This is a genomic window from Xanthomonas nasturtii, assembly GCF_023337365.3.
Classification (GTDB): Bacteria; Pseudomonadota; Gammaproteobacteria; order Xanthomonadales; family Xanthomonadaceae; genus Xanthomonas; species Xanthomonas nasturtii.
On sequence record NZ_CP142084.2, the window covers coordinates 3215886 to 3270608 of the forward strand.

A 54723-nucleotide genomic window follows, 5' to 3' on the forward strand; every position below is an offset into this window, starting at 1 on the left:
TGGCTGAAACTGTTGCCTTATGCCCTGGCGCCTGCCCGGGGGCAGCGGTTTGCGCTGGCATAGCCCGTCGTGCGCAGGGTCCCGATCAGCCTTGAGGAGCTGGTCGCCGGCCGTGCCTCCAGACACGACGCCGTCATCGCCGCAGCGCTGGCGTCGACGCAGGCAGCCGGCACGCCGCCAACTGGAAGGAAGCGTCGGCGGGCGGCACTATAGCGCTCCCGCCCTCCTCCGGAATGCCACGTGCCGGCTTCGTCGTTGCAGCAGATTCTCGATGCCATCCACTCCGCCGCTGGCGCGCACGCGCGTACCGACGTGCGCCTGCTGGCGGTGTCCAAGACCAGGCCAGCCGATGCCGTTGCCGCGCTGGCCGTACAGGGCCAGCGTGCATTCGGCGAAAACTACGTGCAGGAAGCCGACGCCAAGATCGCCGAATTGCGTGCGCTGGGGCTGGAATGGCATCTGATCGGCCACCTGCAATCCAACAAAGCCGAATTGGCCAGCCAGTGCTTCGATTGGGTGCAAACGGTGGACCGCGCCAAATTGATCCCGCTGCTGGCACGCCACCGTCCGGACGACCGCGCGCCGTTGAATGTGCTGATCCAGGTCAACATCGACGACGAGCACAGCAAGCACGGGTGCGCGCCGGAGGCGATCGACAGCCTGGCCGACGCCATCGCGCTGCAGCCGCGCTTACAGCTGCGCGGGCTGATGGCGATTCCCGCGCCTTTCCCGGACCAGGCACGGCGCACCGCCGCGTTTACGCGCATGCAGGCACTGTTCGAGCAGCTCAACACCCGTCATCGGCAGGTGGACACCTTGTCGATGGGCATGAGCTCGGATTTTGCCGAAGCGATCGCGGCCGGTGCGACGATGGTGCGCGTGGGCACGGCCTTGTTCGGCGCGCGCGATGCAGCGCCGGCAGCCTCGGCCTGAGCGCCGCGCGGCTCCACCGTCGCCCGCTCTTGATAGTCGACCCCTCTTACTAAAGGTGCAGCAATGACCACACCTGCTTTGTCCACGTCCTCGTCTTCCGGCACCGCGCTGATCGCCTTCGTCGGCGGCGGCAACATGGCGCGCAGCCTGATTGCCGGGCTGATCCGGCAAGGGACGCCGGCTGCCAGCATCCGCGTGGCCGAGCCGGTGGCCGAGCTGCGCGACGCGCTGGCGCGCGACTTCGGGGTACAGGCGGTGGACGATGCGCGCGCTGCGGTCGACGCTGCCGCAACCTGGGTGCTGGCGGTCAAACCGCAGGTCTTGCCAACGGTGTGCGCGCAACTGGCCGACCTTGCGCAGGCACAGCAACCACTGCTGGTTTCCATCGCTGCCGGCATCACCGCCACGCAACTGCAGCGCTGGTCGGGCGGCGATATTGCCGTGGTCCGCGCCATGCCCAACACGCCCGCCCTGCTCGGTGCCGGCGTCACCGGGCTGTATGCCAATGCGCGCGTTTCCGATGCGCAACGCCTGCAGGCGACCCGACTGCTGGACAGCGCCGGCGTCACCGTGTGGATCGACGACGAAGCGCAGATGGATGCGGTGACCGCAGTTTCCGGCAGCGGCCCGGCGTATGTCTTTTTATTGGCCGAAGCCATGGAAGCGGCCGCGCAAACGCAGGGCCTGCCCGCCGAGACCGCGCGCACGCTGGTGCTGCAAACGCTGCTCGGCGCCGCACGCATGCTCACCGAAGCCGGCGAAGCGCCGGAGCTGCTCCGTCGCCGCGTGACCTCACCCAACGGCACCACCGACGCCGCCATCGAGACATTCCAGGCCGGCGGCCTCGAAGCGCTTGTCGCCAAGGCAATCGCCGTCGCTACCGAACGCGGCCGCAGCTTGTCGGCTGCCAATGATTAGTTGAACGCTGCGAAACCTGCAACGTCCGGCCCTGCACGGCGCGCGCGGCAAGACGATGACCGAACGTACTGGCCGCCTAAAGACGCGTCGGTGCCTGTCATCCACGCAGGGTCGGCATAGAGCTAAGAGAGGCGACCTCCCTGCCAAGCGCCGAAGCCGGCCCATTTCCGCTTACAAAAAGTGCGCACGCGTTGCAATCGATGTCAGTCGTGTCGACGGTATGTCGTCCTGGTTTGTGCATTACTGCGAAAACCTCGCTGCATCTTCTGCCGGCAACAGCACGAGATCTGCGCCGTGCGGAATTTCATCGCGCAAACGATCTGCTGCTATGCGTCAGACACATCGCGATCACCGGCATTGCGCACGCAAGGCGAAGCGTTTTGTCGGTCTTCCAGGCCGCTAGTGAACGAATCCACCTCGAAAGACGCTTTTTTCGGGTTGTTTCATCGTTTGCCTATTGGCGCCGCGCAGCAGTTGCCCTACATTTCGCGTTGCCGACTGGGTCGGCAGACCCAACACCACCAACGAATACGGAACACATAACTCATGGCAAAAACCGCCGCTAAGAAGGCTGCCCCCAAAAAGGCAGTGAAAAAGGTCGCCGCGACCAAGACCGCAAAGCCGGCCAAGGCCGCTGCTGCCAAGTCCGCTGCCCCGAAGCCGATCAAGGAAGCACTGAGCAAGACCGGCCTGGTCGCGCACATTGCCGAAACCACCCAACTGGCTCCGAAGGACGTGCGCGCTGTGCTGGCGTCGCTGGAAGCCACTGCACATGCATCGCTGAGCAAGAAGGGCGCCGGCAGCTTCACCCTGCCAGGCATGCTCAAGCTGACCACCGTCCACGTGCCGGCCAAGCCGAAGCGCAAGGGCATCAACCCCTTCACCAAGGAAGAGCAGACCTTTGCTGCCAAGCCTGCCACCACCAAGCTCAAGGCTCGCCCGCTCAAGAAGTTGAAGGACGCCGCGCTCTAATCGAGCCAGCATCCGGTGTCACGAAGGCGGCCTGCGGGCCGTCTTTTTTTTGCCGCTGCGTTGCCGTGTGCAGCACATACCGCTCATCGTCACTGCCCTATCCTGCAGGCTGGTTCGCATTCTGCAGGTGCCTGTGATCGATCCGTCAAACACCCCGCCATTGTCGCCACGCGCGGCCGCCACACGCAGCCCCGCACGCCGGGTGCGCAGCGTCGTGGTGTCGGGTGCGCTGCTGTGCGCTCTGGCGGTGGCCGCGCGCTGGGCCTGGCAACTGCCGATCGCCGATCAGCTGCGCACCAGCTGGGAGCTGTCGCAGATGCCGCCGCCTGCGCAGTTGCATCTTCCCGTGGCAGGCGTGCGTGCGCGGCAGATTGCCGACACCTTTGGCGCACCGCGCGGCCGCGACCGCACGCATGCAGGCGTGGACATCTTCGCGCCACGTGGCACACCGGTGCTGGCAGCAACACGCGGTGTGGTCAGCGCCATCCGCGACCAGGGATTGGGCGGCAAACAGGTCTGGCTGCTGGGTCCGGCGATGGAGCGGCATTACTACGCGCACTTGGACGATTGGGCCGCCGGCCTAGAAGTAGGCGATGTGGTCGAGCCCGGCACCGCGCTCGGCATGGTCGGCACCACCGGCAATGCACGCGGCACGCCGCCGCACCTGCACTACGGTGTCTATGGGCGCAACGGTGCGTACGATCCGCTGCCGCTATTACGCAAACCCGCGCCACCGCCAGCAAACTGAGCACGCTGGAACACTGCGTCATGGCCCGCCCTATCGAGGCGCTTGCGTCCTGCGCCTATGGTGGACCCAGCCCAGAACGACGCGACCCACATGTCCCGCAACCGCTATCGCATCACGGTCACGCCCATCGAAAACGACGGCCGCCCCTGTGACGACCGCTGCACCATCGAATTCGAACAACGCTCGCGCGCCGACTGGATGCGGCTGCTCGAAGAGTTGCACCTGCGCCGCGACCTGAGCAGCGACGAATGTGCGGCACTGACCGTGGGTTCGCAGTTGCTGGAAGACCTGGCGGCCCGCCCGCGTACGCAGCCCAGCGAGGCCCTCGACGCGCTGCGTCCCAAACTGCAGTTGCTGCTGGAACGCCTGCAGCGCGTGCAGCCGGCCACCGGCGCCTGAAGAGCGCCTGGCTGCACACAACCGCTACACTGCGCGCCTCGGGGATGGGGATGCATCATGCGCTGGATTGGAATGGTCGTTGTGGCAGCTGCCTTCACAGGCTGTAGTTGTCAGCGCACTGCAGACCCGCAGAACACCCAAGCAAAAGCGTCGCAGACTGCCCCGACAGTGCAACCGGCGGCCACGACTGCGGCCGACAACCCGCCCGCATCCTTGGCAACGACGGCTGACCCAAACGATGCCATCGCGCGGGCCAACTTCGCCGAAGCAAACGCCACCGTCCAGCGTTACCTCGGCGCACTCCCTGGGGCAGCGCGCGCGGACGCCGATGCACTGTGGACCGGCGGGCGCCCCTCCCCGGTGCCGGACGACGCGGCGTTGCGCGCCATCGGCAATATCCAGTCGATGCGCATCACTAACGACCCGCCCATTGCGCTCGATCAGGCACATCCGCCGCAGCGGATCGAGGTGCCGGTGCAACTGATCGTGCGCACCACCACCGGCACGCAGCGCCTGGTTGGTGCGTATCGGCTGCAGCCGCGCGCCGGCGGCACTGGCTGGGAAATCTATTCGGCCACGCTGCAACCGGTATTGCGCTAACCCGTGGTTCACCGGCACCGACTAAGGTGATGACACCTGTTGCCGGAGTCACCCGATGAAACTGCGTTCGCTTGCCGGATCCATGCTCGCCATCGCCTTGGCAATGCCTGTCACCAGCGCCTGGGCTGCGCCGCAGATCCAGGGGAAACAGATCAGCGTGCAGGCCAGCGATCTGCAGCAGTATCTGGGCGGCCGCTTCCCGCAGACACACGACACGCTGGGAGGATTGATCGCAATGACCGTCAGCAACCCGGCGCTGTCGTTGCCGCCAGGCGATCGGCTCAAGATGGCGTTCGATCTTGCTGTCGCAACCGCAGGCGGCGCTCCCGCACCGGTCGGCAACGTGACCTTGACCAGCGCACTTCGTTACGACGTGGCAAAGCAAGGCTTTTACCTCGACCAGCCCAGCATCGATGATTTCCGCCCGGCCAACGCCGGTGCAAAGCTCGACCACAGCACGCGCGAGCTGCTCAATACCTGGCTGGCCGATTACGCGCGCGAGGAGCCGATCTATCGGATCGACCCGGCAATCGCTGCGGTCATGGGCGCAGTGCAGGTGGAATCGGTCGGCATCCAGAACGGGCGGGTTGCGGTCAACTTCAATCAGAACATCGAGCAGATGGTGCCGGCCGCAGTGCTATCGGGGAAGTAACTCGCGCCGGTTGTGCAGCATTGCCGGGAACGTCCTACGTACCGGCACTGCCCCGCAAAAAAGGCCCGACGCATGGCGCCGGGCCTTTTCTGTTGAACGATTCCAGCGGCGATCAAACACCTAGCCAGCAGTCGTCAGGTAGCGCCGACACCACTCCCGAACCGCTGTGCATGAGTGTTCTCTGTGGACTCCAAGAACTGACCGCGCCTGCACTGCGATGCGTGCGCAGCGGTTTGTCTGCTGCGTTTCCTGGCGACATCTACGGTTATGCAGACAAGGCTTTGGCCACTGCAGCGGCGAATGCAGGAATGTCGTCCGGCTTGCGGCTGGTGATCAACTGACCATCGACAACCACCTCGGCGTCCTGCCAACGCGCGCCAGCGTTGATCAGGTCGGTCTTGACCGACGGCCATGAAGTGACGTTGCGGCCGCGAACCAACCCGCTTTCAAGCAAGAGCCACGGCCCGTGGCAGATCGCCGCGACCGGCTTTTGTGCCTGTGCAAATGCACCAATGAACGCGATTGCCTGCGCGTCGATACGCAGCGTGTCGGGGTTGAGCACCCCGCCCGGTAGCACCAGCGCGTCGTAGCCATCCCCGGTTGCCTGACCCAGCTGCCGATCGACCGCCACCGAATCGCCCCAATCGGTGTGATTCCAGGCACGGATCGTCGCGCAATCGCCCGGCGCGACCACCTCGACCTTGGCGCCCCAGGACTCCAGCAGGCGCTTTGGCTCGGTCAATTCGGACTGCTCGAAGCCATCGGTGGCGAGCACGGCGACGGTCTTGCCGGAGAGTGAATAAGACATGGCGGGCTCCTGGTAAAAAGAAGCCCACACCGTAGAAAGCGCACCGTTGCGCACCTGTGAACCGATGTATGCAGCGTGTCAGCGCGCACGCCAGCCTGCATGCTCAGCGCTTGGGCTGCAGCATCGTGCCAGTGCAATTCTTCGAGCCGCAACGGCACTCCCAGATCTTCTTCAGGCGCGGTGTATGGCGCTCGCCCAGGGTGATGCCGTAGTTATAGGTGAGTTCTTCACCGGCCTTGATGGCGCGCTTGGCTTCGATAAAGATCTTGTCCTTGCTGCGATCGTCGCCTTCGGCTTCTTCGATCACCGCTTCGCAATTCGGGTTGCAGCTGTGGTTGATCCAGCGCGCGACATTGCCTTCGTAGTTGGCATCCAGCACGTAGTCGTCGCTGAGCGTGAACAGGAAGGTGTGTCCGCTTTCCACGTCACCGGTGTCGTCGGCATCCACTTCGGCATGCGTGCGCAGGCGTCCCTTGTATTGAATGATGCGCTCGCCCTTGCGGAGCGGGGCGAGGGCGAACATGCCATTGCCGTGGATACGTGACTTGCGGGCGGCAACTTTGCGCGACATGTAAGGGTCCAGTGATGGGGCCGCTCATTGTGACCGCAGCGCGCCGATGCGCCAAGCACAAGCGCAGCGCATGCCGCAATGGGCCACGCTTGCCGGCGGCTGAACCGGGCGGTTGGCCCTGCCCCGCGGTAAAGAGTACAATTTCGGTCCGCTTTCGGATTTCGCCTTTGCATGTTGCGCGTCACCAAACTCACCGATTACGCCACTGTCGTGCTGACCGTCCTGGCGGCACGCTGCGGCCAGGTGCTCAGCGCAAGCGAGCTGGCCGAGCAGGCCGGCCTGGAAGCACCGACCGTCAGCAAGATTCTCAAGCCGTTGTCACAGGCAGGCCTAGTCGAAGGCTTGCGCGGCGTGCACGGCGGCTACCGGCTTGCCCGCGCCGCCAGCGACATCACCCTGGTGGAGATCGTCGAAGCGATGGAAGGCCCGTTGGCGATCACCGAATGCAGCCAGGACCATAGCCAGTGCGGCATCGCGCAACGCTGCGGCGTGCGCTCGAACTGGCGCCTGATCAACGACGTAGTCGGCGACGCCCTGCGTCGCGTCACGCTCGCGCAGATGTTGCAGCCCCTCTCTCTCCCTGGCGATAGCCGTCGGCGTTCCATCGCCGCACGCGTCGCGACCACCTGACCTGTAGGCAGCCCGATGGCCACCGAACTTGCTCCTCCGCAAAATGCCGAGATTCTCGAACGGCTGGGTCGACGTTACGACGCCGGCTTCATCACCGACATCGAATCCGACTCGCTCCCGCCCGGTCTGGACGAAGACGTCATCCGTGCGTTGTCGGCCAAGAAAGACGAACCGCAATGGATGACCGACTGGCGTCTGGAGGCCTATCGCCATTGGCTGAAGATGCCGATGCCGGAATGGGCGAAATTGAAGGTCTCGCCGATCGACTTCCAGGCATTGAGCTATTACTCCGCGCCCAAGGGCCCGAAGTACGCCTCGCTGGATGACGTGCCCAAGGAACTGCTGGACACCTACGACAAGCTGGGGGTGCCGTTGCATGAGCGCGCCCGGCTGGCCGGCGTGGCCGTGGATGCGGTGTTCGATTCGGTCTCGGTCGGCACCACGTTCCGCAAGGAACTGGCCGAAAAGGGCGTGATCTTCTGCTCGATGTCCGAGGCCATCAAGGAGCACCCGGAGATCGTCAAGCAATATCTGGGCAGCGTGGTGCCGGTGGGCGACAACTATTTCGCCGCGCTCAATTCGGCGGTGTTCTCCGACGGCAGCTTCGTGTTCATCCCCAAGGGCGTGCGTTGCCCGATGGAATTGAGCACCTATTTCCGCATCAACGCCGGCCACACCGGCCAGTTCGAGCGCACCTTGATCGTGTGCGAAGACAAGGCGTACGTGTCGTATCTGGAAGGCTGCACCGCGCCGATGCGCGATGAAAACCAGCTGCATGCGGCCGTGGTGGAACTGGTGACGCTGGAAGATGCCGAAATCAAGTATTCGACCGTACAGAACTGGTACCCGGGCGACGAGAATGGTGTTGGCGGCATCTACAACTTCGTCACCAAGCGTGCCGAATGCCGTGGCGCGCGCAGCAAGGTGACCTGGACCCAGGTCGAAACCGGCTCGGCGATCACCTGGAAGTACCCGTCGTGCGTGTTGATTGGCGACGATTCGGTGGGCGAGTTCCACTCGGTGGCACTCACCCATCATCGTCAGCAGGCCGATACCGGCACCAAGATGATCCACATCGGCAAGCGCACCAAGAGCAAGATCGTCAGCAAGGGCATCAGCGCCGGGCATGGGCAAAATACCTATCGCGGTCTGGTCAAGGTGGACCGCAATGCCGATGGCGCACGCAACTACACCCAGTGCGATTCGCTGTTGATCGGCAAGCAGTGCGGCGCACACACCTTCCCCTATATCGAGGTGAAGAACCCCGGCGCCACCGTCGAGCACGAGGCCACCACGTCCAAGATCAGCGACGATCAGCTGTTCTATTGCCGGGCGCGCGGCATCAGCCAGGAAGACGCGGTGTCGTTGATCGTCGACGGCTTCTGCAAGCAGGTGTTCCGCGAGCTGCCGATGGAGTTCGCGGTGGAAGCCAAGAAGCTGCTGGAAGTTTCCTTAGAAGGCAGCGTCGGCTGACACCTTTCCCCTTCTCCCCTCGGGAGAAGGTGGCGCGCAGCGCCGGATGAGGGGCGCCAAGAAGATCCTCGAAAGATTGACCATGACAAACGCGTCGCCACGCGCCAGCCAGGGTGAATTGTCGAAGAGCTTCGGATGCTCACTTCAATGGCGCGTGGCGACGCGTTCATCAGTCGCTGAGGCTTTCAAGTTGCTTGCGGCGCCCCTCACCCCAACCCCTCTCCCGGCGGGAGAGGGGCTCAATCACTGGATACGAATATGCTCAAGATCAACAATCTCCACGCCAGCATCGCCGGCAAAGAAATCCTCAAAGGCCTGTCGCTGGACATCCAGCCGGGCCAGGTGCACGCCATCATGGGGCCCAACGGTGCGGGTAAATCCACGCTGGGCAATGTGCTGGCCGGGCGCGACGGCTACGAAGTCAGCGCAGGCGCCGTGCAGTTCGAAGGCAAGGATCTGCTCGACCTGCCGCCGGAAGAGCGCGCCGCCGCCGGCCTGTTTCTGGCCTTCCAGTACCCGGTGGAAATCCCCGGCGTCAACAACACCTACTTCCTGCGCGCCGCACTCAATGCGCAGCGCAAGGCGCGTGGCGAAGACGAGCTGGACTCGATGCAGTTCCTCAAGCTGGTGCGCCAGAAGCTCGCCGTGCTGCACCTGAAGGACGAGCTGCTGCATCGCGGCGTCAACGAAGGCTTCTCCGGCGGCGAAAAGAAACGCAACGAGATCTTTCAGCTGGCCGTACTCGAGCCCAAGCTCGCCATCCTGGACGAAACCGATTCCGGCCTGGATATCGATGCGCTCAAGAGCGTGGCCGACGGCGTCAACGCACTGCGCTCGCCAGAGCGTTCGTTCCTGGTCATCACCCACTATCAGCGCCTGCTCGACTACATCAAGCCGGACGTGGTGCATGTGCTGGCCGACGGCCGCATCGTGCAGAGCGGTGGCCCGGAACTGGCGCTGGAACTGGAGCAGCACGGTTACCACTTCCTGAAGGACCGTGTGGTGCCTGAGGTTGCCGCCTGATGAGCGCCCTGCTCGACTCCCTGGCACGCGGCTTCCGTGGCGACGACGCGCGCCGCGCCGAGCTCGATGCTGCCTTGCAGACCGGCCTGCCCGGTCCGCGTGCCGAAGCCTGGAAATACACCTCGTTGCGGCAGCTGGAGCGGCGCAGTTTCCAGCCCGCACCGCTGGTGCCGACGCTGGTGGATGCTGCCGCACTGGACGACATCCCGTCGCCGCGTCTGGTCTTTGTCAACGGCCGCCCGTCTGAAGCGCTGAGCGATCTGTCGACGCTGCCGGATGGCGTGCAACTGGACACCTTGTCTGCGTCGTTGGCCGCAGGCGACGACATGCAGCAGTTGCTCGGCCGCCGCTTCGACGGCAGCGACGCCATCTTTGCGCGCCTGAATGCAGCGCTGGCCGACGAAGGCGCGCTGGTGCGCGTGCGCGAGGGTGCGCAGATCGCGCTGCCGCTGCATCTGGTGTTCGTCAGCGTGGCCGGCGAGCACGATCTGGCCTGGCATCACCGCCACCTGATCGAATTGCGTGCCGGCGCTGCGCTGAACGTGGTCGAGCATCATCTGCATGTGGGCGACGCCGCGCATCTGGCCAACAGCGTGATGCATGTGCACCTGGCCCAGGACGCAGCGCTCTCGCACGCACGCGTGCAGGCCAACAGCCCACACGCCACCTCGCTGCTGCGCACCGACGCGGTACTGGCGCGCAACGCGCGCTACCAGCGTGTGGATCTGGAGCTGGGCGCGGGCCTGTCGCGGCACGAGCTCAACGTGCGTCTGGAAGGCAACAACGCGCACCTCACTGCCAATGGCGTACTGCTTGGCAATGGCCGTCGTCATGTCGACACGCGTTTGGGCATCGAGCACATCGCCCGCGACACCGCTTGCGAGCTGGTATGGCGCGGCGTGGGTGCAGACCGTAGCCGCGTGGTGTTCCATGGCGGCATCCACATCCGCGCCGGCGCCGACGGCAGCGATGCGCGGCTGTCAAACAAGAATCTGCTGCTGTCGTCCAACGCCGAAATCGATACCCAGCCGGTGCTGGTGATCGATGCCGACGAAGTGCAGGCCGCACACGGCGCAACAGTGGGTCAGCTCGACGACAATGCGCTGTTCTACCTGCGCTCGCGCGGGTTGCCGCAGGCCGACGCGCAGCGCCTGCTCAGCGCTGCGTTCTGCCATGAACCCTTGCGCGTGCTGCCGGCCGCCATGAGCGCAGTGCTGGCATTGCAGCTGGACCGCGCGTTGAACTCGGCAGGCGTGGCATGAATATGCCGGCCGTTCCGCCCAGCGCAGCCCCCGACTGGGACCGCGTGCGCCTGGATTTCCCGCTGCTGATGCGGCAGGTGCACGGCAAGCCGCTGATCTACTTCGACAACGCCAACACCGGCCAGAAGCCGCTGCAGGTGATTGCGGCCACCGACGAGTTCTACCGCCGCCAGAATGCCAATGTCAGCCGCGCCGTGCATGCGCTCGGCAGCGAAGCCACCGATGCGTTCGAGGGCGCGCGCAGCAAGCTGGCGCGCTTTCTCAACGTGCGTGCCGACGAGCTGGTGCTGTGCAGCGGCACCACCTTCGCGATCAATCTGGTGGCCTATTCGTGGGCGTTGCCGCGGCTGGGTGCTGGCGATGTGATCCTGATTTCGCGCATGGAGCACCACGCCAACATCGTGCCGTGGCAACTGGTGGCGCAACGGACCGGCGCGACCATCCGCGTGGCCGAGATCACCCCCGATGGTGCGCTGGATCTGGACGCACTGCGCAAGGCGATGACGCCGGACGTCAAACTGCTGGCGATCACCCACGTGTCCAACGTGCTGGGCACGGTCAACCCGGTGCGCGAGATCTGCCGCGACGCGCGCAAGCGCGGCATCGTCACGGTGGTGGACGGCTCGCAGGCCGCGCCGCATCGGCGTATCGATGTGGCCAGCATCGGCTGCGATTTCTATGCCATCACCGGCCACAAGATGTGCGGCCCCACCGGTACCGGCGCGCTGTGGGCACGCCGCGAACATCTGCAGGCAATGCCGCCATTTCTGGGCGGCGGCGAGATGATCAAGGAAGTCAGCTTCGAGAACACCGTTTTCAACGATGCGCCGCACAAGTTCGAAGCCGGCACGCCGAACATCGCCGGCTTCATCGGCCTGGGCGCGGCAGTGGATTACCTGGAGTCGGTCGGGCTGGCGCACGTGGAAGCGCGCGAGGCGGAACTGCTCGCCCACTTCACCGAAGAGCTGCAGCGCATCGATGGCCTGCGCATCTTCGGCACCACACCGGACAAGGCGGCCGTGGTGTCGTTCCTGATCGAAGGCGCGCACTCGCACGACCTGGCGACCCTGCTCGACCTGGAAGGCGTCGCGGTCCGTTCCGGCCAGCACTGCGCGCATCCGCTGCTGCAGTACTACGGTGTCGCGGCCACCTGCCGCGCCTCGCTTGCGTTCTACAACACGCACAACGAGATCGAGCGCTTTGTTGCAGCGTTGAAGAAGGTGCGGACGTTGCTTGGGTGAGTAAGAGACCCGTCACTTCTGTGTGCCGTTGCGGTTCCTTCTCCCGCCGGGAGAAGGTGCCCCGAAGGGGCGGATGAGGGTACGTGCGAAGCCTGGCGTTGTTCGACTGCACGAGCGCTTCGCTCCGTACCCTCACCCCAACCCCTCTCCCGGGGGAAGAGGGGCTTTATCCCGCATTGATGATTTTTGCGTTGACTTACGGTGTACGGCGCGGTGGATTTCGCACGCAGGAGAAGTATGTTGTGCATCTCTACGCACAACCGACCAAGCTCCAGCAACCCCAAAACTCGATTCCCGACTCCCCGATTCTCGCTAAACTGCCCTCCATGCAGACCACCACGTTCCGCACCGCCACCGTCGATGACATCGACGCCCTTGTCCAGTTGGTGACCTCGGCCTATCGCGGCGACAGCAGCCGTGTCGGCTGGACCACCGAGGCGGATATTCTCGATGGCGCGCGCATCGATCCGGTCGTGCTGCGGCAGGACATCCTGCGCGAACGCAGCCTGGTGTTGCTGGTCGAGCAGGATGGCCGGCTGGTGGCGTGTGCACATATCGCCGACGACGCAGGTGCCGGGTACTTCGGCATGTTTGCGGTCGATCCATCGCTGCAGGGCGGCGGGCTCGGCAAGACGCTGCTGGCCGAAGGCGAGCGCATCGTGGCGGCCGAATGGAAGCTGCCGGTGATGCGCATGACCGTCATCGATGTGCGCAACGAACTCATCGCCTTCTACGAACGCCGCGGCTATCGCCGCACCGGCATCCTCAAGCCGTTCCCGTACGGCGACGAGCGCTTCGGCGTGCCGCTGCGCCAGGATCTGCGCTTCGAAGTGCTGGAAAGGTCGCTGGACGACACCGCGGCATGAGCGAGACCTGGACCTTTGTCTGCGCAAGCGACGCGTTGCTACCCGGCGAACTGCAGACCGTGTGGGATGAAGTGACCGACGCGCCCATCGTGGTGTTCAACCTCGACGGCGAGCTGTACGCGCTCGAAGACCGCTGCAGCCACGAGGACTACGAGCTGTCACCGGGCAGCTTCGACCCGGTGGCCGGCACCATCGAGTGCCAGCTGCACAGCGCGCGCTTCGATATCCGCGACGGTCGCCCCCTGTGCGCGCCTGCGTACACCGTGGTGCCCAAGTTCCCGGTCAAGCGCGAGCACGACGGCATCTGGACGCGTGACGACCGCTGAGGCGGCTGCCGTCCAACCCGCAATCCCGACGCTAGAGCCCGCTCATGGGCGGGCGGCTTGCGCCATCGGTCGGCGAAGATTGCAAAAAAGAATGATTTGCATTTAAGATCGCAGCCCTTCAGGTCTTCTTAACATCTGACCTGCCCTGCGATCCCATGCGCCCTGCACTGTCCGATACCTTCGCTCTGCGTCTTGTTCGCCTGCGCTTCTCAGCGCGGCGCGGCTGCGCGTGCGGTGAACGACCGCCGGGCGCGACGGGCTAGCGACGCACGTACACCCTTCCGCATCCGCCGAGCCATCGCCAGGCCGGAGCCTTGCTTTCCTTTTCGAGACGTCTCATGACTCCCAGGATTTCCCCGCTCACCTCGGCCGTGCTGTTGACCCTGTCCGCTCCCGTATTCGCCCAGCCCGGCGAGGCGCCGGCGCCCCCGGGTGCGGTGGATCTGGATGCCATCCGGGTGCAGCAGGAACGCGCGCAAAAGCCGTCCTCGCCCAAGTACACCGAAGCGCTGCGCGACACTCCGCAGACCATCACCGTGGTCACCAAGCAGACCATGGACCAGCAGAATCTGCTGTCGCTGCGCGATGTGCTCAGCACCCTGCCCGGCATCACCTTCGGCGCGGGCGAAGGCGGCGGCGGCTATGGCGATAGCATCAACCTGCGCGGCTTCACCGCCAGCAGCGACATCACCACCGACGGCGTGCGCGACAGCGCGCAGTACAGCCGCAGCGACACTTTCAACCTGGAAGCGGTGGAGTTGATCAACGGCGCCAACTCGGCGATGTCCGGCGCCGGCTCGGTCGGCGGCAACATCAACCTGGTGACCAAGACCGCCGGGCAAGGCGACTTCACCAACGTGCTGATCGGCGGCGGCAGCGACCGCTACGGCCGCCTCACTGCCGACAGCAACTACGACTTCGAAAACGGCACCGCCGTGCGCCTGAACGCCATGGGTCACACCCAGGACGTGCCGGGCCGCGATGAAGAATTCCGTCACCGTTGGGGCTTTGCGCCGTCGGTGGCGTTCGGCCTGGGCTCGGACACCCGCTTCACCCTGAGCTACCTGCACCAGCACGACAACAACCTGCCGCAGTATGGCGTGCCGTTTGCGCTCAGCCCGTTCAACGACGGCCCGTTGCCGGGCGTGGACCGCGAAACCTATTACGGCTATCGCAATCTGTCGCGTCAGGAGATCGACGTGGACATGCTCACCGGCGTGCTGGAAATGGACTTCGACGACAACGTCAAACTGCGCAGCCTGGCGCGCCTGCAGCGCGTGGACCAGACCACCACCGCCACCGCACCGGAAGGCACCTGGTGCCTGCCCAACAACACCAACGCCTACACCGGCCGCGCCTGCGTGGGCCAGCCGCCGTCCACCTGGAGTCCCAACAGCGGCCCGCGCGGGCTGGTGCGCGACACCGAAAACTTCATCGCACATAGCCAGACCGACCTGACCGCCACCCTGCACACCGGCGCGATCGAACATCGCATCGTGGCCGGCGTGGCTTTCAGCAAGGAAGACTTCGAGCTGGATAGCGGCAGCATCTTCCGCAATGCCGACGGTTCCACCACCGGCATCACCTACCCGCTGCAGACCTTCGACAACCCGTACAACATCTGGACCGGCCCGCAGAACTATTTCCGCACCGGACGCAGCAAGGGCAACCTGACCAATCAGGCGGTGTACCTGTTCGACACGCTGCAGTTCAACGAGCAGTGGATGCTCAACCTGGGCGCCCGCTACGAGCACAACGAAGGCGACAGCACCACCTACACCGTCAATGCCGCCGGCAATGTCACTGGTGTGACCCCGGGCTTCCCGGCCGGCAGCGAAGAGGACCTGTTCTCCTACCGCGCCGGCCTGGTGTTCAAGCCGGTCGAAAATGCCAGCCTGTATCTGTCCTATGCCAACAGCAAGACGCCGTCCAAGGTCTCGGTCAATGGCTCGTGCACGCCCATCGCCACTGCCACCGCCGGCGCCAACTGCAATGTCGAACCGGAAAGCGCGGTCAATATCGAACTCGGCGGCAAGTGGGATGTGTTGAACGAGCGCCTGGCACTGACGGCGGCGGTGTTTCGCAACGAGCGCGAAAACTACAAGGTCAACAGTGGCGACCCGCTGATTCCCGAGCAGGTGCTCGACGGCAAGGCACGCGTGGACGGCATCGCACTTGGAGCGGCCGGCTACCTGACCGAGCGTTGGTCGATCTTCGCCAACTACACCTTCCTGGATAGCGAAGTGCTGCAGAGCGTGTCCAACCGCACCGCCAGCCTCACCGGCGACCCGATCGCCGGACGCGAACTGGTGCAGACCCCGCGCAATGCCGGCAATCTCTGGACCACCTATCAGCTCAACCAGTGGACCTTCGGCTACGGCGTCAACTACCAGGGCAGCTTCTATCCGAACAACACATCGACCGCGGTCTACCGCAAGACCGACGCCTACTGGGTGCACCGTGCGATGGTCGGCCTGCGCGTCAACGACTGGCTCAGCCTGCAGTTGAACGTCAACAACCTGTTCGACAAGGAGTACTACACCAGTATCCGCAACAATCTCACCGTCAACGCCGCAGGCACCGTCACCGCCGGCAGTGGCTGGGCGTTGCCGGGTGATGGCCGCTCGGCGGTGTTGAACGCCACCTTCAGTTTCTAACCTTCCGGCATGCCGTTCGCGTAGTGCGGGCGGCGTGGAGACCAGCGCATGTTGTTGCCCATTCCCGATGTCTTGACACCCGTGCAGCTCAGCGCATTGCGCGCGCGGCTGGACGCGGCCGATTGGGCAGATGGTCGCATCACCGCCGGCCATCAATCCGCGCAGGCCAAGGACAACGCGCAGCTGCCCGAAGACAGCGCCATCGCACGCGAAGCCAGTGCGCTGGTGCTGGAAGCACTCTCGCGCAGCAGCACGTTCTTTTCGGCGGTGTTGCCGCGCAGGATCTATCCGCCGCTGTTCAACCGCTACAGCGGCGGGCAGTCGTTCGGGTATCACGTCGACAACGCGGTGCGGTACGACCGCAGTCGCGGTGGCGCCGAGCCGGTGCGCACCGACGTCTCCGCCACGCTGTTTCTCAGCGACCCGGACAGCTACGACGGCGGCGAGCTGGTGATCGAAGACACCTACGGCACCCAGTCGGTGAAGCTGCCGGCCGGGCATCTGGTGATCTACCCCGGCACCAGCCTGCACCGGGTCATGCCGGTAACCGGTGGCACACGCGTGGCGTGTTTCTTCTGGACGCAAAGCATGCTGCGCGATGCTGCGCAGCGCCGCCTGTTGTTCGAACTGGACGTCTCGATCCGCCGCCTCACCCAGGACACGCCCGGCCATCCCTCGTTGATCCAGCTCACCGGCGTGTATCACAACCTGTTGCGGCAATGGGCTGATGTCTGAGCCGCCGCTGGACACCGCGCAGCTGACCGCGTTGTTGCGCACGCACCCGGAGCAGGCACGCGCGCTGTTGCACACCGCCGCTGCGCGCCAGGATGTGAGCGCACAACTGCTGCTCGCGCAGATGTACGCCGAAGGTCGCGGCATTGCCGCAGATCCGGCTGCGGCGATGCTGTGGTACGAAGTGGCCGCCAATGCCGGCCAGGCCGATGCGATGAACCAGCTGGGTCGCTGCCACGAACTGGGCTTTGGCACCGCCAGCAACGAGATATTGGCCGTGTTGTGGTATCGCCGCGCCGCCGAACACGGGCTGGATTGGGGCAGGTACAACCTGGCGCACATGTACGCCTCCGGGCGCGGCGTGGCGCAAGACCACGCGCAGGCATTGGCGCTGTATCGCCGCGCAGCCGAAGGCGGACATGCCAAATCGATGAACTTCCTGGCGCGCTATCTCGATCAGGGCCTGGCCTGCGTTGCCGACCCGGTGGCCGCGCGCGCGTGGTATCGGCGTTCTGCCGAAGCCGGCGATTTCCGCGGCCAGGCCGGCTACGCCACCCTGCTTGCCGACAGCGGCGAGCTCGGCGATGCCGAGCGCTGGATGCGCCGTGCCATCGCAGGTGGCCACGCCGGCTTTCTGCAACAGCTCACGCCGCTGCTGGCCGGCGCGCACCATCCACGCCTGCGCGCGTTGCTGCACGAGGTGGCTGCACGGCAGCTGCAACTGCAGCCCCGCGTTCGCGCAGACGTGGCCTGAGCGCAGCATGTCGACACCGACCCACACGCCCCTCGCCAGCGCGCAGCAACGCCGCGGTTTCTGGCTGCGCATGCTGCATCAGTGGCACTGGATCAGCTCGGCGCTGTGCCTGATCGGCATGCTGTTGTTTACTATCACCGGGCTGACCTTGAACCACGCTGCACGCATCGAGGCCAGCCCATCGACCGAACAGCGCACGCTGACGCTGCCGCCCGCCCTGCTCAACACCTTGGACAAGCGGCAGGACGGCAATGCACCGCTGCCGCCGCGCGTGGCGCAATGGCTGGGGCGCGAGCTGGACATCAGTATCGGCACGCGCAGTGGCGAATGGTCCGCGGACGAGGTGTATGTCGCGCTGCCACGCCCCGGCGGCGACGCCTGGCTGAGTCTGGACCGCAGCACCGGCGCGGTCGAATACGAACGCACCGGGCGTGGCGCGATCGCCTATCTCAACGATCTGCACAAGGGACGCAATGCCGGGCCGGCCTGGGGCTGGTTCATCGACGTGTTCGCCATCGCCTGCCTGGTGTTCTGCATCACCGGCCTGTTCCTGCTGCATCTGCACGCACGCCAGCGGCGCATGACCTGGCCGTTGGTCGGGCTGGGCCTGTTGATTCCGCTGCTGCTTGCCCTGCTGTTGATTCACTGACCTTTTCTACCGGAGACGATCATGCGCGCCACCTTGACCATCGCTTTGAGCGGCCTGCTCGCCATGCCGGCGTACGCTGCCACGCTCGACATCAACGTGGAGATTCCCAAGCTCAATGTCGCCGAATACCACCGCCCGTACGTGGCGATCTGGGTGGAAGGCGCAGACCAGAAGGTCGCCGCCAATCTGGCGGTGTGGTACCAGTCCAAGGACACCGCCGAAGGCCACGGCACCAAGTGGCTGCCGGATCTGCGCCAGTGGTGGCGCAAGAGCGGCCGCACGCTGAACGTGCCGGTCGATGGTGTCAGCGGCCCCACCCGCCCGGCTGGCGCGCATGCGCTGTCGTTCTCCGACACCAAGGGCGCATTGAAGTCGCTGCCAGCCGGGCAATACACGCTGGTGGTAGAAGCCGCGCGTGAAGTCGGCGGCCGCGAACTGGTCAAGGTGCCTTTCACCTGGCCGGCCACATCCGCACAGACAGCAAAAGCCAGCGGCGGCACCGAGCTCGGTGTGGTCAGCCTGGTTGCAAAGCCCTGAGCGCTGCACGGCCGTTGTCCACACTGTGCAATGTGTCGTGCGTCGTTGTACAAGGCGCGCCCTGCGCGTTACGCCAAGGCTAATCGCGCAAGATCCATCGTTTTCCACGCATCCACGCAGCGCTGCAGTCTCGCGCTGATCAGACACGTGACCCATCGTTGTCATCGTCTTTCAAGGAGTTGTCATGAAACGTTCGCTCGTCCTGATCGCCATGCTTGCCGCACTGCCGGTCAGCGCACTCGCCCACAAAGTCTGGTTGTTGCCCTCGCAGACCGTCATCGCCGGCGAAGCGCCGTGGATCACGGTGGATGCCGCAGTTTCCAATGACCTGTTTTACTTCAACCATGTGCCGCTGCGGCTGGACAACCTGAGCATCACCGCACCCGATGGCAGCGCGCTCAAGCCGGAGAACCCTGCCACCGGCAAGTACCGCAGCGTGTTCGACCTGCAGCTCACCCAGCCCGGCACCTACAAGCTCGCCATCGTCAACGCCGGCCTGTTCGCCAGCTGGAAGGAAGACGGCAAACCCAAGCGCTGGCGCGGCAATGAAGCCAGCTTCGCCACCGAAGTGCCGAAGAACGCCAAGGAATTGCAGGTGTCGCAATCGTTCAACCGGGTGGAAACCTTCGTCACCCGCGGCGCACCGACGACCACGGTGTTCAAGCCCAGCGGCAAGGGCATCGAGTTGATTCCGGTGACGCACCCCAACGATCTGGTCGCCGGCGAAGCCGCGCAGTTCACCCTGCAGCTGGACGGCAAACCGGCCGCCGGGCTGGAAATCGAAATCGTGCGTGGCGGCACCCGGTATCGCGATGCGCAGAACGAGATCAAGCTGAAGACCGATGCCAAGGGCGGCTTCAGCGTAACTTGGCCGGACGCGGGCATGTACTGGCTGGAAGCCACCAGCGAAGACCGCAAGACCTCGTTGCCGCAGGCCAAGCAACGTCGCCTTGGCTATGTCGCCACGCTGGAAGTGCTGCCGCAGTAAGAGTAGCTAAAAACGACTGCGCTCGCCGCCAGGCGGGCGCGGCCGGTGCCCGGTGCGGCATGTGCCACGCGTACGCTCCGGTGCTGAGCGCGCCGCACGCACCCGTCTGACGACTGCGCGCCAGGCGTTGTTTGCCGCTCCAAGCTACCAGAGGCGGCAGGAAATGCACGTTTGCTGCATCCTGCCGCTCCCTGCTCCTCACACGATCACGCCATGCCTGCAGCGCCTTCCTCCGACCACGACATCGCCACCCTGGGCGGCCGCAGCATGGGCACTACCTGGAGCGTGAAACTGGTGGCGCCACGCGGGCGCGACCTGCACCCGCTGCACGCAGGCATCCAGGCCGCGCTGGATCGCGTCGTGGCGCAGATGAGCACCTGGGAGGCCGATTCAGACATCAGCCGTTACAACCGCGCCCCGGCCGGTCACTGGCAGACCCTGCCCGACGATTTCCACACAGTACTGCGCGCGGCGCTGCAGATTGCCCAGGCCAGTGGCGGCGCCTTCGATCCGACCGTCGGCCCGATGGTGGAGCTGTGGGGCTTCGGCGCCTCCGGCGGAAGACAACGGGTGCCGTCACGCGAGCAGATCGCGCTGGCCAGCCTGCGTTGCGGCTGGCAGCGGCTGGATCTGCAGGAAAGGCGCCTCCTGCAGCCTGGCGCAGTGGCACTGGATCTGTCGGGCATTGCCAAAGGATTCGGCGTAGACAGCGTGCACCGCGCGCTCGTGCAGGCCGACATCGCCAGCGCCTTGATCGAGGTGGGCGGCGAACTGTTCGGATACGGCCGCAAGCCGGATGGCAGCACGTGGCGGGGCTTGGTCGAATCCGCACCCGACGAAGATGCCGGCGCAGCCTTGCCGGCACGCGTCCTCGCGCTGGATGGCCTGGCGGTAGCCACCTCGGGCGATCGCTGGCACCGCTTCGATGCCAACGGCACACGCTACGCGCACACCTTCGACCCGCGCACCGGCGCACCGGTGCCGCACGCCCCCGCCGCCGTCACCGTGCTCGCACGCGATGCGATGCACGCCGATGCCTGGGCCACGGCAATGACCGTACTCGGCATCGTTAACGGCCTTGCTTATGCGCGCACTGCGCACCTTGCGGTGCGCTTTCTATCGCGCAGCGAAGGTGCGCTACACGAATCGCTGAGCCCTGCCTTCGAACAGTACCTGGCTGCTTCATGAGTCTTGCAACGCCCCGCGCCCTGCTCGGCAATGGCCTTGCGTTGCTGGCCTTGACGGCGCTGCTCGGCTGGTTCGGCAGCCTGCATGACGGCGCATGGTGGAGCCCGCCGACGGAGCATCGCTGGCAACTGGCTGCACTCGGCATGGCGGTATACGCCGTGCTCTGCGTCATCGTCGCGTGGCGCACGCGCGTCATCGCACAACCCGGCGCTGCCAGCGGCGTGCTTGTCGCCTGGGCAAGCCAGACCGGGTTCGCACGCGAGCTGGCCGAACGCAGCGCCACCGCACTGCAATCGGCAGGCGTGGGCGCATACGCACTGCCGCTGGACGCCGTGGATGCCCACCAACTCGCACGTGTGCCGCAGCTGTTGTGCATCGTCAGCACTACCGGCGAAGGCGATGCACCGGATCACATGCAGGCAGCCGAGCGCGGCTGGCTTGCAGGCGACGGCCAGGATCTGGCTGCAGTGCGTTACGCCGTGCTGGCGCTGGGCGACCGGCGTTACGCGCAGTTCTGCGCGTTCGGCAGGCGCCTCGACGAACGTCTGCAGGCACGCGGCGCCATGCCGGTGTTCGCGCGCATCGATGTCGACAACGCCGACCCACGTGCACTGCAGCAATGGCAGCGACAGCTGGCGGAACTGGCGCCGGCGCTTGCGACGCAGCCGGATTGGAGCGTGCCGACCTATGCGGCCTGGCAGCTGCGCGAGCGTGTCCATGTCAATCCCGGCAGTGCCGGCGCGGCGATCTACCGCCTGCGGCTGACGCCGTGCGATGGTCACTTACCGACCTGGAAGGCAGGCGACATCGCCGAGGTCGCCCCGCAACATCCACCCGCTACCGTGGATTCCTGGTTGCAGCAGCATCGGCGCGATGGCGAGCAGCGTATCGACAACCGCACACTGCGCGACTGGCTCAGCGGTGCGCAGCTTCCTGCAGATTCGGCCGCAGCCGTTGATATGGATATGGATATGGATAGGAAAGCAGCCGAAAAGGGAGCTGCCAGGGCGGACGCAAAAATAGCTGCAGAAGTAAATGCGGCTGTAGGTACACAAGTAGATGCAGTCGTAGCTGCAATCACCGCAGATGGAGATGCGGATGCGGATGCAACTGGAACCGCGGCTGCGGCTGCGGCTGCGGCTGCGGCTGCAACATCATCGGCCACTGCGGAGACAACTCCAGGCATCAGCAGCGCAACACCACTGGACGCACCGACGCTAGTGCGCAACCTGGTCGCCCTGCCTCATCGCGACTACTCGCTCGCGTCCATCCCTGACGACGGGCATGTCGAGCTGCTGGTACGCGAGCACCGGCACAGCGACGGTAGCCTGGGCCTGGGAAGCGGCTGGCTGTGCGTGCACGCACCGATCGGCGTGCCGATCGCATTACGCCTGCGCAGCAACCCCGGTTTCCATCCGCCTGCACCGGACCAGCCCATGCTGCTGATCGGCAACGGCACCGGCATCGCTGGCCTGCGTGCACATCTGCGCGCACGCATCGCTGCCGGCGCACGGCGCAACTGGCTGGTGTTCGGCGAGCGCAACGCCGCGCACGATGCGCTCTACGCCGACGAACTGCAGCACTGGCAACAAACCGGTTGGCTAGAACGCCTGGACCGCGTGTACTCGCGCGACCAGGATCAACCCGCACGCTACGTGCAACACGCACTGGCTGCAGCCGCCGACGACGTGCGCCGATGGGTCGAACAAGGTGCCTGCCTCTACGTCTGCGGCAGCCTGCGTGGCATGGCACCGGAGGTAGACCAGACGCTGGACAACATCCTGGGCGCCAATGCCCGGCAGCAACTGCTGGAAAACGGCCGCTACCGACGCGACGTTTACTGACCTGGAGGCCGCGCCGCTGGGCTGCCGTTCGAACCGATAGCCAGCGCGCGCGTCGCAGTATCCAGAGCACGATCTGCAAGTCGCGGTCAGATGCATATCCAACGCGCCCGGACTGCACGCCGGCAGTGTGGATTGCCGCCACTGGCCAACCCGCCACGTGCAGAACTCAGTCAGCCCTGTGCCCTGCTGGCTCAATGCCAGCAAGCGGACTCACCCGGATCGCCAACAATTCGCCACCGCCGTCGAGAACATAGCGGGTGCGCGCCGCAGCGCTCAGCCACGCAGTATCGCCGGCCACCAATGGCGGCAACGCGCTATCGCGCCCAAAGCTCGCCTGGCCGGCAAGCAGGTGGATCGCCCACGCGCTGCCCGGGTCTGCAAAGAACAACATGGTGCCGACCAGCGGACGATGCAGCAGCTCGGTCTGCAGCAGATCGCGCCGCCACAGCAGATTGAAATCCAGGGTTGGACCATCGAGCAGCGTCGCATGCACCGCGTCTTCGCCAGCAAAGCGGACCCGCTGATACGGCGGCAGGAGTTCGGCGACACGCCCACCGCTCGCAACACTGATGTCGGCATCGCTGTGCGCGTCAGCACTGTCGTCGAGGTTGGCGTTGCTGTTGCTGTTGCTGTTGCTGTTGCTGTTGCTGGCGTAGACGCTGACGTCGGTACCATCACGCTCGCCACCAGCAGGACCGGAGCCGGCATTGCCATTGCCACCACCGAACCGCAACCGCATGCCATTGCCCTGCAATAGCACCAATTCGCGATCGATCCCCGGAAATGCAGAAAACAGAGCATCGTGCTCTATCTCGGCAATAGACAGACGCAGCGACCACGCATCCGCATCGCCCAGACGCAGGATTTCGCGTGTCCAACCCAATTGATTGCGCCACCGCTCGCGGCGGTATTCATTGGCCGGAATCACCCGGCTGCTCAGGTCTGTCAGCTGCATCCGAGCATTGTGCCCGAAGCCTCACGCCATCCGTTGCCAGCTCGCTTACCTGCCCAAGCAAAAGGAATCTCCGAATGACTCCGGCTTCCATGGCGGCTAACAAAACGAATGCGCTGCTGACCGACGGGCGTGCCAGTGATCGGTACGGGCATATACAACTGGATCACCCTGGTGTTCGATCACCCTGCCGTCGGGTCGCCGTCCATATCAGCCTGGCATCTGCCCGCTACGCGCGGCTGGCAACCCTAAATACCTTGCAGCTGGACGATCCCAAAATCCTTGGGCGCCCAAACGAAAAACGCCCGGCTGCACATCCAAGTGCAACACCGGGCGATTCCACGTCCTTGTCGGCTTCCAGCCATCCCCCGGACATCCTGTCCAGTTAGGTTGCGGCCACGCATCCTCGCGTCGAACCGTATCTCGGATCCCTTCCCCTTAACGCCGTCCCACCGGTTTCACCGCCGCCCCCTTGGCAGCCTTCTTGGCGGGAGCCATCGTGGCTCCTACTTCGATCAGGTCTCGATTCCGTTCGACCGTCTTGAGTCCGATGCCCTTGACCAGTGCCAGTTCCTCGGCACTTTTGAAAGGACCGTTTGCCTGACGGTGCTCGACGATTGCCTCGGCTTTTGATCGCCCGACATTCGTCAGCACCTTGTCCAATTCCTCAGCAGACGCGGTGTTGATATCGACCTTGTCGAGTGCATACGCATTCGAGGACAACAGCAACGCCAGTAGCAGGGACTTCAGGACTACGGTAAATGACTTCATTGCAACGCTCCTTGTGGCTTGGGTGATGGTCCTAGCCAGCATTCCTGCCGGCGGAGCCAGTGTCCCGCGCCACATGCAGCAATCCTATCGCCAACGAACTTTTCACACAGCAGGTGAACTGCGCGCCGCCTTGTAGGGAAATGCCTACCCTCTGACGCGGGCGTAGAATGTTTGATTACGTCACGCATTCGGAGCCTTCATGGACAGCGCCAAGATCGACCAATTCATCAGCGACACCTGGGACCGCGAGATCGTCCCGCAACTGGTCGATTACATCCGTATTCCCAACAAGTCGCCGATGTTCGACGGCGATTGGGTGGCCCATGGTTACATGGAGCAGGCGGTCGTGTTGATGGAAACCTGGGCGCGCGCGCAGGCCATCGACGGCATGCAGGTCGAGGTGGTGCGCCTGGAAGGCCGCACGCCGCTGATCTTCATCGAGATTCCGGCCACCGGCCCTGAATCGGGCGAGGACACCGTGCTGCTGTACGGGCACCTGGACAAGCAGCCGGAAATGACCGGCTGGGACGCCGACCTTGGCCCGTGGGAACCGGTACTGCGCGACGACAAGTTGTACGGCCGCGGCGGCGCCGACGACGGCTACGCGATCTTCGGCTCGCTGGCCGCGATCCTGGCGCTGCGCAACCAGGGCCTGTCGCACGCGCGTTGCGTGGTGCTGATCGAAGCCTGCGAAGAGTCCGGCAGCTACGACCTGCCCGCTTATGTGGATCACCTGGCCGCGCGCATCGGCAAGCCGTCGCTGGTGGTGTGCCTGGACTCGGGCTGCGGCAATTACGAGCAGCTGTGGTGCACGACCTCGCTACGCGGGCTGACCGGCGGCAACCTGACCGTGAAGGTGTTGGAAGAAGGCGTGCACTCGGGCGATGCCTCCGGCGTGGTGCCGTCCAGCTTCCGCTTGCTGCGCCAGTTGCTCTCGCGTATCGAAGACGAAACCAGCGGCCGCATCCTGCTGGACGGCCTGCACGTAGATGTGCCGGCCGAACGGCTGGCGCAAGCAAAGGCTGCAGCGGCGACGCTGGATACCGCCATCTTCGACAAATTCCCGATGGTCGATGGCCTGGTGCCGATGTACGAGGACCTGACCGAGCTGGTGTTGAACCGCACCTGGCGCCCTGCGCTGTCGATTACCGGTGTGGACGGCATGCCGCCGCTGGCTTCGGCCGGCAACGTGCTGCGTCCGCAGACGGGGGTAAAACTGTCGCTGCGGCTACCGCCAACCGCCGATGGCAAGGCCTGCGGCGAACTCCTGAAGGAAGCATTGCTGCGCGATCCGCCGAACGGTGCGCAGGTAACGCTTGAACTGGAAAAGGCCTCGTCCGGCTGGAATGCGCCAGCCATGGCACCGTGGCTGGAAAAAGCCATCGACGACGCCAGCCAGGCGTTCTTCGACAAGCCGGCCATGTACATGGGCGAAGGCGGCTCGATCCCGTTCATGGGCATGCTGGGCGAGAAGTTCCCCGGCGCGCAGTTCATGATCACCGGCGTGCTTGGCCCGCACTCCAATGCACATGGCCCGAATGAGTTCCTGCACATCCCGATGGGCAAGCGCGTCACCGCCTGCGTGTCGAAGGTGATCGCCGATCATCACGCGGCCTGTCTGCGCGGCGAGACCAGCGGCTCGCCGGTGGCGGCCGACAGCGGCACCCGTCATGGCGGGCATGGGTGCTGTTGAGTCAGCGGTTGAACCGATGCATGCGGTTGGCGTGCATCGGTCGATGGGAAAGCTGATTGGCGGTGAGTAGCGGTTCGTGCGGGTGCTTGGGTGGCGGGTGCTTGGGTGGCTGGTGGTTCGGCGGGCTGGTTTGGCGATCAGGCTCGCTGGTGCGGCTTGGCTGGAAGACTTCACCCCTCGCCTGGCCCGTACCCTCACCCCAACCCCTTATCTCTTGGCGATCTGCCAGATTAGGTGTCGAGAGCCGGCGTGGTCGACCGATAACCCACAGGTCTAAACAACCGCGGGAGAGCGAGGTCGCCACGCCGGGATCTCCTGGCAAACGCCCGAACAGTTGCTGGAGTTGGCACTCGTAACGATCAGGCTGGGCAGCCCAGGAGAGCTCTCGACCCTTCGAGCATAGCGGAGTTTTTCCATGGCATACGGCGTAGGTATCGATGTCAGCAAGCAGTGGTTGGATGTGCATGTGCATGGCTGCAAAGGCGAACGGCGCTTCCCCAACACGGCGGCAGGTCTGCGCCAGCTGCGCAGCTGGCTGGGACACATGGAGCTGCACCAGGTGGTGCTGGAGGCCACGGGCGGCTACGAACTGGCAGCGCTGGATGCGCTGCATGTGGCCGGCCTGCCGGTGGCGCGTGTGAACCCTCGCCAGGCGCGTGACTTTGCCAAGGCCATCGGCCAACTGGCCAAGACCGACACATTGGATGCGCGTGTGCTGGCGCAGATGGCGATGGTGGTATCACTCACGCCCTACCAGCCGCTGGAAGGCTGGCGCCGTCAGCTGCGCGAGTACCAGCAGCGCCGCACGCAGGTGTTGGCGACGGTGCAGCAGGAGCGCCAGCGGCTGTCTCAACTGACCGATGTGTGGCTGCGCAAGCGGGCGCAGGCCGGCGTGCGGCAATGGCAAAAAGAGCTGGCGGAGCTAGATGCGCGCATCGCCCAACAGGTGGCTGCACGTGCCGAGCTGGAGGTGCTGGTCCAGGTCAAGGGCGTCGGCCCGGTGCTGGTCGCGACCTTGGCGGCGCAGCTGCCCGAGCTGGGCCGTCTCACCGGCAAGGCGATCGCCAAACTGGTCGGGGTGGCGCCGCTGGCACGCGACAGCGGCACGTTGCGCGGTGCCCGCAGCATCTGGGGAGGACGCGCCTGCGTGCGGCAAGTGCTGTACATGGCGGCGCTGGTGGCGGTGCGCTTCAACCCGGCCCTGCGCGAGTTTTACCAGCGGCTACGCACGCAGGGCAAAGCGGGCAAGGTCGCCCTCGTGGCGGCGATGCGCAAATTATTGGTCATCCTCAACGCCAAGATGCGAGATCAACTGGCGGCTAGCGCCGCCAGTTGATCAAGACAGTTGCTCTCCCGATGGGAGAGGGACTTAGGATCTGCTCCTCTTCGGGAGAGTTTGGTAGTGGCTTGTTGATGCAGAGCCGTTGCTTCCCTGAAGCGTCGTCCGCAACGCCTTTGTTTCGCAAACTTCATCCGCGACATTTTTATGCGGACATAGAACATGCCTCCTGGGAAGCGGATGGTCGGGGAGATGGCCTTGCCCGAAGTCAAAAGCGCACAGCGGCAGAAGCCGATCAATATGCTTTTCTGAAGCCTATGCATCGGCACGGTCGCTCCTGCGCCCGCTGCGCCAGGCAGCGACATCCGAAATGCTAGGCTGCCGATCCCGTCCACTTGCGGTGCTGCGATGAACACTTTGTTTGGGAGCGACAGCTGGCTCTACATCTTGCTGGTCGGTTTTGTGGTCGGGCTGCTGGCCCGCTTCATTACGCCAGGGACGCAACGCCTGGGCTGCCTGCTGACCATCGTGCTGGGCATCGCCGGTGCCGTGGTGGCCAGCTGGTTTGGGCGCTACATGGGGTGGTACCGCGCGGGTGAGCCGGCCGGTTTCCTCGGCGCATTGCTCGGGGCGATCGCCATCCTGGCGTTGTTGCGGTTGTTCAGCGGCAGCAAGCGCTGAGCCCTGCAATCCGCGTCTTGCCCGTTTTATTCATCACTTCACTACACCCATTCAATTCATGACGTCACTCCATCCGGATACCGCGCGCGACGCGCTTCGCCTGCGTTGGGCACAACAGGCGCTCGACGATCCACAAGTGTCGCTGCAGCGCGCATCGGTCGATGCGGGGTTTCGCAGTTACTGGCGCACGCAAGGCCGCGGTGTGGATCGCATCTTGATGGATGCGCCGCCACAGCTGGAAAATGTGGCACCGTGGCTGCGCATGCATGCGCTGTTGGGCGCGCACGGTGTGCGCGTGCCGCAGGTGATTGCGCAGGACCTGGAGACCGGATTCCTGCTGCTGGAAGATCTTGGCGTGCCCACGCTGGCGCAGGTGCTCACCGAGGCCAACGCCGATGACGTGCTGGATGGCGCGATCGGCCAGCTGCTGTTGCTGCAACAGATCCCGCCACCTTCCGCCAGCGGCGTGTTCGGTGAAGCGCTGCTGCAACGCGACGCGGGTTTGTTCGAAGAATGGTTCCTGGGCCGCCACCTGGGCGTGCACCTGGAGTGCAGCCATGCCGAGCAGTTGCAACTGGTGCAGCGCCGTTTGATGCACAACGCGCTCGCGCAGCCGTGCGTGTTCACCCATCGCGATTTCATGCCGCGCAATCTGATGCCGGTGCCCGATGGCCCGGCGGTGCTGGATTTTCAAGATTGCGTGATCGGCCCGATTGCCTACGATCCGGTGAGCCTGTTCAAGGACACCTCGGTGAGCTGGCCGATCGCGCGGGTGGATGCCTGGCTGGAGCGCTACCACGCACGTGCCGCAGCGGCTGGATTGCCGGTGCCGCCGCTGGCGCAGTTTCTGCGCGATGCGGACTGGATGGGCGTGCAGCGGCATCTGAAGAATCTGGGTATTTTCTCGCGCCTGAGCCATCGCGATGGCAAGCATTGGTATCTGGAGAACGTGCCGCGTTTCATCGCGTATCTGGACGAGGTGCTGCCCCGCCATGCCGAGCTTGCGCCGCTGATCGGCCTGCTGGACGAGGTGATCAAGCCCGCATTGGCAGCACGCGCGCAGCAGGTCACGACATGAAAGCGCTGATCTTTGCGGCAGGATTCGGCGAGCGCATGCGCCCGCTCACCGAGCGCACGCCCAAGCCGCTGCTTTCGGTCGGCGGCATGCCGTTGATCGTGTGGCATCTACGCAAATTGGCGGCACTGGGCGTGGACGAGGTGGTCATCAACACCTCATGGCTGGCCGAGCAGTTTCCGCAGGTCCTGGGCGACGGCAGCGCGTTCGGTCTACGGCTGACCTATTCCTACGAAGGTGCGACGCCACTGGAAACCGGCGGCGGCATGCTGCATGCGCTGCCGCTGCTGGGCGATGCACCGTTTCTGCTGGTCAATGGCGACATCTGGACCGATTTCGATTTTGCCCGCCTGTCGCGTGCGCCGGCAGGAATGGCGCAACTGGTGCTGGTCGACCAACCCGCATATGCAGCGCGTGCGGATTTCGCACTGGACGCCGATGGCAAGGTACGCGCCGATCTCCCTGCTACGCATACCTACGCCGGCATCGGTGTCTATCGGCCGGCGTTGCTACGCGACTGGCAATCGGTGATTGGCCCGCTGCCAGCACAGGGCAGCACGGCGCCGCGGTTTGCGCTGGCGCCCATCCTGCGCGCACAGATGGCGGCAGGCCTGATCGACGGTATCCACCATGCCGGACGCTGGACCGATGTCGGAACGCCGCAACGATTGGCGGCGCTGGATGCGCAGTTGCTGCACGAGGGCGGCTGATCGCGACCACACCGCTACAACGCCCGGCCGCGCACCGTGCATTGCTTGCACCATGCACAACGACCATCCCGATGGGTTCTTGCCCGCTCGCCATTTGCGGGACCCTGATCGGCATGGATGCAGCGCCAGGGCCTACATGGACGTACTTGCGGCGTGTCCCGCGATGATGGGCGGGCAAGGGCCTTGCAGCAGCGCCACAGACCCTCTGCTCTGCAAGCTCTAGGCGATGTGCCTCAAGTGCCAGGACACTGCGACAGATGTGCTGATGGGAGGCGCCAGGCAGCCCGTGTCTGCGTAGCGGTGCGAGTGGTAACGCTGTCAGCTGCTCGAAGAGCCACGATCCTCAAGCACCCGCCGCAAAAACGGCACCGTGATGCGGCGCTTGGCGGCCAGCGATTCGCGATCCAGCCGATCCAGCACGGCCACCAGCCCGGCCAGTTCGCGCTCGCTATGGGTCAGCAGCCAGTCGATTGCAGCGTCGTCCAGGGCCAGGCCGCGACGCTGCGCGCGGTCGCGCAGCACCGCCGCGCGTGCGGCATCGTCGAGCACCGGCAACCCGATCCGGATGCATTGCGACAGCCGCGAACGCAGATCGGGCAACACCAATGGCAATCCGTCGGGCATCTGCCGTGCGGTGTACAACAGCGTGCTGCCGGCCGCGCGGGCGCGGTTGTGGAAATCGAACAATGCCACTTCGTCGTCGCGCCGCCCGGCGATGTTTTCCACGCCATCCAACGCGACCAGGCTGCGGCCTTCCAGCGCTTCGAGTGCATCGCGCAAACGACCGGCGGCGGCCTGCAGCGGCAGGTAGGCAGCCGTGCGCCCGGCCTGCACGGCGGCCGCGCATAGCGACAAGGCCAGGTGTGTCTTGCCGGTGCCGGCCGGGCCGGACAGGTACAGCCAATCGCTCACCTGCCCGGCCGCCAGCGCCTGCAATTGCGCAAGCAGGCCATCGGGTGCGGCGATGTAACTGTCGAAACGCTGATCGGGTGGCGCGCGCAACGCCAGTGGCAATTGCGGAACGCTCACAACCGCTCTGCGTCCTTGCCGGGGTCGATGATCTCGCTGCGCTCGGGCGTGGACTGCAGCACGATGCCGGAACGCTCGCCCGCATACAGATCGCTGCGGGTGTACTGCTCATGCGCATAGCGCAGCAGCACGTTGGCCACCGCCGCCACCGGCAACGCCAGCAGCATGCCCAGGAAGCCGAACAACTGGCCGCCGGCCATCACCGCGAAGATCACCGCAACCGGATGCAGGCCGATCTTGTCGCCGACGATCCGCGGCGTGAGCACATAGCTTTCCAGCAACTGGCCCACGGTGAACACCACGCCCACGCCGATCAGCAACTTCAGGTCCAGCCCCTGCGCCTGCACGATGGCCGCCAGCAGTGCGAGCACGATGCCGGTGGTCGCGCCCAGGTACGGGATGAAGCTGATAAGGCCGGCAATGATGCCGATCAACAGGCCAAGATTGAGCCCGATGATGGACAGGCCGGTAGCGTAGATCGCACCCAGCGCCAGCATCACCAGGAACTGCCCGCGGATGAAGCCACCCAGCACGTCGTTGGATTCCAGCGCCAGCCGGCTCACGGTGCCGATGTAGGCGCGCGGAACCACTGCAGCCACCCGTTCGACCAGGCGGTCCCAGTCGCGCAGGAAATAGAACGCCAGGATCGGCAGCAGCGCCAGGTTGATCACCCAGGTCACCATCGCAAAGCCCGAACGCTGCACGTAGCCGAAGAAGGTCTTGGCAGCGCCGCCGGCCTGTTCCCAGTGGCTGCGGATCCAGTCGATCAGCCGCTCCGGGTCCAGCCAGCCCATCAGTTCCACGCCGGTCTTGGCTTCCAGCCACGGGATCGCCGTGCTGATCGCCCAGGTGCGCATCTGCGGCAGCGCATCGATCAAGGTCATGATCTGGCGCTCGATCATCGGCACCAGAATCATCAGCGCCAACACGAAGATCAGCGTTGCCAGCACGAACACCAGCACCACCGCCACATTGCGCGAGCGCCCGGCGCGTTCGATGCGGTCCACCAGCGGGTCGCCCAACCATGCCAGCAACAGCGCCAGCACGAACGGGGTCAGGATCGGGGACAGCAGCGAGACCACCCACAACACGCCGACAATCACCGCTACCCATTTCAGGCGACGCAGGAACTGGGCAATTTCGGCTTCGGGAGTCAAAGTCATTTCAGGCGGTACTCGGCGTGCTCGTTTTCGAGAATGATCGGGCCCTCGGTCGGTACCGAGACCGAGACCAGCGGGCTGTTGTCGCCGAGCATACGGTTCAGGCCGGAAATGCCCGTGAGCAATTCCAGATCCAACTCCATGCGGTCGCCATTGGCGCTGACCGGGCGGATGCTGCGCACCACCGACACGCCCTGCAAGGCAGCCGATACCCGCAGGTAGTCGTCAGCGCTGCTGATGCCGGTGATCACCGCGCGATAGACGCCGGGCACGCCCGAATCCACGCGCTTGGCGTAGCGCTTGACCAAGGCATCGGCGGCGCCGTCGGCACCGGCGGCCATCGCGCGGCGGGCATCGCCGTCGCTGCTGGTCCAGCTGGACAGCACGTTGCCGTTGTCCACGAACACCCAGTCGGCGATCCAGCCGTCGGCGTTGCGGTAGAGCTTGCCGATCAACTGCATCGGCGGGCTGTACTTGGCGGACGCGCGCGACACTGCGGCGGTGTCCCTGCGCCAGATTGCGCCGGCCAGCGCCTGCTCGGCGGCAGCGCCGCCCGGCAGACCGAGCCGGTAGCCGCGCTCGATGGCACGGTCGAGCACGCTACGCGCCGCGTTGGCCTGGGTCAGCCCGACCAACCGCGGGCCGCTGCCGTCGTCGATGGCCAGCCACAGCACCGGCTTGGGCCGCGGCAATGGCCACACCGGCAAGCCGAGTGCGGCGATCAGGCCATCCACATCCGATTGCCGGAAGCGCGCCACCAGGGTGGTCCGGAAGGTCGGCGCGCCAGTGCGCGAGGTCCCCTGATCCTGGCGGTAGTCGTAGTGGTCGACGTAATTGGGCGCATTGCGCAGCGCCTGCGGCACACCGGGGCGGCTCATTACGCCGCGGTCGCCGGAGACCTTGCCCAGCACCGCGCCCAGCGCGCGCGCCAGTGCGCCGGGGCGATCGGATTCGCTCTGGCTGTTGACCGGCACTTCGGCATCGTAGGCACTTTGCGCCTTGGCAACGTCGCCCTCGGTGCGCAGATCTGCCTGCGCAAAGGCCGGAGCGACGGGCATTGCGACCACGAGGGCGAGAAAGAAAGCGAGACTGCGGCGCATCGACGGTTCCATGACATAAGCGTATCCGGGTGAATTGTTGCCCGAATGGGGCGCTAGCGCCAACGTGGCTGCTAAAATTGCCGCCTTTACTGCCGAGCCACCCCCGCCCGTGACCAGCCAAACGCCTTCCAGCCCCTCGCCCATGACCTACCGCGACGCGGGTGTCGACATCGACGCCGGCAATGCGTTGGTCGAACGCATCAAGCCGCTGGTCAAGCGCAGCTTCCGGCCGGAGGTGATGGGTGGCCTGGGCGGCTTCGGTGCACTATTCGACCTGTCCGGCAAGTACAAGGAGCCGGTGCTGGTCTCCGGCACCGACGGCGTCGGCACCAAGCTCAAGCTGGCGCAGCAACTTGGCCGCCACGACACCATCGGCATCGATCTGGTCGGCATGTGCGTCAACGACGTGCTGGTGCAGGGCGCCGAGCCGTTGTTCTTTCTGGACTATTTCGCCACCGGCAAGCTGGACGTGGACACCGCTGCGGCAGTGGTCGGCGGCATCGCACGCGGCTGCGAGCTGTCAGGTTGCGCACTGATCGGCGGCGAGACCGCTGAAATGCCCGACATGTACCCGCCGGGCGAATACGACCTGGCCGGCTTCACCGTCGGCGCAGTGGAAAAATCGCAGCTGCTGGATGGCGCGCAGGTGCGCGCAGGCGACGTGCTGATCGGCATCGCCTCGTCGGGCCCGCATTCCAATGGCTATTCGCTGATCCGCAAGATCTACGAGCGTGCCGGTGCGCCGGCCGAGCACGTGCTGGACGATGGCACCCGGTTGATCGATGCGCTGATGGCGCCGACCGCGCTATACGTCAAGCCGGTGCTGGCGCTGCTGAAGTCGCACGGCGAATCGATCCATGCCATGGCGCACATCACCGGGGGCGGGCTCACCGAAAACATCATTCGCGTCATTCCCGACGGACTGGGCCTGGACATCGACGCCAGCGCCTGGACGCTGCCGCCGGTCTTCGCCTGGCTGCAGCGCGAGGGGGCGGTGGCCGATGCCGAAATGTGGCGCACCTTCAACTGCGGGATCGGCTTCGTGCTGATCGCCGCGCCCGCGCAGGCGGCCGCGCTGGAACAGGCGCTGGACGCGCAGTCGCTGGCCCATTGGCGCATTGGCGAGGTGGTGCCGGCGCATGGTGATGAGCGCGTGCGCATCGGCTGAGCGAGGAACCTGCATGGACGCGCCCCCACTCACACCGCCGGCGTTGGCATCGGCCAGCGCCGACGACGTGCAGCATTTCAAGCTGCTGTCGATCTTTCATTACGTGCTGGCCGGCATCACCGGGCTGTTCTCGTTGTTCCCGCTGATCCACCTGTTCATGTGGCTGGCCATCGTCACCGGGCAATTGCCGATGCAGGGCAGCAATGGAGAAGCGGCACCGGATGAACTGCGCTTGTTCGGCTGGTTCTTCGTGGTGTTTGCGGCCGCGCTTATCCTTTGCGGCCTGATGCTGGCCGGTTTCATGGCCTACGCCGGGCGTTGCATCGCCCAGCGCAGACGGCATCTGCTGTGCCTGATCGTGGCCGGCATTTCCTGTTCCTTCATGCCGTTCGGCACCGTGCTTGGCGTGTTTACGCTGGTGACGTTGCTGCGTCCTCAGGTCAAGGCTCTGTTCGGTGCCGGCACCCCTGCTGTCTGAGACGCCCGTGAGCACACTGTTCAATGCACGCCGCTGACGCCCCGCTCCGCCTGGCCGTGCTGGCTTCCGGCCGCGGCAGCAACCTGCAGGCCATCCTCGATGCGATCGCCAGTGGACGCCTGCATGCCGAAGTGGTCGGAGTGTTTTCCGATCGCCCGCAGGCGGCGGCGCTGCAGAAGGTCGAGCAGGCGCGGCGCTGGAGCGCCAGCCCGCGCGATTTCGCCGACCGTACTGCGTTCGACGCCGCACTCGGCGATGCGATCGCGGCAGTGCAGCCGGGCTGGGTGATCTGCGCCGGCTATATGCGCATCCTGGGCGAGCCGCTGGTGCGCCGTTTCGCCGGGCGCATGCTCAATATCCATCCGTCGCTGCTGCCCAAATATCGCGGCCTGCACACCCACGCGCGGGCGCTGGAAGCCGGCGATGCAGAGCATGGCGCCAGCGTGCATCTGGTGGTGCCGGAGCTGGATGCCGGCGCGGTGATCGCACAGGCGCGCGTGCCGGTGCTGCCGGACGACAGCGCCGAGCAACTGGCCGCGCGCGTGCTGGCCCGCGAGCACACGCTGCTGCTGGCCACGCTGGGCCTGCTCGCCAGCGGCCGCGTCGCCGTCCACGGCGAGAGCGTGCATCTCGACGGTCAGTGCCTGTTTACGCCTTTACGACTAGAGTCCGCAGATACCGCACTCGCCTGAATGCGGATACATCTCCCTCATCCCGTCTCGGACATTGTTGCGGCCCCCGTGCCCGCTACCAGCGCATGAACGTCACCCCGATCGCCGCCGCGCTGTTGACCACCGCCCTGCTCACCCAGGCCGGCACCGGCCGTGCGCAACAGCCGCCTGCCGCGCCGGCGCCGGCCGCACCTGCGCCAGCCGCACCTGCTCCGGTTGCAGCGCCTGCCGCTGCACCGGCATCGGCCGCCGCCCTGCCTGCCAGCACCTGGACACCACCGCCGCTGGAGCCGTTCGTGGCGACTTACCAGGCGTTTTACCGTGGCAAGGAGGCCGGCGACGCCACCATGCAGGTCAGCCACGGGGACGGCAGCCAATGGCGCATCGACATGTCGGTGCGCGGCCGCAAGGGCTTCGCCAGCATCCTGGGCCTGAATCTGGAACAAAGCACGGTGTTCCGCGTCGACGGCGACACCTATGTGCCGCTGAGCCAGAGCACGGTGCGCAAGGCGGTGTTCTTCGGCAAAAAGGTCACCGGCGTCTACAACTGGCAAGCCGGCACCGCGCAGTGGGACGGCGATCTGAAGAAGGAGCGGCAGCAGCCCATCCCGCTGCAGCATGGCGACCAGAGTGCGCTGTCGCTGAACCTGTCGCTGATGCGCGATGCGCAGCCCGGGCGCAGCCTGAGCTATCGCTACGTCGATGTGGGCAAGGTGCGCAAATACGACTACCGCGCTGCCGATACCACCGAAGTGGTGCAGGTGGGCGATCTGAGCTACGACGCCCTGCGCGTGTACCGGGTCAACAGCGGTGACAACGAAACCATCCTCTGGATCGCCAACGGGGTTCCGACCCCGGTGCGCATCCTGCAACGTGACAAAGGTGAGGATCAGGTCGATCTGCGCCTGGTCGAATACCAAGGAGCCTGACCCATGAAAATCTTCTCCCGTACCAGCGCCGTGATCGCCGCCGCAATGGCGATGACCAGCCTGCCCGCATTCGCCATGCAGCCATTCCAGGCCGACTACTCGGCCAATTACATGGGGATGCAGGCCAATGGCACCATGACCCTGGCCGCCGCCGGCGCCAATCAGTGGCGCTACACGCTCACCATCCAGAACCAGCTGGCCAACCTGACCCAGAGCACGGTGTTCGAAGAAGCCAACGGTCAGCTGCGCCCGGTCAGCAGCAACGACACCTCGTCGATGATGGTCAAGCGCCGCAACGTCACTGCCAACTACGACTGGAAGACCAGCCAGGCGACCTGGAACGGCGATATCAAGCCGGACCGTCGCGGCCCGGTCAAACTGCAACCCGGCGATATGGACGCGCTGCTGATCAACCTGGCGATCACCCGCGATCTGGCTGCCGGCAAGCCGCTCAACTACCGCATGGTGGACGAAGGCCGCATCAAGCCGATGAGCTACAAGGTGGTCGGCGAGGAAACCATCACCGTCAACGGCAAACAGGAACAGGCCACCAAGGTATCGCGTGTGGACGGCGACAAGGAATTGATCGCGTGGGTAGTCAAGGACCTGCCGGTGCCGGCGCGCCTGCTGCAGAAGGAAAAGGGCCAGGACGCGCTGGACCTGACCATCAAGTCGCTGCGCTGAGCGCTCTGCGTTATCCGACCATCTTGACTGGTCCTTGCCCGCTCACCGTAGCGGGACCTTCAGCGGCATGGATGCCGCGCCAGAGCTACAAGGACGTACTTGCAGCGTGTCCCGCGATGGTGGGCGGGCAAGGGCCATGCAGCGAAGCCGCAGATCAGCGACTCCGCAATCACTCTTTCAGCCAAGGCCGATCGCTTCTCAAGGCTTGCCGGCAGCCTTGTCGTCGCCGGTCGTAAATACGGTGCGGCAGTCCACCCGGATCTGCTCATCAGTGCCACGCCAATAGAACAGGTCGCAATGGCGCTTGCCCTCGACGGTCTTCTTGACCGCCACCGCATAGAACGACTGCGCAATCTCGTTGCGGCTGGCAGTGCCGTCGCCGTTCCAGTCCATGTTCTTGAACTCGACGCCCTGGGTGATCGCCATGCCCACGCTCCAGGCGTAGGCGAGCCACGCCAGGATCAGCACGATCACGCCCAGAAGGATCTTGCGACGGGTGGTGAAACGGCCGCGCAGGATCATGCGGTACGCCGGATGGTCGCGCCCAGCGCCCCCAGCTTCTCCTCGATGTTTTCGTAACCACGGTCCAGGTGGTAGATGCGATCGATGGTGGTGTCGCCGTCGGCCACCAGCCCGGCCAGGATCAACGACGCCGAGGCGCGCAGGTCGGTGGCCATGACCGGCGCGCCACTCAGGCGTTCGGCGCCGCGCACGATGGCAGCATGGCCTTCGACCTGGATGTCCGCACCCAGGCGCAGCAGTTCGTTGACGTGCATGAAACGATTTTCGAAGATGGTTTCGTTGATCACGCCCACACCGTCGGCCACGCAGTTGAGCGCCATGAACTGCGCCTGCATGTCGGTGGGAAACGCAGGGTACGGCGCAGTGGTCAGGTTGACCGCGCGCGGGCGCTTGCCATGCATGTCCAGGGTGACACTGTCGGCGGTGGTGGTGATGGTGGCGCCGGCCTCGGTGAGCTTGTCCAGCACCGCGTCCAGCGTTTCCGGGCGCGCGCGGCGCACGGTGACGCTGCCACCGGTCATCGCTGCGGCGACCAGGAAGGTGCCGGTTTCGATGCGGTCCGGCAGCACCGCATGGTGCCCGCCGCCCAGACGCTCGACGCCCTGCACCACGATGCGCGGGGTGCCGGCGCCTTCGATCTGCGCACCGAGCGCAATCAGGCAATCGGCCAGGTCGGTGACTTCCGGCTCCATCGCCGCGTTTTCCAGCACGGTGGTGCCCTCGGCCAGCACGGCGGCCATCAGCACGTTCTCGGTGCCGGTGACGCTGACCATGTCGAACACGTAACGGCCGCCTTTTAGACGCCCATTGCTGGTGGCCTTGATGTAGCCGTTCTCCACACTAATCTCGGCACCCAGTGCCTGCAGGCCCTTGATGTGCTGGTCGACCGGACGCGAACCGATCGCGCAGCCGCCGGGCAGCGACACTTCGGCGGTGCCGTAGCGCGCCAGCAGCGGGCCCAGGACCAGGATCGAAGCGCGCATGGTCTTGACCAGCTCGTACGGGGCGATTTGATGAGTCACCGAGCGCGGGTCGACCAGGATCGAGCGGCCTTTGGCCAGCGTGCCTTCGTCGATGGTGACCTCGGCGCCCAGCTCGCTGAGCAGTTTCACCGTGGTGATCACATCGTGCAGGTGCGGCACGTTGCTGATTTCCACCGGCGCATCGGCCAGCAGGGTGGCACACAGGATCGGCAGCACTGCGTTCTTGGCGCCGGAAATATTGACTTCGCCATGCAGCGCTTGGCCGCCGGTCACTACGATTTTTGCCATGGGAGCTTGGGAGATCCGAAAGTAAGTCGGGAAAACAAGGGGTCTGTTGGAACGGGTCGGCGTGGTGGTTCAGACAGCCATGCCGACCAGATGCGTCGCGGTAGGTCGCCGCTCGGAGTGCCTCCCTACCGTGGCGGCTAGTCGCCAGGCGAAATGGGGGGCCGGTTCAGAAGTGTACGAGTGGCGCCTGCCGATTCCGAGCACCATCCGCGCCGTGTAGCGGTGAGGGCAGGCGTGGTCGGCCGCGCTCAGCCTTCGTCGGGGGTCAGCGTCTTGAGCTGCAGCGCATGGATTGCCCCGCCCATCAGCTCGCCCAGGGTCGCGTAGACCATGCGGTGGCGCGCCAAGGGGGCCTTGCCGGCGAATAAGGCGCTGATCACGGTGGCCTCGAAGTGCACGCCATCGTCGCCGTGCACGTCGACGCGGGCTTCGGGCAAGCCGGATTCGATGAGTTTACGGATGGTTTCGGCGTCCAAAGGGCGTTTCCTCATAAAATGAGCGCACATTCTACTCTTCACCCGAGTTCTGCATGGCCGTCTCGCACCTGCCCTCCGCCACCGTCAGCGACGCCAGCCTGATCGACAGCGGCCAGCGCGTGCTGGAGATCGAGCGCGAGGCACTGGCCAGCGTGGGCGCGCGGATCGGCAGCGACTTTGCCGCTGCCTGCCGGCTGGTGCTGGCCTCGCGCGGGCGCGTGGTGGCCACCGGCATGGGCAAATCCGGACATATCGCGCGCAAGATCGCCGCCACCCTGGCATCGACCGGCACCCCGGCGTTCTTCGTCCATCCGGGCGAAGCCGGACACGGCGACCTGGGCATGATCACCGAGGCCGACATCGTGCTGGCGCTGTCGTACTCGGGCGAATCGGACGAAGTGCGCATGCTGCTGCCGGTACTCAAGCGCCAGGGCAACCCGATCATCGCCATGACCGGCCGCCCCGGCTCCAGCCTGGCCCAGGCCGCCGATGTGCACCTGGATGTCAGCGTCTCGGCCGAAGCCTGCCCGCTGCACCTGGCCCCAACTTCCAGCACCACCGCCTCGCTCGCCATGGGCGATGCACTGGCGGTCGCCTTGCTCGACGCACGCGGCTTCACCGCCGACGACTTCGCCCGCTCGCATCCGGCCGGCAGCCTGGGCCGGCGCCTGCTGCTGCACATCACCGATGTAATGCACGCCGGCGAGGACCTGCCGCGCGTGCGCGAAGACGCCAGCCTGAGCGAGGCGCTGATGGAAATGAGCCGCAAGCGCCTCGGCATGACCGCCGTGGTGGACAGCGACGAGCGCCTGATCGGGCTGTTCACCGACGGCGACCTGCGCCGCGCGCTGGACAGCGACATCGACGTGCGCAGCGCCGGCATCGCGCAGGTGATGACGCGCAACCCGCGCACCATCGGCGCCGACCAGCTGGCCGCCGAGGCCGCGCGGCTGATGGAGGATTACAAGATCAATGGCCTGATCGTGGTCGACGCGCAACAGCGCGCGGTGGGCGCATTGAACATTCACGACCTGTTGCGCGCCAAGGTGGTTTAACAGGTTCAGTTTTCAACCGCCGGAACTCCGTTCTCACCGATTCGTGCCGATGCCCTATTCCCCTTTGCAGCACCTTCCCGCCGAGTTGATCGAACGCGCCGCGCGGATCCGCCTGGCCTGTTTCGACGTCGACGGAACCCTCACCGATGGCCGCTTGTATTACGACCACGCCGGCAACGAGAGCAAGGCATTCAACGTGCTGGACGGCCAGGGCCTCAAACAGCTCGACCATGCCGGCATCCACGTGGCGCTGATCACCGCGCGCGCCAGCCTGTCGGCGGAAAAGCGCGGCCAGGACCTGGGTCTGCACGTTCAGATCGGGGTCAAGAACAAGCGTCTGGCGGTGCTGGCGCTGTGCCAGGAGCATGGCTTGTCGCTGGACCAGGTGTTGTTCATGGGCGACGACCTGCCCGACCTGCCGGCGTTGCTGGCGGTCGGCCTGCCGGTGGCGCCGGCCAACGCGCACCCCTGGATCGCCGAGCGCGTGCAGTGGCATACCCAGGCACGTGGCGGCGAAGGTGCCGCCCGCGAGGTCTGCGATGTAGTGCTGGCCGCGCAAGGCCAGGTCGAGAGCATCATCGAAAGGTTTTCCGCATGAATTGGAACTGGAGAACCACCCTGGGCGTGGTGCTGTTCGCCGCCGCCGTGATCTCCGGCTGGTCGGCCTGGCAACAGCGCGCGCGCCCGGTCGCCGCAGTCGTGGACGAGTCCAAGGCCGATTACGTGCTGCGCGATTTCGAATTGATCGCGTTGGACAAGCAGAGCGGCAAGGAATCGATGACGCTGCGCGCGCCGGAAATGCACCGCAACCGCGCCGACCAGACCTCGGAAATCACCACGCCGGTTTTTCTGTTGCCCGACAACGCCAACCAGCCGTGGACGCTGCGCGCCAAGACCGGCTGGATCAGCCCCAAGGGCGACGAGTTGCGTCTGCGCGGTAATGTCGAAGGCGACAGCCCCACCACCGGCAATACCCCGCCAACCACCTTCCGCACCGAAAGCCTGGACGTGTTTCCGCAGCAGAACCTTGCCAAGACCGCTGCCCCGGTAAGCATGAGCCGGCCGGGTATCATGCAGAGCGGCGTCGGCTTCGAAGCCGACCTCAAATCACGCCAGTACAAGCTCCTTTCTCAGGTCAAGACCCGTTATGAACCGAATGCTGCCCGCTAAACTGGCGTTTGCCGCGCTGCTGTTGCCTGCACTGGCCATGGCCAAGACCAGCGACCGTAATCAGCCGATGGCGATCGACTCCAATGCCAACGATTGCAACATGCTCGACGACAGCGGCAAGTGCCGTTTCAGCGGCAATGTGGTGATCACCCAGGGCACGCTGGAAATCCATGCCGACACCGCCGACATCTTCCAGAAGAACGGCCAGACCGATCGTGTGGTACTGGTGGGCAAGCAGGCCACGCTCAAGCAGCAGATGGACGACGGCGCGATGATGAACGGCCAGGCCGACAACATCGAGTACCAGGTCGCCAACGAAGTCATCGTGCTGACCGGCAACTACAAGGTCGACTCGCCCAAGGGCACCAACGCTGGTCAGCGCATGGTCTACAACACCAAGACCGGCAACATGCAGAGCGGCGGCGACGGCAGCCGCGTGCGCACGATCATCCAGCCGAAGAACGCAGCCCCTGCCGCAGCCACACCGGCCCCGGCACCAGCCGCCAAGCCCGCTGCCAAGCCGCAGGGGAAGAAGTAATGCTGGTCGCCACCGGTCTGCGCAAGAAGTACAAGCAACGCGAAGTGGTCAAGGAATTCGGCCTCACGCTCGAGGCCGGCGAAGTGGTCGGCCTGCTCGGCCCCAACGGTGCCGGCAAGACCACCTGCTTCTACATGATCGTCGGCCTGGTCGAGGCCGATGCCGGGCGCATCGAGCTGGATGGCCGCGACCTCACCGCCGAGCCGATGTATGCACGCGCCAAGCTCGGCGTGGGCTACCTACCGCAGGAGCCGTCGATCTTCCGCAAGCTCACCGTGGCCGACAACATCCGCCTGGTGCTGGAACTGCGCGAGGAACTGGACACTGCCGGCCGCGAGAAGGAACTGGTCTCGTTGCTGGAAGAATTGCAGATCACCCATGTGGCCGATCAGCTCGGTGCCAGCCTCTCCGGTGGCGAGCGGCGCCGGTGCGAGATTGCGCGTGCGCTGGCGGCCAAGCCACGCATGATGCTGCTGGACGAACCATTCGCCGGCGTGGACCCGATTTCGGTCGGCGAGATCCAGCGCATCATCATCCACCTCAAGGAACGCGGCATCGGCGTGTTGATCACCGACCACAACGTCCGCGAGACCTTGGGAATCTGCGACCGCGCGTATATCCTCGCCGAGGGGGGCGTACTGGCGCAGGGGGCACCAGACACGTTGCTTGCCAATCCCGACGTCCGTCGCGTGTATCTGGGGGAAACCTTCCGCCTTTGAGCGTGGCGCCGCGCCATCGTTTTTTCCAGTCAGTGCCCGCATGAAAGCCCGGCTCCAGACATCGCTAGGACAGCAGTTGGTCATGACGCCGCAATTGCGTCAGGCGATCAAACTATTGCAGATGTCAACCACCGAGCTGGAAGCGGAAATCGCCGAGGCAGTGGAAACCAATCCACTGCTGGAGTGGGCCGATGAAGCCGCACAGGCCGCCAACGACACCGCGGTGGAAGCCTCGCCGTCCGCGTCCACCGAAGAACCCCAGCGCGAAGAAGCCGCACCTGCCGAGCGCGACGACGATTGGTCGCAGGACGAACTGCAGTGGACCGGCTCGGGCAGCGGCGGCAGCTTCGACGACGACGAGTCCGGCGATGCCGCCGAGCGTGTGGCCGAATCGGAAACCCTGGCCGACCACCTTCTTTGGCAGTTGCATCTGTCGCCGCTGTCGCCGCGCGACCGCCAGATCGGTGCGCTGCTGATCGATGCGCTGGACGAAGACGGCTATCTGCGCGAACCGCTGTCGGCCATTCTCGAAACGCTGGCGCTGGGCGCGGCGGTGGACGAGGCCGAAGTTCTCACCGTGCTGCATCAGATCCAGCGCTTCGACCCGGTCGGCGTGGGCGCGCGCGCCCTGGGCGAATGCCTGGCGCTGCAGCTGGCCGTACTCGACCCGGCCACGCCGGGGCGCGAGCTGGCGCTGCAGATCGTCGCCGGCCCGCTGGAACGGCTGCCGCGCAGCGGCGTGGCCGGCCTGGCGCACGAACTCAAGCGCTCGGCCGCCGATGTCGAGCAAGCAGTGCAACTGGTGCGCTCGCTGGACCCGCGCCCGGGCAAGCAGATCGGCGACCTCTCGCAAGACACCTATGTGGTGCCCGATTGCGTGATCTGGCGCCAGCGCGGGGTTTGGCGGGCCTCGCTGGCTGGCCGCGCGCAACCCAAGGTCACCATCCACCGCGGCTACGAAAACCTGATCCGCACCTGTTGCGAATCCGACGCCGGCTACCTGCGCGGGCAGCTGCAGGAGGCGCGCTGGCTGCTCAAGAGCCTGGAGGCGCGCGGCGAAACCTTGCTGCGGGTGGTGCGCTGCCTGCTGCAGCACCAGGCCGGGTTCCTGGAATTCGGTGCGCAGGCGCTGCGCCCGTTGACCCTGCGCGAGATCGCAGGCGAGCTCGGCCTGCACGAATCCACCATTTCCCGTGCAATTTCCCGCAAATACGTGCGCACCCCGCGCGGCACCATCGCGCTGCGCTCGTTCTTCGCCTCCGGCATCGACACCGACAGCGGCGGGGAGGCCTCCAGCACCGCCATCCAGGCCATGATCCGACGCCTGATCGATGCGGAAAACCCGCGCAAACCACTCTCCGACGCCAAGTTGGCAGATCTGTTGAAAACATCCGGCGTACCAGTAGCGCGGCGCACCGTTGCGAAGTATCGTGAGGCCATGAACATTTCCGCCTCCCACGAACGCGTCCGCATCGCCTGACGTTGCAACCACCGCAACGCCGGCCTGCGCCGGGTTTGTCGGAATACCGGAACGGTTCATTGGCCCACCGACCAATGGAGGTATCCGATGCGTATCGAGACGTATGGCCACCAGCTTGAAGTGACCCCCGCCCTGCGGGAGTACGTGGCAAGCAAGCTGCAGCGACTGCAGCGCCATTTCGACCAGCACTGTGAAGTCCGAACGCAGCTGGCCGTTCGCAAGCCGGACCACCACGTGGTCGCCACCGTCAACCTCCCCGGTCGCACGCTGCACGCAGATGCCAGCGGCTCCACCATGTACGCCGCCATCGACCTGCTGGTCGACAAGCTGGACCGCCTGGTGCTCAAGCACAAAGAAAAGAAATGTAACCATCATGCACGCGAGGTGCGCGACAATCCCGCGTGACGCTTCCTGCTTGATGCCCTCATGCCTTTAACCGATCTGATGGCGGCCGTGCGCACCGTGGTGTCGCCGGCCGCCGATCGCGACACCGTGCTGCATACCGCCGCCGATCTGCTGTCCTGCCGTCAGGCCGGTGCCGACGAGCTCTACGCCAACCTGTGCGAGCGCGAGGCCCTGGGCAGTACCGCCATCGGCCACGGCATCGCCATTCCGCATGGGCGCTGCCCCAATCTCACCGAACCACGCGGCGCGCTGCTGCGGCTGGACACGCCGGTGGCCTTCGGCGGCGATGAGCCGGTGGATCTGATCTTCGCCATGGCAGTGCCTGCGCACTACACCCACCAGCATCTGATGCTGTTGTCGGAACTGGCCGAACGCTTCTCCGATGCCGACTTCCGCCAGCAGCTGCGCGCCGCGCCCAACGCCGATGCCTTGATGGCGCTGCTGACCGACGCAACGCCACCGCAGGCCAGCGCAGCATGAATACCAGCATCACCGCACGCGAACTGTTCGACCAGCAGCGCGACAAGCTGGCGCTGCGCTGGGTCGCCGGGCAGAAGGGCGAGCACCGCGAGATCCAGGCCGGCAGCAACAATGCGCGCCGCCCGTCGCTGGCTGGCTATCTCAATGTGATCTACCCAAACAAGGTGCAGATCCTGGGCACCGAAGAACTGGCCTGGCTGGATTCGCTGGACGCGCGGCAGCGCTGGGAAACCATCGAAAAGATCATCCAGGTGCAGCCGCTGGCGCTGGCGATCAGCAAGAACCAGTCGTGCCCGGAAGACCTGCGGGCGGCCGCTGACGAATCCAATACGCCGCTGTGGATTTCGCCCAAGCGCGGCCACGAACTACTCAATCACCTCTCCTACCATCTGGCGCGCACGCTGGCGCCGCGGGTCACGCTGCACGGCGTGTTCATGGAGATCTATTCGATCGGCGTGCTGATCACCGGCGAAGCCGGCTCGGGCAAGAGCGAGCTGGCGCTGGAACTGCTCAGCCGCGGCCACCGGCTGGTGGCCGACGATGCGCCCGAATTCACCCAGATCGCCCCCGATGTGCTCGACGGCACCTGCCCCGAATTGCTGCAGGACCTGCTGGAAGTACGCGGCCTGGGCGTGTTGAACGTACGCGACATGTTCGGCGACACCGCGGTGAAGAAAAACAAATACCTGCGCCTGATCGTGCACCTGACCCGGCCGATGACCGAGCCCACGCCGTCCGGCTACGAGCGCTTGACCGGCGATTCCGGCAGCCGCCACGTGCTGGATCTGGACGTGCCGCTGATCACCCTGCCGGTGATGCCCGGCCGCAACCTGGCCGTCCTCACCGAGGCGGCCACCCGGCTGCATATCCTGCGCACCAAGGGTATCGACCCGGCGGCGATGTTCATCGCCCGCCACAGCAACCTGCTGGAGCGACGCACGCCATGAGTACCGCGCCCTCCACGTTGATGATCGTGAGCGGGCTGTCCGGCTCGGGCAAATCGGTTGCGTTGAAGACCTTCGAGGATCTGGACTACTACTGCTCGGACAACCTGCCGGTCGAATTGCTGCCGGACTTCGTCAAGAGCCGCCTGCGCGGCAACCCGCTCGGCGACCAGCGCCTGGTGGTGGGCATCGATGTGCGCAGCCGCAGCGACCTCACGCAGCTGGCGCAATGGCGACAGGCCGCGCAAGAATACGGTATCGAAGCGCGCCTGCTGTTTTTCGAGGCCAGCGACGAGGCGCTGATCAAGCGCTACGCCGACACCCGCCGCCGCCATCCGCTGAGCCATCTCGGCCTGGCCTTGCCGGAAGCGATCACCCGCGAGCGCCAGTTGACCGAGCCGCTGCGGGCGCAGGCCGATGCCATCATCGACACCAGCACGCTCAACGTGCATCAGTTGCGCCGCCGCGTGGTGACCGAATTTGCACTCGGCAGCAACGACCGTCTGTCGTTGCTGTTTGAGTCGTTTGCCTACAAGCGCGGCGTGCCGGCCGAAGCCGACTTCGCCTTCGATGCGCGCGTGCTGCCCAATCCGCACTGGGATCCGGAACTGCGCCCGCTCACCGGGCGCGATGCCGCAGTGCGCGACTATCTGGACAGGGAGCCGGACGTCCAGCGTTACAGCGCGCAGATCGTGGACCTGCTCGACACCTGGCTGCCGCGGTTGCGCAACGATACCCGTAGCTACGTGACCATCGCCTTCGGCTGCACCGGCGGCAAGCACCGCTCGGTGTATCTGGCCGAACGCATGGCCCGGCACGCACGCGAACAAGGCTGGCCGGAAGTGGCGACGTTTCATCGCGAGCAGGATTGAGTTGGGGCTGGGATTTGGGATTCGGGATTGGGGATTCGTAACGACGGGGTCCTGCGTGCTGGAACGTGCGTGGTTTGCTGGTGTGTACTGATGCGTTTGCCGGGGCGCGCATTGCCTGGGCTTGGCCGGGGTTGATCGCGGGACTGGATGTATCTGGCGCGCTTTGTTGCGGCTTCGCTGGCTTGATGCGGTATCGCAGGTTGCACCGCTTCGACACGCGTATGCGCCTTTAAACGTCCGCAGACCTTCGCTGCATCTGGACGTGTATGCGGCTGCGGGGTGCGAACTGCAGCGCTCGCTTGCGCTGCGTCCGGCAGCGACCTGATGCGCGTCACGGATCATGCGTCATATCCGCTACACCGCGCCTGCTGCGCGCCGCGCATACGCCCGATTGCCGCGGTCCTAAACGGCTATTCAGTTCGCAACGCATCGATGCCGGCAAACGCTATCGCGCAGTCATGCTGACCTGTTAACGTTTCGGCATGGCCTGTGGCATTCTCCTCATTACTCATCCCGGCATCGGCGCGGCGTTGTTGAACGTGGCGACGGGGCTGTTGCGGCATTTGCCGTTGAAGACCGAAGCATTCGATGTGCCGTTCGATGCGGACCTGGACGCGCTGTTGCCCCAGGCCTCGTCGGCGATGCGCCGGGTCGACAGCGGCGACGGCGTGCTGGTCATCACCGACCTGTATGGCGCCAGCCCCAGCAATCTCGCCAGCCGGTTGGCCAAGCTGGGCACACCGGTTCGCCGGGTCTCTGCATTGAGCCTGCCGATGCTGCTGCGGGTGATGAACTACCCCGAACAAGGACTGCAGGAGCTGCCCGCCACTGCGGCGGCCGGTACCCGCAACGGAGCGATCATCGACGATGCTTGAACGCGAACTCATAGTTTCCAACCGACTCGGACTGCATGCGCGGGCAACCGCCAAGCTGGTGCAGACGCTGTCGTCCTATCGCAGCAACGCCACGCTGGCGGCCAAGGGCCGCGAAGTGAATGCCAAGAGCATCATGGGCGTGATGTTGCTGGCCGCCGGTCAAGGCACCAGCGTGGTGGTGCGCCTGGATGGCGAAGACGAAGCGCAGGCCCTGCAGGCATTGGTCGACCTGTTCGAGCGTCGTTTCGACGAGGACAGCTGAGCATGCGCGGCGTCGGTGCAGTGACGACCGACACGGCGCGGCTGCGCCCGGGCCACGCGTGAGCCTGCGCCTGCGCGGACACGGCGCGGCGCGCGGCAACGCGCTTGGGCGCGCACGCGTGCGCCAGAGCCATACGCTGGAAGTGGCCGAACAACGCGTGCCCGCCAACCAGGTGGAGACGCAGTTGCAGCGTCTGCACACCGCCATCGAAGCGGCACGGGTGGAAATGCAGCAACTGCGCGATCGCCTGCATGGCGCACTTGCGCGCGAAGTCGGCGAATTTCTCGAGCTGCATGCCTTGCTGCTCGACGACCCGGAGCTGCTGCAAGGCCTGGATGAGCTGATCCGCACCCACCGCTACAGTGCCGACTACGCCTTGCGCGTACAGCGCGACCGGCTGGCGGCGGTGTTCGACGGCATGGAGGACGCATACCTCAGAAGCCGCATGGACGACCTGGATCACGTCATCGGCCGCATCCATGCGTTCCTGCACAAGCGCGCGCCCGACCTCAAGGGCGTGGCCGGCGAGATCCTGGTCTGCGACAACGTGGCGCCCTCCGAGCTTGCGCAGCTGCAGGCGCAAGGGGTGGTCGGCATCGTTACCACCGCCGGCAGTGCGCTGTCGCATAGCGCGATCCTGGCGCGCAGCCTGCACCTGCCGTTGGTGGTGGGCGTCGGCGATGCAGTGCAGCGCATTGAAGATGGCGATGTCTTGATCGTCGATGCCGGCTCGGGCCAGGTGATCGTCGACCCCACCCCCGAGCACCTGCGCGACTACCGCGAACGCCTGCGCGCGCTAGCCAAGGAACAACGCGAGCTGGGCCGGCTGCGCTCCAAGCCCACGCGCACGCGCGACAACGTCGACATCACCCTGCTGGCCAATGCCGAATCGCTGGAAGATGTGGCAAAAGCGCATGCGCTGGGTGCCAGCGGGCTGGGGCTGTACCGCACCGAATTCCTGTTCCTGCAGCGCAACGAGTTGCCGGACGAAGACGAACAATTCCACACCTACCGCGACACCGTGCTGGGCATGAGCGGCCGCCCGGTCACCATCCGTACGCTGGATCTGGGCGCCGACAAGGCCGACCGCACCGGCCTGACCTTGAGCGACGAAGACAACCCGGCGTTGGGCCTGCGTGGCGTGCGCCTGTCGCTCGCCCGGCCGGCGGTGGCGCAGACGCAGTTGCGCGCGATCCTGCGTGCGTCCGGCTACGGGCCGGTGCGCATCCTGGTACCGATGGTCAGCGGCCGCGAAGAAATCCTGCTGCTGCGCAAGCAGTTGAAGAAGCTCACCGCGCAGCTGCGCGAGGAAGGCCACGAGATCGCCGAGCACATTCCGCTGGGCGCGATGATCGAAGTGCCGGCGGCGGCACTGGCGCTGGATTGCTTCATCGACGACATCGATTTCCTCTCGATCGGCACCAACGATCTGGTGCAGTACCTGCTGGCGGTGGATCGCAACAACGAGGCTTTGGGCGAGCTGTATTCACCGTTGCATCCGGCAGTGCTGCGCCTGATCGCGCAGGTGATCGCCACCGGGCGCACCTACGGCAAGCCGGTGGCGGTGTGCGGCGAGATCGCCGGCGACCCGCGCTTCGTGCCGATGTTGCTGGCGTTGGGGCTCACCGAATTCAGCCTGCATCCGGCCACCTTGCTGGAAGTGCGCCGCGCGGTGCGCGATATCCATCTGGGCGAGTTGCGCGTGCAGGGCGAAAAACTGCTGCGCGCCCGCGACCGCAAGGGCATCGAGAAGTGGTTGGCGGGCAATGCGCAGGGGCTGCTGCGCTAGCGGCGACCCGCACGACCCACACGCTGCGCCGAGCTGCATCGCGCCAAGCATCGCCAGCGAAAAACAGCGTGCGTTGGGCACGGCAGCTCTCGTGCCTTGACACCGGCAGTGTGCCGCCAGCTGCATCCGCTCAGCTATTGCTCGCTGCCTGGCGATGGCGCTCCTGGGTTGGATGCGCGATTGCGGCGCTGCTGTTCGAGCAGCGTGCGAGCGGCACTGTATGTTTCGTCACCATGCGCAAGCGATAATGCCGTGCTGATCCAGCACCGCGTCTTCGATTGACGACGCGTCCACTCTTCCGGGGAGCCGCGCATGGCCGAAGCCGTCCGCCACGACAAAACCGCGCGCCAGCTACGACTGCTGTCCGACGCGCTGGATAGCGGACGCTTAGGGCCGGTACGCCGGTTGGTCAACACGCTGGCGCCGGCGGAGATCGGCAACCTGCTCGAATCGCTGCCGCCCGGCAAACGCGAAGTGGTGTGGGGGCTGGTCGACCCGGAGGACGATGGCGAGGTGCTGCTGCACGTCGGCGATGAAGTGCGCGAAAGCCTGCTGGCCGACATGGACACCGACGAGATCGTCGCGGCGGTCGAAGACCTGGACATCGACGATCTGGCCAACCTGGTCGAAGACCTGCCCGACACCGTCATCGACGAAGTGCTCAAGTCGATGGACCGCGAGAACCGCGAGCGGCTCGAACAGGTGCTGTCGTATCCGGAAGACACCGCCGGCCGCCTGATGAACCCGGACGTGGTGACGGTGCGCGCGGACGTCAATGTCGATGTGGTGCTGCGCTACCTGCGCCTGCGCGGCGAGCTGCCCGACCATACCGACCATCTGTACGTGGTGAGCCGCCGCCATCAATACCTGGGCCGCGTGTCGCTGGCCGCACTGGTGACTCACGAAGACAGTACGCCGGTCAATCGCTTGATCGACGACGAGCAGCCCGCCATCGACGTGGGCGATGGCTCCGACGAAGTGGCGCGGCGCTTCTCCGACCACGACTGGATCTCGGCGCCGGTGGTGGACGACAACAACATCCTGCTCGGCCGCATCACCATCGACGACGTGGTGGACATCATCCGCGAGCAGGCCGAGCACCAGGCCATGAGCGCGGCCGGCCTGGACGAAGACGAAGACATGTTCAGCCCGGCACGGCGCGCATTCCGGCGCCGGCTGATCTGGCTGGGCATCAATCTGTGCACCGCGTTTCTGGCTTCCAGCGTGGTCAGCCGCTTCGAAGGCACCATCGAAAAGCTGGTAGCACTGGCGGCGTTGATGCCGATCGTGGCCGGCATGGGCGGCAATGCCGGCACCCAGGTATTGGCGCTGATGGTGCGCGGCCTGGCGCTGGGGCAGATCGGCTCGTCCAACGTGATGACCCTGCTCAAGAAGGAGCTCACCGTTGCGCTGATCAATGGGCTGTGTCTGGGCGTAGGGCTTGGGCTGATCGTGCTGGCCTGGTTCGGCCAGCCGATGCTGTCGCTGGTGATCGGCACTGCGCTGACGTTGAACATGCTGACCGCTGCCTTTGGCGGCGTGCTGGTGCCGGTGACGCTCAAACGGCTGGGCTTCGATCCGGCCCTGGCCGGTGGCGTGATCCTGACCACGCTGACCGACGTGATGGGCTTTTTGAGCTTCCTGGGCCTTGCCACGTTGATCTTGATGCCGTGAGCGCGTGCGCCCGACCGCATGCACGCGCAAGCGAGAATGAAGGGCGGCACGCGCATCCCCGGCGCTCGCCGCAACGCCACGTGCCAGCGCACCTGCATGCGGCGATACTGCGGCTTGATGATCGATGGGGAGTGCTGCGTGATCGTTCGTTGCGTCTTACTTGGAATTCTTGCGCTGGTGCTCGCCGGTTGCTCCAGCATGGCTGAGCGCCAGCACGATGGGCGGCGCGGCCACTTTGTCGCCCGCACCCTGCAGTTGGAGGGGCGGCTTTACCGCTACCAGGTGTTTGTGCCGGCCGCCAAGGCGCCGCAGCCACGGCCTATCGTGTTGTTTCTGCACGGCTCCGGCGAACGCGGCGATAACGGACGCGATCAGGCCGAAGTCGGCGTGGGCCCTTACCTGAGCGAACACACCGCCGAATTTCCCGCACTGGTGGTGCTGCCGCAAGTGCCCGACGACGAAGAATGGCTGGGCATCAACGCGCGCATGGCGATCGCCGCGCTGGATGCGGCCAGCGCCGAGTTCAGCGCCGATCCGCAGCGCACGTATCTCACCGGCATTTCGATGGGCGGCTATGGCGCCTGGGAAATCGGGCTGATGCAGCCGCAACGGTTTGCCGCAATCGTGCCGATCTGTGGCGCGCTCAAGGCACCGCGCGATGAGCGCCGCACGCTGTACGTGAGCCTGGTGGCCAAGGAAGCGGACCCGTACACCGCGGCAGTGACGCAACTCAAGCACGTGCCGATCTGGATGTTCCATGGCGCCAAGGACGATTCGGTGCCGCCGCACGACGACCGCGCGTTGTACCGCGCCGCAAAAGGCATGGGCGCCAACCTGCGCTACAGCGAATATCCCCAAGGCAACCACAACGTCTGGGACGCGACCTATGCGGACCCGGCGATGTGGGAGTGGATGTTCAAGCAGCGCCTGCGCTGAGCGTACTGCGGTTGGGCGCGATCCCCGCGCGCTCAGCCGCATGGGGATCGCTGCAGCGGGCGAACCCCGGCCCTGATCATGCCGGCACCGATCCAGGGTCATCGCGCGCTGCGCCTGCCGGTAAGCGCGACCCGCGCAGACGCGAAGCGACGACCGCTAACCGCTGCCATCAATGGTGGTAGCCGGTCTCGGCGGTGATCTTGCCGCGAAATACCCGATACGACCAAACCGTGTAGCCCAGGATCAGCGGCAGCAACATCACCAACCCCACCAGCGCGAACAGTTGCGACGACGGCGGCGCGGCAGCCTGCCAGATGGTGTACACCGGCGGCACCAGGTACGGCCACATGCCCAGCACCAGGCCCAGGAACCCGAGCACGAACAAGCCCATCGCCAGCAGGAACGGCGCCGTGTCCGGTCGCCCCGGCTCGGCCGCGCGCCACAGCGCATAACCCACCACGGCAACCAGCACCGGCACCGGCATCAACCACAGATAATGCGCATCGTTGAACCAGCGATCCATCACATGCGATTGCAACGACGGCAGCCACGCGCTGACCAGGCCGATGAAGACCAGTACGCTGAGGGTCAACGGCCGGCTCAACTGCCGCGCCAGCTGCTGCACATGGCCTTCGGTCTTGAGGATCAGCCAGGTGCTGCCGAGCAGCGCATAACCGAACACCAAGGCGGCACCGGTCAGCATCGCGAAGGGGCTGAACCAGCCCCAGATACCGCCGACATAGCGGTCGTTCTCGATCGGCAAGCCTTGCACCAGCGCGCCCAGGATCACGCCCTGCGCGAAGGTGGCCAGGATCGATCCGGCCGCAAAGGCGTTGCTCCACAAACGCCGCGAGCGATGTGCCTTGAAGCGGAATTCGAACGCCACGCCACGAAACACCAAGGCCATCACCATCAACAACACCGGCAGATACAGCGCCGACAAGATCACCGCATACGCCTTGGGAAACGCCGCCAGCAGCCCTGCCCCGCCCAGCACCAGCCAGGTTTCGTTGCCGTCCCAGATCGGCGCGGCGGTGTTCATCATCAAATCCAGTTGCGCTTCGTCCTTGCGGAACGGCGCCAGGATGCCGATGCCCAGGACGAACCCGTCCAGCACCACGTACATCAGCACGCCGAAGCCGATCACCGCAAACCACGCCACCGGCAACACGCTTGTCATGTCCATCATGCGGCTCCATCGATCGGTTCGTCGGCCGCAGAGAGCGGGCGTGCGGGCGTGTGTTCGCCATGGTCCAGCTGCGGGGCGTCGTGCGGGGTCGGCCCGATCTTGCCGATCTTGACCAGGTACCAGATGCCCCAGCCGAATACGAACGCATAGCCAGCCACATACACCGCCAGCGAGATGGCGGTCATCAGCGCAGACTGCGGGCCCACTGCATCGGCGGTGCGCAACAGGCCATAAACCACGTAGGGCTGCCGGCCGATTTCGGTAACGAACCAGCCCGAAATGAGCGCGATGAAGCCGCTTGGCAACATCCAGCGCCAGGTCGCCAGCAACCAGCGCCACTGCAGCAATTTGCCGCGCCACCAGGCGAATGCAGACACCCAGGCCACCAGCAACATCAACGAACCGATTCCCACCATGATGCGGAAGGCGAAAAACACCGGCGTCACCGGTGGACGCTCGCTGGCCGGCACCGAGGTCAGCGGCGCGATGCTGCCCTCCAGGCTATGGGTCAGAATCAGGCTGCCCAGGCGCGGAATCGCCACCTCGTAATCGTTGCGTTCGGCCTGCGTATTGGGCAGCGCAAACACCACCAGCGGAAATCCCTTGCCCGGCTGCTCGGCATGCCAGTGCGCTTCCATTGCGGCGATCTTCATCGGCTGGTGCTTGAGCGTATTCAAGCCATGCATGTCGCCGACGAAGATCTGCAGCGGCACCGTGATGGCGGCGAAGGCCACCGCCAGCTTGAACATGCGCAGCCCGGCCTCGCGGTGCACGCCGCGGTGCAGGTACCACGCACCGACTGCGCCCACCACAAAACACGTAGTGATGAACGAGCCCAGCGCCATGTGCGCAAGCCGATACGGAAACGAGGGATTGAAGATGATCTGCAACCAGTTCACCGGATGCACAATGCCG

At 65.4% G+C, this 54723-nt stretch carries 58 protein-coding genes, 1 other RNA gene and 2 pseudogenes (1 of these 61 cut by a window edge); 48 read left to right on the plus strand and 13 right to left on the minus strand.

Annotation, left to right across the window (positions count from 1 at the left end; translation table 11 throughout):
* Positions 1 to 240 precede the first annotated feature (240 nt).
* The 7 genes from M3O59_RS14005 (at position 241) to M3O59_RS14035 (ending at position 5222) form a co-directional block, all read left to right on the plus strand.
* Positions 241 to 933 (plus strand): YggS family pyridoxal phosphate-dependent enzyme, encoded by a 693-nt coding sequence (locus M3O59_RS14005; protein ID WP_116906622.1) that lies wholly within the window; start codon positions 241 to 243, stop codon positions 931 to 933.
* A 63-nt stretch (positions 934 to 996) separates the two neighbouring features.
* Positions 997 to 1851 (plus strand): pyrroline-5-carboxylate reductase, encoded by an 855-nt coding sequence (gene proC, locus M3O59_RS14010; protein ID WP_116906621.1) that lies wholly within the window; start codon positions 997 to 999, stop codon positions 1849 to 1851.
* 546 nt (positions 1852 to 2397) lie between these two features.
* Positions 2398 to 2823 carry an HU family DNA-binding protein gene (locus tag M3O59_RS14015; RefSeq protein WP_064632551.1) on the plus strand — a complete coding sequence of 142 codons (426 nt, stop codon included), beginning with the start codon at positions 2398 to 2400 and terminating at the stop codon, positions 2821 to 2823.
* A gap of 109 nt (positions 2824 to 2932) precedes the next feature.
* The gene (locus tag M3O59_RS14020) at positions 2933 to 3571 is read left to right on the plus strand and encodes a M23 family metallopeptidase (protein ID WP_064632613.1); all 639 of its coding nucleotides are present in this window, start codon (positions 2933 to 2935) and stop codon (positions 3569 to 3571) included.
* Positions 3572 to 3628: 57 nt separating this feature from the next.
* Positions 3629 to 3970 carry a DUF3861 domain-containing protein gene (locus M3O59_RS14025; protein ID WP_116906620.1) on the plus strand — a complete coding sequence of 114 codons (342 nt, stop codon included), beginning with the start codon at positions 3629 to 3631 and terminating at the stop codon, positions 3968 to 3970.
* Between the two features lie 57 nt (positions 3971 to 4027).
* The gene (locus M3O59_RS14030) at positions 4028 to 4570 is read left to right on the plus strand and encodes a hypothetical protein (RefSeq protein ID WP_064632548.1); all 543 of its coding nucleotides are present in this window, start codon (positions 4028 to 4030) and stop codon (positions 4568 to 4570) included.
* A gap of 55 nt (positions 4571 to 4625) precedes the next feature.
* Positions 4626 to 5222, plus strand: a complete 597-nt coding sequence (locus M3O59_RS14035) for a DUF1439 domain-containing protein (RefSeq protein ID WP_116906619.1) — start codon at positions 4626 to 4628, stop codon at positions 5220 to 5222.
* A 265-nt stretch (positions 5223 to 5487) separates the two neighbouring features.
* On the opposite strand, the gene M3O59_RS14040 is transcribed toward M3O59_RS14035, so the two are convergent.
* Positions 5488 to 6030 carry a type 1 glutamine amidotransferase domain-containing protein gene (locus M3O59_RS14040; RefSeq protein ID WP_116906618.1) on the minus strand — a complete coding sequence of 181 codons (543 nt, stop codon included), beginning with the start codon at positions 6028 to 6030 and terminating at the stop codon, positions 5488 to 5490.
* Between the two features lie 103 nt (positions 6031 to 6133).
* A complete protein-coding gene (locus tag M3O59_RS14045; protein WP_116906617.1) occupies positions 6134 to 6601 on the minus strand; it encodes an SET domain-containing protein in 468 nt (155 codons plus the stop codon).
* Positions 6602 to 6772: 171 nt separating this feature from the next.
* Here M3O59_RS14045 and M3O59_RS14050 point away from each other — a divergent pair, with 171 nt between their 5' ends.
* The 16 genes from M3O59_RS14050 to M3O59_RS14125 all read left to right on the plus strand — a co-directional run bounded on the left by M3O59_RS14050 (position 6773) and on the right by M3O59_RS14125 (position 22771).
* The gene (locus tag M3O59_RS14050; protein ID WP_064632540.1) at positions 6773 to 7231 is read left to right on the plus strand and encodes an SUF system Fe-S cluster assembly regulator; all 459 of its coding nucleotides are present in this window, start codon (positions 6773 to 6775) and stop codon (positions 7229 to 7231) included.
* A gap of 15 nt (positions 7232 to 7246) precedes the next feature.
* Positions 7247 to 8704 (plus strand): Fe-S cluster assembly protein SufB, encoded by a 1458-nt coding sequence (sufB, locus tag M3O59_RS14055; RefSeq protein WP_064632538.1) that lies wholly within the window; start codon positions 7247 to 7249, stop codon positions 8702 to 8704.
* A gap of 258 nt (positions 8705 to 8962) precedes the next feature.
* On the plus strand, positions 8963 to 9727 hold the full coding sequence (sufC, locus tag M3O59_RS14060; RefSeq protein WP_116906616.1) for a Fe-S cluster assembly ATPase SufC: 765 nt from the start codon (positions 8963 to 8965) through the stop codon (positions 9725 to 9727).
* Positions 9727 to 10989, plus strand: coding sequence for a Fe-S cluster assembly protein SufD (sufD, locus tag M3O59_RS14065; RefSeq protein ID WP_116906615.1), 1263 nt, complete (start codon positions 9727 to 9729; stop codon positions 10987 to 10989). The genes sufC and sufD overlap by 1 nt, the downstream gene beginning before the upstream one ends.
* The gene (locus M3O59_RS14070; RefSeq protein WP_116906614.1) at positions 10986 to 12230 is read left to right on the plus strand and encodes a cysteine desulfurase; all 1245 of its coding nucleotides are present in this window, start codon (positions 10986 to 10988) and stop codon (positions 12228 to 12230) included. Before sufD ends, M3O59_RS14070 begins: the two co-directional genes overlap by 4 nt.
* 326 nt (positions 12231 to 12556) lie before the next feature.
* Complete coding sequence (locus tag M3O59_RS14075; protein WP_116906613.1) at positions 12557 to 13096, plus strand: GNAT family N-acetyltransferase; 540 nt, start codon at positions 12557 to 12559, stop codon at positions 13094 to 13096.
* Positions 13093 to 13422, plus strand: a complete 330-nt coding sequence (locus M3O59_RS14080) for a non-heme iron oxygenase ferredoxin subunit (protein WP_116906612.1) — start codon at positions 13093 to 13095, stop codon at positions 13420 to 13422. Before M3O59_RS14075 ends, M3O59_RS14080 begins: the two co-directional genes overlap by 4 nt.
* Before the next feature lie 338 nt (positions 13423 to 13760).
* Positions 13761 to 16079: a TonB-dependent receptor gene (locus M3O59_RS14085; protein ID WP_116906611.1), complete on the plus strand. Its 2319-nt coding sequence runs from the start codon at positions 13761 to 13763 to the stop codon at positions 16077 to 16079.
* Between the two features lie 48 nt (positions 16080 to 16127).
* The gene (locus tag M3O59_RS14090; RefSeq protein ID WP_064632526.1) at positions 16128 to 16814 is read left to right on the plus strand and encodes a Fe2+-dependent dioxygenase; all 687 of its coding nucleotides are present in this window, start codon (positions 16128 to 16130) and stop codon (positions 16812 to 16814) included.
* Positions 16807 to 17565: a tetratricopeptide repeat protein gene (locus M3O59_RS14095; RefSeq protein WP_116906610.1), complete on the plus strand. Its 759-nt coding sequence runs from the start codon at positions 16807 to 16809 to the stop codon at positions 17563 to 17565. Before M3O59_RS14090 ends, M3O59_RS14095 begins: the two co-directional genes overlap by 8 nt.
* A 7-nt stretch (positions 17566 to 17572) precedes the next feature.
* Positions 17573 to 18214: a PepSY-associated TM helix domain-containing protein gene (locus M3O59_RS14100; protein WP_064632522.1), complete on the plus strand. Its 642-nt coding sequence runs from the start codon at positions 17573 to 17575 to the stop codon at positions 18212 to 18214.
* A gap of 21 nt (positions 18215 to 18235) precedes the next feature.
* A complete protein-coding gene (locus M3O59_RS14105) occupies positions 18236 to 18751 on the plus strand; it encodes a DUF2271 domain-containing protein (RefSeq protein ID WP_064632520.1) in 516 nt (171 codons plus the stop codon).
* A 184-nt stretch (positions 18752 to 18935) separates the two neighbouring features.
* Positions 18936 to 19739, plus strand: coding sequence for a DUF4198 domain-containing protein (locus M3O59_RS14110; RefSeq protein ID WP_064632518.1), 804 nt, complete (start codon positions 18936 to 18938; stop codon positions 19737 to 19739).
* 59 nt (positions 19740 to 19798) lie between these two features.
* Positions 19799 to 19875, plus strand: a non-coding RNA gene (locus tag M3O59_RS14115) — sX9 sRNA.
* 77 nt (positions 19876 to 19952) lie between these two features.
* Complete coding sequence (locus tag M3O59_RS14120; RefSeq protein WP_147308557.1) at positions 19953 to 20927, plus strand: FAD:protein FMN transferase; 975 nt, start codon at positions 19953 to 19955, stop codon at positions 20925 to 20927.
* Positions 20924 to 22771 carry a flavodoxin domain-containing protein gene (locus tag M3O59_RS14125; RefSeq protein WP_249054409.1) on the plus strand — a complete coding sequence of 616 codons (1848 nt, stop codon included), beginning with the start codon at positions 20924 to 20926 and terminating at the stop codon, positions 22769 to 22771. The genes M3O59_RS14120 and M3O59_RS14125 overlap by 4 nt, the downstream gene beginning before the upstream one ends.
* Before the next feature lie 166 nt (positions 22772 to 22937).
* On the opposite strand, the gene M3O59_RS14130 is transcribed toward M3O59_RS14125, so the two are convergent.
* The gene (locus M3O59_RS14130) at positions 22938 to 23726 is read right to left on the minus strand and encodes a HutD/Ves family protein (RefSeq protein ID WP_116906608.1); all 789 of its coding nucleotides are present in this window, start codon (positions 23724 to 23726) and stop codon (positions 22938 to 22940) included.
* 435 nt (positions 23727 to 24161) lie between these two features.
* Complete coding sequence (locus M3O59_RS14135) at positions 24162 to 24536, minus strand: ComEA family DNA-binding protein (protein ID WP_006452365.1); 375 nt, start codon at positions 24534 to 24536, stop codon at positions 24162 to 24164.
* A gap of 157 nt (positions 24537 to 24693) precedes the next feature.
* On the opposite strand from M3O59_RS14135, the gene M3O59_RS14140 reads away from it, so the two are divergent.
* From M3O59_RS14140 to murU, 5 genes are all read left to right on the plus strand, one after another.
* A complete protein-coding gene (locus M3O59_RS14140) occupies positions 24694 to 26187 on the plus strand; it encodes a M20 family metallopeptidase (protein WP_116906607.1) in 1494 nt (497 codons plus the stop codon).
* 415 nt (positions 26188 to 26602) lie between these two features.
* Positions 26603 to 27523: an IS110 family RNA-guided transposase gene (locus M3O59_RS14145; RefSeq protein ID WP_373418974.1), complete on the plus strand. Its 921-nt coding sequence runs from the start codon at positions 26603 to 26605 to the stop codon at positions 27521 to 27523.
* Positions 27524 to 27874: 351 nt separating this feature from the next.
* Entirely contained in the window at positions 27875 to 28147 is a 273-nt protein-coding gene (locus M3O59_RS14150) for a GlsB/YeaQ/YmgE family stress response membrane protein (RefSeq protein ID WP_064632004.1), read from the plus strand.
* A gap of 58 nt (positions 28148 to 28205) precedes the next feature.
* Positions 28206 to 29225, plus strand: coding sequence for an aminoglycoside phosphotransferase family protein (locus M3O59_RS14155; RefSeq protein ID WP_116905778.1), 1020 nt, complete (start codon positions 28206 to 28208; stop codon positions 29223 to 29225).
* Positions 29222 to 29932, plus strand: a complete 711-nt coding sequence (murU, locus tag M3O59_RS14160; RefSeq protein WP_064632010.1) for an N-acetylmuramate alpha-1-phosphate uridylyltransferase MurU — start codon at positions 29222 to 29224, stop codon at positions 29930 to 29932. The genes M3O59_RS14155 and murU overlap by 4 nt, the downstream gene beginning before the upstream one ends.
* A gap of 318 nt (positions 29933 to 30250) precedes the next feature.
* On the opposite strand, the gene hda is transcribed toward murU, so the two are convergent.
* From hda to M3O59_RS14175, 3 genes are read right to left on the minus strand one after another with little or no spacing between them, the layout of a single operon-like run.
* A complete protein-coding gene (gene hda, locus M3O59_RS14165; protein ID WP_116905779.1) occupies positions 30251 to 30961 on the minus strand; it encodes a DnaA regulatory inactivator Hda in 711 nt (236 codons plus the stop codon).
* Positions 30958 to 32124 (minus strand): AI-2E family transporter, encoded by a 1167-nt coding sequence (locus M3O59_RS14170; protein ID WP_064632014.1) that lies wholly within the window; start codon positions 32122 to 32124, stop codon positions 30958 to 30960. The genes hda and M3O59_RS14170 overlap by 4 nt, the downstream gene beginning before the upstream one ends.
* Positions 32121 to 33233 (minus strand): DUF2066 domain-containing protein, encoded by a 1113-nt coding sequence (locus M3O59_RS14175; protein ID WP_064632016.1) that lies wholly within the window; start codon positions 33231 to 33233, stop codon positions 32121 to 32123. The genes M3O59_RS14170 and M3O59_RS14175 overlap by 4 nt, the downstream gene beginning before the upstream one ends.
* Before the next feature lie 22 nt (positions 33234 to 33255).
* On the opposite strand from M3O59_RS14175, the gene purM reads away from it, so the two are divergent.
* From purM to M3O59_RS14200, 5 genes are all read left to right on the plus strand, one after another.
* A complete protein-coding gene (gene purM, locus M3O59_RS14180) occupies positions 33256 to 34389 on the plus strand; it encodes a phosphoribosylformylglycinamidine cyclo-ligase (RefSeq protein WP_181920539.1) in 1134 nt (377 codons plus the stop codon).
* A gap of 13 nt (positions 34390 to 34402) precedes the next feature.
* Positions 34403 to 34867 carry a hypothetical protein gene (locus tag M3O59_RS14185; RefSeq protein WP_116905780.1) on the plus strand — a complete coding sequence of 155 codons (465 nt, stop codon included), beginning with the start codon at positions 34403 to 34405 and terminating at the stop codon, positions 34865 to 34867.
* Between the two features lie 23 nt (positions 34868 to 34890).
* Complete coding sequence (purN, locus tag M3O59_RS14190) at positions 34891 to 35559, plus strand: phosphoribosylglycinamide formyltransferase (RefSeq protein WP_116905781.1); 669 nt, start codon at positions 34891 to 34893, stop codon at positions 35557 to 35559.
* Positions 35560 to 35624: 65 nt separating this feature from the next.
* Positions 35625 to 36467: a DUF3108 domain-containing protein gene (locus M3O59_RS14195; RefSeq protein WP_116905782.1), complete on the plus strand. Its 843-nt coding sequence runs from the start codon at positions 35625 to 35627 to the stop codon at positions 36465 to 36467.
* Positions 36468 to 36470: 3 nt separating this feature from the next.
* Entirely contained in the window at positions 36471 to 37151 is a 681-nt protein-coding gene (locus M3O59_RS14200) for a DUF3108 domain-containing protein (protein WP_116905783.1), read from the plus strand.
* A gap of 198 nt (positions 37152 to 37349) precedes the next feature.
* On the opposite strand, the gene M3O59_RS14205 is transcribed toward M3O59_RS14200, so the two are convergent.
* The 3 genes from M3O59_RS14205 to M3O59_RS14215 form a co-directional block, all read right to left on the minus strand.
* Entirely contained in the window at positions 37350 to 37673 is a 324-nt protein-coding gene (locus tag M3O59_RS14205) for a hypothetical protein (protein WP_064632028.1), read from the minus strand.
* Entirely contained in the window at positions 37670 to 38944 is a 1275-nt protein-coding gene (gene murA, locus M3O59_RS14210) for a UDP-N-acetylglucosamine 1-carboxyvinyltransferase (RefSeq protein WP_116905784.1), read from the minus strand. The genes M3O59_RS14205 and murA overlap by 4 nt, the downstream gene beginning before the upstream one ends.
* A gap of 248 nt (positions 38945 to 39192) precedes the next feature.
* Positions 39193 to 39420, minus strand: coding sequence for a BolA family protein (locus M3O59_RS14215; protein WP_055823246.1), 228 nt, complete (start codon positions 39418 to 39420; stop codon positions 39193 to 39195).
* Between the two features lie 53 nt (positions 39421 to 39473).
* Between M3O59_RS14215 and M3O59_RS14220 the strand changes: the two genes are divergently transcribed.
* From M3O59_RS14220 to M3O59_RS14270, 11 genes and pseudogenes are all read left to right on the plus strand, one after another.
* Positions 39474 to 40475, plus strand: a complete 1002-nt coding sequence (locus M3O59_RS14220) for a KpsF/GutQ family sugar-phosphate isomerase (RefSeq protein WP_064632032.1) — start codon at positions 39474 to 39476, stop codon at positions 40473 to 40475.
* 49 nt (positions 40476 to 40524) lie between these two features.
* A complete protein-coding gene (locus M3O59_RS14225; protein ID WP_064632034.1) occupies positions 40525 to 41073 on the plus strand; it encodes a KdsC family phosphatase in 549 nt (182 codons plus the stop codon).
* Positions 41070 to 41645, plus strand: a complete 576-nt coding sequence (gene lptC, locus M3O59_RS14230; RefSeq protein WP_064632036.1) for an LPS export ABC transporter periplasmic protein LptC — start codon at positions 41070 to 41072, stop codon at positions 41643 to 41645. Before M3O59_RS14225 ends, lptC begins: the two co-directional genes overlap by 4 nt.
* A complete protein-coding gene (gene lptA, locus M3O59_RS14235; protein WP_095522332.1) occupies positions 41623 to 42183 on the plus strand; it encodes a lipopolysaccharide transport periplasmic protein LptA in 561 nt (186 codons plus the stop codon). The genes lptC and lptA overlap by 23 nt, the downstream gene beginning before the upstream one ends.
* Positions 42183 to 42902: an LPS export ABC transporter ATP-binding protein gene (gene lptB, locus M3O59_RS14240; protein ID WP_064507313.1), complete on the plus strand. Its 720-nt coding sequence runs from the start codon at positions 42183 to 42185 to the stop codon at positions 42900 to 42902. The genes lptA and lptB overlap by 1 nt, the downstream gene beginning before the upstream one ends.
* A 40-nt stretch (positions 42903 to 42942) precedes the next feature.
* Complete coding sequence (locus M3O59_RS14245; RefSeq protein ID WP_116905785.1) at positions 42943 to 44382, plus strand: RNA polymerase factor sigma-54; 1440 nt, start codon at positions 42943 to 42945, stop codon at positions 44380 to 44382.
* 87 nt (positions 44383 to 44469) lie between these two features.
* The gene (hpf, locus tag M3O59_RS14250; RefSeq protein WP_005913379.1) at positions 44470 to 44787 is read left to right on the plus strand and encodes a ribosome hibernation-promoting factor, HPF/YfiA family; all 318 of its coding nucleotides are present in this window, start codon (positions 44470 to 44472) and stop codon (positions 44785 to 44787) included.
* Positions 44788 to 44808: 21 nt separating this feature from the next.
* Positions 44809 to 45267, plus strand: a complete 459-nt coding sequence (locus tag M3O59_RS14255) for a PTS sugar transporter subunit IIA (protein ID WP_064632042.1) — start codon at positions 44809 to 44811, stop codon at positions 45265 to 45267.
* Positions 45264 to 46214: an HPr(Ser) kinase/phosphatase gene (gene hprK, locus M3O59_RS14260; RefSeq protein ID WP_005993219.1), complete on the plus strand. Its 951-nt coding sequence runs from the start codon at positions 45264 to 45266 to the stop codon at positions 46212 to 46214. Before M3O59_RS14255 ends, hprK begins: the two co-directional genes overlap by 4 nt.
* Entirely contained in the window at positions 46211 to 47083 is an 873-nt protein-coding gene (rapZ, locus tag M3O59_RS14265; protein WP_181920540.1) for an RNase adapter RapZ, read from the plus strand. The genes hprK and rapZ overlap by 4 nt, the downstream gene beginning before the upstream one ends.
* Positions 47084 to 47565: 482 nt before the next feature.
* Positions 47566 to 47817, plus strand: a pseudogene (locus M3O59_RS14270) (PTS sugar transporter subunit IIA); the annotation flags it as partial.
* On the opposite strand, the pseudogene M3O59_RS14275 reads toward M3O59_RS14270, so the two are convergent.
* A pseudogene (locus tag M3O59_RS14275) lies at positions 47710 to 47970 on the minus strand (hypothetical protein); the annotation flags it as partial. The pseudogenes M3O59_RS14270 and M3O59_RS14275 overlap by 108 nt on opposite strands.
* Between M3O59_RS14275 and M3O59_RS14280 the strand changes: the two are divergent.
* The 4 genes from M3O59_RS14280 (at position 47951) to M3O59_RS14295 (ending at position 52619) form a co-directional block, all read left to right on the plus strand.
* Positions 47951 to 48220, plus strand: a complete 270-nt coding sequence (locus M3O59_RS14280) for an HPr family phosphocarrier protein (RefSeq protein ID WP_016904613.1) — start codon at positions 47951 to 47953, stop codon at positions 48218 to 48220. The pseudogene M3O59_RS14275 and the gene M3O59_RS14280 sit on opposite strands and share 20 nt — an antisense overlap.
* Before the next feature lie 58 nt (positions 48221 to 48278).
* On the plus strand, positions 48279 to 50009 hold the full coding sequence (gene ptsP, locus M3O59_RS14285; protein ID WP_116905786.1) for a phosphoenolpyruvate--protein phosphotransferase: 1731 nt from the start codon (positions 48279 to 48281) through the stop codon (positions 50007 to 50009).
* Positions 50010 to 50321: 312 nt separating this feature from the next.
* On the plus strand, positions 50322 to 51683 hold the full coding sequence (gene mgtE / locus M3O59_RS14290) for a magnesium transporter (protein ID WP_005993208.1): 1362 nt from the start codon (positions 50322 to 50324) through the stop codon (positions 51681 to 51683).
* A gap of 117 nt (positions 51684 to 51800) precedes the next feature.
* A complete protein-coding gene (locus M3O59_RS14295) occupies positions 51801 to 52619 on the plus strand; it encodes a carboxylesterase family protein (RefSeq protein WP_181920545.1) in 819 nt (272 codons plus the stop codon).
* A 169-nt stretch (positions 52620 to 52788) separates the two neighbouring features.
* On the opposite strand, the gene cydB is transcribed toward M3O59_RS14295, so the two are convergent.
* On the minus strand, positions 52789 to 53805 hold the full coding sequence (gene cydB, locus M3O59_RS14300; RefSeq protein WP_064632055.1) for a cytochrome d ubiquinol oxidase subunit II: 1017 nt from the start codon (positions 53803 to 53805) through the stop codon (positions 52789 to 52791).
* A protein-coding gene (locus M3O59_RS14305; protein WP_064632057.1) for a cytochrome ubiquinol oxidase subunit I crosses the window boundary here: on the minus strand, positions 53805 to 54723 show its 3' portion. Its footprint extends 479 nt past the window's final position; only the last 919 of its 1398 coding nucleotides appear in the window; its start codon lies beyond the right edge, outside the window — the gene reads right to left on this strand; the stop codon is at positions 53805 to 53807. The genes cydB and M3O59_RS14305 overlap by 1 nt, the downstream gene beginning before the upstream one ends.

What these genes read in the sequence shown, in the direction of transcription:
- proC (WP_116906621.1), top strand. Translation starts at nt 997, where the DNA reads ATGACCACACCTGCTTTGTCCACGTCCTCGTCTTCCGGCACCGCGCTG.
- M3O59_RS14015 (WP_064632551.1), top strand. Translation starts at nt 2,398, where the DNA reads ATGGCAAAAACCGCCGCTAAGAAGGCTGCCCCCAAAAAGGCAGTGAAA.
- M3O59_RS14025 (WP_116906620.1), top strand. Translation starts at nt 3,629, where the DNA reads ATGGTGGACCCAGCCCAGAACGACGCGACCCACATGTCCCGCAACCGC.
- M3O59_RS14030 (WP_064632548.1), top strand. Translation starts at nt 4,028, where the DNA reads ATGCGCTGGATTGGAATGGTCGTTGTGGCAGCTGCCTTCACAGGCTGT.
- M3O59_RS14035 (WP_116906619.1), top strand. Translation starts at nt 4,626, where the DNA reads ATGAAACTGCGTTCGCTTGCCGGATCCATGCTCGCCATCGCCTTGGCA.
- M3O59_RS14040 (WP_116906618.1), bottom strand. Translation starts at nt 6,030, where the DNA reads ATGTCTTATTCACTCTCCGGCAAGACCGTCGCCGTGCTCGCCACCGAT.
- M3O59_RS14045 (WP_116906617.1), bottom strand. Translation starts at nt 6,601, where the DNA reads ATGTCGCGCAAAGTTGCCGCCCGCAAGTCACGTATCCACGGCAATGGC.
- M3O59_RS14050 (WP_064632540.1), top strand. Translation starts at nt 6,773, where the DNA reads ATGTTGCGCGTCACCAAACTCACCGATTACGCCACTGTCGTGCTGACC.
- sufB (WP_064632538.1), top strand. Translation starts at nt 7,247, where the DNA reads ATGGCCACCGAACTTGCTCCTCCGCAAAATGCCGAGATTCTCGAACGG.
- sufC (WP_116906616.1), top strand. Translation starts at nt 8,963, where the DNA reads ATGCTCAAGATCAACAATCTCCACGCCAGCATCGCCGGCAAAGAAATC.
- sufD (WP_116906615.1), top strand. Translation starts at nt 9,727, where the DNA reads ATGAGCGCCCTGCTCGACTCCCTGGCACGCGGCTTCCGTGGCGACGAC.
- M3O59_RS14070 (WP_116906614.1), top strand. Translation starts at nt 10,986, where the DNA reads ATGAATATGCCGGCCGTTCCGCCCAGCGCAGCCCCCGACTGGGACCGC.
- M3O59_RS14075 (WP_116906613.1), top strand. Translation starts at nt 12,557, where the DNA reads ATGCAGACCACCACGTTCCGCACCGCCACCGTCGATGACATCGACGCC.
- M3O59_RS14080 (WP_116906612.1), top strand. Translation starts at nt 13,093, where the DNA reads ATGAGCGAGACCTGGACCTTTGTCTGCGCAAGCGACGCGTTGCTACCC.
- M3O59_RS14085 (WP_116906611.1), top strand. Translation starts at nt 13,761, where the DNA reads ATGACTCCCAGGATTTCCCCGCTCACCTCGGCCGTGCTGTTGACCCTG.
- M3O59_RS14090 (WP_064632526.1), top strand. Translation starts at nt 16,128, where the DNA reads ATGTTGTTGCCCATTCCCGATGTCTTGACACCCGTGCAGCTCAGCGCA.
- M3O59_RS14095 (WP_116906610.1), top strand. Translation starts at nt 16,807, where the DNA reads ATGTCTGAGCCGCCGCTGGACACCGCGCAGCTGACCGCGTTGTTGCGC.
- M3O59_RS14100 (WP_064632522.1), top strand. Translation starts at nt 17,573, where the DNA reads ATGTCGACACCGACCCACACGCCCCTCGCCAGCGCGCAGCAACGCCGC.
- M3O59_RS14105 (WP_064632520.1), top strand. Translation starts at nt 18,236, where the DNA reads ATGCGCGCCACCTTGACCATCGCTTTGAGCGGCCTGCTCGCCATGCCG.
- M3O59_RS14110 (WP_064632518.1), top strand. Translation starts at nt 18,936, where the DNA reads ATGAAACGTTCGCTCGTCCTGATCGCCATGCTTGCCGCACTGCCGGTC.
- M3O59_RS14120 (WP_147308557.1), top strand. Translation starts at nt 19,953, where the DNA reads ATGCCTGCAGCGCCTTCCTCCGACCACGACATCGCCACCCTGGGCGGC.
- M3O59_RS14125 (WP_249054409.1), top strand. Translation starts at nt 20,924, where the DNA reads ATGAGTCTTGCAACGCCCCGCGCCCTGCTCGGCAATGGCCTTGCGTTG.
- M3O59_RS14130 (WP_116906608.1), bottom strand. Translation starts at nt 23,726, where the DNA reads ATGCAGCTGACAGACCTGAGCAGCCGGGTGATTCCGGCCAATGAATAC.
- M3O59_RS14135 (WP_006452365.1), bottom strand. Translation starts at nt 24,536, where the DNA reads ATGCTGGCTAGGACCATCACCCAAGCCACAAGGAGCGTTGCAATGAAG.
- M3O59_RS14140 (WP_116906607.1), top strand. Translation starts at nt 24,694, where the DNA reads ATGGACAGCGCCAAGATCGACCAATTCATCAGCGACACCTGGGACCGC.
- M3O59_RS14145 (WP_373418974.1), top strand. Translation starts at nt 26,603, where the DNA reads ATGGCATACGGCGTAGGTATCGATGTCAGCAAGCAGTGGTTGGATGTG.
- M3O59_RS14150 (WP_064632004.1), top strand. Translation starts at nt 27,875, where the DNA reads ATGAACACTTTGTTTGGGAGCGACAGCTGGCTCTACATCTTGCTGGTC.
- M3O59_RS14155 (WP_116905778.1), top strand. Translation starts at nt 28,206, where the DNA reads ATGACGTCACTCCATCCGGATACCGCGCGCGACGCGCTTCGCCTGCGT.
- murU (WP_064632010.1), top strand. Translation starts at nt 29,222, where the DNA reads ATGAAAGCGCTGATCTTTGCGGCAGGATTCGGCGAGCGCATGCGCCCG.
- M3O59_RS14170 (WP_064632014.1), bottom strand. Translation starts at nt 32,124, where the DNA reads ATGACTTTGACTCCCGAAGCCGAAATTGCCCAGTTCCTGCGTCGCCTG.
- M3O59_RS14175 (WP_064632016.1), bottom strand. Translation starts at nt 33,233, where the DNA reads ATGGAACCGTCGATGCGCCGCAGTCTCGCTTTCTTTCTCGCCCTCGTG.
- M3O59_RS14185 (WP_116905780.1), top strand. Translation starts at nt 34,403, where the DNA reads ATGGACGCGCCCCCACTCACACCGCCGGCGTTGGCATCGGCCAGCGCC.
- purN (WP_116905781.1), top strand. Translation starts at nt 34,891, where the DNA reads ATGCACGCCGCTGACGCCCCGCTCCGCCTGGCCGTGCTGGCTTCCGGC.
- M3O59_RS14195 (WP_116905782.1), top strand. Translation starts at nt 35,625, where the DNA reads ATGAACGTCACCCCGATCGCCGCCGCGCTGTTGACCACCGCCCTGCTC.
- M3O59_RS14200 (WP_116905783.1), top strand. Translation starts at nt 36,471, where the DNA reads ATGAAAATCTTCTCCCGTACCAGCGCCGTGATCGCCGCCGCAATGGCG.
- M3O59_RS14205 (WP_064632028.1), bottom strand. Translation starts at nt 37,673, where the DNA reads ATGATCCTGCGCGGCCGTTTCACCACCCGTCGCAAGATCCTTCTGGGC.
- murA (WP_116905784.1), bottom strand. Translation starts at nt 38,944, where the DNA reads ATGGCAAAAATCGTAGTGACCGGCGGCCAAGCGCTGCATGGCGAAGTC.
- M3O59_RS14220 (WP_064632032.1), top strand. Translation starts at nt 39,474, where the DNA reads ATGGCCGTCTCGCACCTGCCCTCCGCCACCGTCAGCGACGCCAGCCTG.
- M3O59_RS14225 (WP_064632034.1), top strand. Translation starts at nt 40,525, where the DNA reads ATGCCCTATTCCCCTTTGCAGCACCTTCCCGCCGAGTTGATCGAACGC.
- lptC (WP_064632036.1), top strand. Translation starts at nt 41,070, where the DNA reads ATGAATTGGAACTGGAGAACCACCCTGGGCGTGGTGCTGTTCGCCGCC.
- lptA (WP_095522332.1), top strand. Translation starts at nt 41,623, where the DNA reads ATGAACCGAATGCTGCCCGCTAAACTGGCGTTTGCCGCGCTGCTGTTG.
- lptB (WP_064507313.1), top strand. Translation starts at nt 42,183, where the DNA reads ATGCTGGTCGCCACCGGTCTGCGCAAGAAGTACAAGCAACGCGAAGTG.
- M3O59_RS14245 (WP_116905785.1), top strand. Translation starts at nt 42,943, where the DNA reads ATGAAAGCCCGGCTCCAGACATCGCTAGGACAGCAGTTGGTCATGACG.
- hpf (WP_005913379.1), top strand. Translation starts at nt 44,470, where the DNA reads ATGCGTATCGAGACGTATGGCCACCAGCTTGAAGTGACCCCCGCCCTG.
- M3O59_RS14255 (WP_064632042.1), top strand. Translation starts at nt 44,809, where the DNA reads ATGCCTTTAACCGATCTGATGGCGGCCGTGCGCACCGTGGTGTCGCCG.
- hprK (WP_005993219.1), top strand. Translation starts at nt 45,264, where the DNA reads ATGAATACCAGCATCACCGCACGCGAACTGTTCGACCAGCAGCGCGAC.
- rapZ (WP_181920540.1), top strand. Translation starts at nt 46,211, where the DNA reads ATGAGTACCGCGCCCTCCACGTTGATGATCGTGAGCGGGCTGTCCGGC.
- M3O59_RS14280 (WP_016904613.1), top strand. Translation starts at nt 47,951, where the DNA reads ATGCTTGAACGCGAACTCATAGTTTCCAACCGACTCGGACTGCATGCG.
- mgtE (WP_005993208.1), top strand. Translation starts at nt 50,322, where the DNA reads ATGGCCGAAGCCGTCCGCCACGACAAAACCGCGCGCCAGCTACGACTG.
- M3O59_RS14295 (WP_181920545.1), top strand. Translation starts at nt 51,801, where the DNA reads ATGATCGATGGGGAGTGCTGCGTGATCGTTCGTTGCGTCTTACTTGGA.
- cydB (WP_064632055.1), bottom strand. Translation starts at nt 53,805, where the DNA reads ATGGACATGACAAGCGTGTTGCCGGTGGCGTGGTTTGCGGTGATCGGC.